We start from the raw sequence: 57,671 nt of genomic DNA on the forward strand, positions 1-57,671 counted from the left end.
ATGGCAAATCTAATTTATAAAGACAATAACTTGATTGAAGCATCTTATGCATTGACTCTGTCTGAACAACGCTTAATTTTAGTTGCAATTATTGCAGCTAGGGAAATTGAAAAAGAGCTTACATCGGATACATTGCTAACAATACATGCGTCTGAATACATGAAGCACTTTAATTTGGGTCGTCAAGCGGCCTATGAGGCTCTTCAGGGAGCGTGTGATAACTTATTTGAACGTAGACTCACCTATAAGGCCATAGATCCTGTTACAGGTAAGCCAGCGGTCTACAAAAGCCGTTGGGTATCAAAAGTTGGCTATGTTAAAGAAGCTGCATGTGCTCAACTAATTTTTGCTCCTGATATTTTACAGCTTTTTGTAAAACTTGAAGAAAAGTTTACTCGTTATGAATTAAAGCAAATTTCTCAATTATCTAGTGTATACGCTATACGGCTGTATGAACTTTTGATTAGATGGCGTAGCAAAGGCAAGCTATATATTAGTATGGTTGAATTGCGTGATAAGTTAGGTCTACTTGAAAATGAATATAAAACCATGGGAGATTTCAAAAAGCGTGTATTGACGGTTGCCATAGATCAAATTAATAAACTTACTGATATCGACGTAAGTTATGAGCAGAAAAAAGAAGGGAGAACAATTACACATATCGAATTTTCTTTTAATCAAAAAGCTTCCTTAATTGTTAGTGATAACGTACTGGAACCGACATATCAGCTGACACCAAAACAATCTATATTTTTCGCTCAAAAATTGTGTGACCTTATCAAATATCCCGAATTCGGGGGGAAATATGCCAATGTAGGCGAAGAGATCGAAGCGTTTAAAGAAAGGATTTCACTTGAACTCCTCGACCCTGAAAAGGTAAAAAAGTATTATTCTGATTTGTTAAAAGTGGGCTATAAAGAAAAATATAAATCAGAAAAGTTATCATAACCTGAATAATAGAAATTTTTATTTTGAACACTACAAACCTATAGGAAAAATTTAGTCTGCCCTGGTAACCCTAGTTTTATAAACTGAAAATTATATGTTCCACTAGTACGAAGAACTGATCTGGATTAATTAACGAGGAAGATGAAATTATAAAGTTACATAACTTACGCAATCCTGAGGAGAGTGATGCGATGGAAACCTCTCCCGGTAATGCTTGTCAGGGATTTGTCCATATATGGAAGCGCAGCACTAAAATTACAGGTTCCACTAGTACGAAGAACTGATCTGGATTAATTAGCGAGGAAGATGAAATTATAAAGTTACATAACTTATGTGACTTACACAACTTACGCAATCCTGAGGAGAGTGATGCGATGGAAACCTCTCCCGGTAATGCTTGTCAGGGATTTGTCCATATATGGAAGCGCAGCACTAAAATTACAGGTTCCACTAGTACGAAGAACTGATCTGGATTAATTAGCCAGGAAGATGAAATTATAAAGTTACATAACTTATGTGACTTACACAACTTACGAGTTTATGTAATCCTGATGAGAGTGATGCGATGGAAACCTCCCGGTAATGCTTGTCAGGGATTTGTCCATATATGGAAGCGCAGCACTAAAATTACAGGTTCCACTAGTACGAAGAACTGATCTGGATTAATTAGCGAGGAAGATGAAATTATAAAGTTACATAACTTATGCAACTTACACAACTTACAAAACTTATGTAATCCTGATGAGAGTGATGCGATGGAAACCTCCCAGTAATGCTTCTCAGGGATTTGTCCATATATGGAAGTGCAGCACTAAAATTACAGGTTCCACTAGTACGAAGAACTGATCTGGATTAATTAGCCAGGAAGATGAAATTATAAAGTTACATAACTTACATAACTTACGCAATCCTGAGGAGAGTGATGCGATGGAAACCTCTCCCGGTAATGCTTGTCAGGGATTTGTCCATATATGGAAGCGCAGCACTGAAAATTACAGGTTCCACTAGTACGAAGAACTGATCTGGATTGATTTGCCAGGAAGATGAAATTATAAAGTTACATAACTTATGAACTTATGAACTTATGACTAGGTCTTAATTGAGAAGGGCTTTGTTGCACAAACCTAGCATCAAAAGCTTATTCAGCAATATAATTTCAAAATGAATAAGCCTGCCTCTAAAATCTACCGTACAACCAATTGGTCATCCTATAACCGAGCCTTAATTAACCGAGGTAATATTTCCATTTGGTTTGATCCAAAGACTCAGTGGTATGCACAATCACAAGGCAAGCAAGGTCGAAATCAGACCTACTCCGATACAGCGTTTCAATGCTGCTTAATGATCAAATTACTATTCCGACTCTCTTTACGTATGGTCACAGGTTTTGTTCGAAGTCTGATTAAACTCTCTGGATTAGATTGGACAGCTCCGGATTATTCCACCCTTTGTCGTAGACAAAAGCATATTGATATTGCGATTAGCTATCAAAAAAGTAGTGATGGACTGCATCTACTCGTAGACTCTACTGGTTTGAAGTTTCTTGGTGAAGGTGAATGGAAATGCAAGAAACATGGGGCTGAATATCGTCGCCAATGGCGTAAGCTTCACATTGCTATGGATGCTAAAACCCTGCAAATACGTTCAGTACAACTCACCACAAATAATGTCAGTGATTCTCAAGTACTCGAAGATTTACTTGCTCAAATTCCCTTGGATGAACCAATTGATTCTGTTTATACAGATGGTGCTTATGACACAAAGCCCTTTTGATATGTGGATTACGAAACATCTTCAAAGTGTACGGTTCTGCCGTTATGCAGATGATGGCGTAATTCATTGTCGGAGTTTATCTCAAGCCAAACTTGTTTTACAAAAGATCGATGCACGAATTCGTGAATGTGGTCTCGAATTGCATCCAGACAAGACAAAGATTGTTTATTGCCAAGATATTAATCGTCGTAAAGCATATCCCGATGTTCAATTTACTTTTCTCGGGTACACGTTTAGGCCCCGTAAGGCTGTGGACAAGTATAAAAGAGTTTATGTAAATTTCTCTCCTGCAGTCAGTCGTGATGCACTTAAAGCAATGCGACAGACTATTCGGAAATGGCATCTACATCTGATGTGTAATCGCGAATTAAGTGATTTATCTGCAATATTCAATCCAATTCTTCAAGGTTGGCAGCAATACTATGGTCGATTCCATGGTTCAGCAATGTCAGCGATCTGGCAACACATGAATGCTTATCTTATACGCTGGATGAGGCGTAAGTATAAAAACTTGGCCCGTCATAAAAGACGGGCTAGATATGCCTTAGGGCGACTTGCGCGTGATTTTCCAAATGCCTTTGTGCACTGGAAAATGGGATGTTTACCATCGGTTGGATAATGGGAGCCGGATGAGCTGAGAGGTTCATGTCCGGTTCTGCGAGGGGCTAAGGGTGAAATTCCCTTGGTCTACTCACCCTTATCTCCCGTCATGGACCTGTTTAACGGTGAAATCATTGCATTTCAAATGGAACGTAGACCAGTATTTGGACTGGTCAAAGATATGCTTAAAGAAGCTATAGAGACACTCAATATAAATGAGAAGCCAATGATCCATTCTGATCAAGGTTGGCAATATCAAATAAGATTTTACCAGAAACAATTAGCAGAACGAGGGCTCACCCAAAGTATGTCACGTAAGGGGAATTGTTTAGATAATGCTGCTATGGAGATTTCTTTGGAATACTTAAATCTGAATGTTTCTATGGAGAAGAATTTAAATCAGTTGATGAATTGGAGCAAAAAGTGAAAGAATATATTCACTATTATAACCATGAGCGAATCAAGGTTAAATTAAAAGGACTGACCCCTGTAGAATACAGAAATCAGTTCTTCGAAATTGCCTAACTTACTGTCTAACTTTTGGGGGGCAGATCAGGATGCCGGGGTTTTTATTTTCTAGACTTCTTAAATCAGAGTTGGGTGTGCATCCAGGATACGAATTAAAGTCGCTGCACAGCCAGTCGGATAGTAACGGCCTTGTTCCCAGTTAAATAAAAATAATTAGGATAGAAATATCTAGATTTTTTATTAATTTAGGATATATTTCTTAATGTTGACTTATTGAAACGCTGCCAAACTCTGGCAAACATCTCAATGAGGCTTCCCGAGTAGTGCACATCACACCGATATCAGCAGGGAACTTGACACGATGGACGTCCTTCATCGAGTTATTAGTGAACAGCGGTGAGGTTGATATGCGTATAACACTCGCTCCTCTTGCTACCAGCTTTAAAGAGGAATCCAAACAAAATATGGAGGCAGCCCAGGTGAAGGTTGATAATAAGCAACGCAGCAGGATCACGTTTCAAGAAGTATTTACAGTGACCATGTATATCTGCACTTTTATTGTGTTATTGACTAGCATAATGGATATCAGCGCATGGATTACATTTCTTGTTACAATTTCATGCTTGACAAAAGATCATATAACATGCTATAATAAATTAGCTTTTGATCCAAACTACTCAGGTTTTTGTAGTCATATTGAAACGCTGCCAAACTCTGGCAAACATCTCAATGAGGCTTCCCGAGTAGTGCACATCACACCGATATCAGCAGGGAACTTGACACGATGGACGTCCTTCATCGAAAAATTAGTGAACAGCGGTGAGGTTGATATGCGTATAACACAGACTTTCAGCCTGTATGGGTAGCCTTGTAAAGCATACAGTGAAGAGAGCATGGATTTTCAGCAGTTCTTTAAAGAACACTTTTTTAAAAAATTTAGAGCTTTATTTAATAAACAACCTAAATATTTATTAGATATAAAATATTATCCTGAATATCTTTCCTTCAATGAATTTGATTCCAAAAAAGAGCAAATTTTATCAAGCCTTTTACTAGATTTTTCTTGTCGAAAATATCTTCCTCAAGCTTTACATCCTGTATTGATACCTAAACCAGATGGTTCATTACGTCTGATATGTATTCCATCTATCCAAGATCGATTAGTACAACAAATAACTTTAGAATATATAAGAGAAAAATACCCGGACAAATATAAGTTAGCGACTGATTATGATTTCTCATCTAAGAAAGAAGAGGGCGGCGCTATTAGAGCAAGATGTGTAGCTTTAGACTTTAGAAATCAATATTCGCATGTATTAAAGACTGATATATCTGCATTTTTTGATAATTTAGATAGAAAAATAATTAAAAAAAATATTGATATTCAAATAGGTATAAAAGAAATTGACTTTATTCTAGAAAAAATTATAAACATTGATATTAAACTGCCGCCACCGTATTCAGTTGAAGCTAAAGAATTTGAGTTTTTAAAATCCAAAAGAGGAAAAGGAATTAGGCAAGGTATGCCCATGTCCTCATTCTTTGCATCTCTTTATTTATATAACTTTGACAAATTTATGAATGTACAAAATATAAAATATGTCAGATATGCTGATGATTTAATTGTATTTTGCTCATCATATGGACAAGCTAAACAAAATTTATTACTAATAAAAGATGAACTTAAAAAAATTAATCTTGCTGTTCCAGACCTGGAAGAGCGCACTAAAACGAACATAGTTAAAAATAAACCTATTGATTTTTTAGGGTTAGAGTTTAGGTATACAGGAAAGTGTTTTAGATCGTTTATACCTAATTCAACATTTGAAAGAGTTAGTACGAAATTATTAGCTTATGATTCTTTAAACAAAAATATAAAAAGGCAAAAAAATTTTCCTGATGTAATTCAAGATATTAATTACATTACAAACGGATATAAAGCAGCTTTCTCTGATGCCTGTAATATAAGTGAGTTAGATAAAGAAATTAGTGAAATCAAAACGAAAGTTTTCTCTAAATTGATGTCCTCTATAGGCATAGATATTAATACTTTAAGCGCTAGACAAAAAAGATTCTTTTTTAGTTTATAGAACTTTGCTTAACATAAAATCTCTTATGCGAAATTACATACATACCAACTTTAACCACATTGTGGACAGGTTGGATTTTAGAGATAAGAAAAACTTCTAAGGCATTTGCTAAATAAGCCGTATCACGTTCAAAGCCTATTGTAATGATGGATCCTGCATCTTTCAGTCTTGGATCTATCGCAATATATTCAGTTTTATCTTCATTCCATCGGCAATATTTCATTACCCTGGCGCTTAAGCCATTACCACGATAACGGCCAGCACCTCTAGAAGTCCCAACACCGATATAAGTCACTAAATCTCCTTTGATAAACGCATATACACCTTGTTTATCGTAATTAGGAATTTTTCCAAAATTAAAATGTACTGGTGACCATTCAGGAGGCTTTCCTAATAGATCTACATTCCAGTGATGTTCATGCCTGGAAGCAGTACCAACAACAACATCCGGCCAAAGCCAAGCAATACCAGACTCTATACCTGCCCTATCAAGTCATTAAAAAATGTGTGGATGAGATCAAAGCAGAACAATAGATGAAACTCAGACAAGAACAACAGCTCAAAGCACAGCAACAAGCTCCTAAAATGAAATCTCGTGGCATGAGTCGCTAAACAGAGCGAGTGTCTACGAGCGAACTGAGAAAATTTGCTCATCCCTTTCCCTGATTACAAGCTCCCTATCCATCAATCACCTGCATGGCAGAGCATCCCGCATGGGTGCGAACTTTCCAAGTTTGATTCCTAAACCGAGCGTAGCGAGAAAAAAAAGCTGATGAGCGAAGCGAATTCCGAGTTGCTTTTGATCTTGCTTTTGCTTTTTCTTAAATTCACGAAAATATGAACCAAAAATTGCCCCGACGAATCGAGCGAAAGCGAGATTCAATAAAGTTTGAGCGAAGCGAAAACCAAGGGCAATTTTTCATGAAATATGCTTTTAATTATTTTTAAGCTTTTAAATGCTTTTAGGTGTACGAGAGTAAAAAATTATCACATTGGCTTACTCTCAAGCCTTTGATTTTATGTGAAAGCATATAAACTGAAAAAACAATAAATGTTTATACTGGAACTTTAGATATGAATCCATGAAACATTTATGAGTAATAAAGTTTCATACTAGCTTATGACCCTTACACGTTTGCCATAGGTACGCCTACCTGTACCAGAACAAACTGGACACCATGAGTTATTGTGAAATAAGTTTTGAAAAGTAGGATTCCATTTATGCTTCTTTTCACATTGCACATCAAGCTTCTGACGTACATTGATGTATTCTGTAGAAAATAAAACACCGCCTTTACTTTCTATAAATTCCTTAACAAATTCATAGGTATATGCAACATCTCTATTGCTACATTCATTACACCAAGATTTTTTATGTATATGAACGGCAGGAGTGGCATAAAATTCATGGCCTTTTTCACATCTATATAGGAGTTTAACAGTCCTACCTAGATATTCTTTTGAAAGACATTCTCCTTTATGCTGTTTCGCATAGTTTTGACACCATTCAAGATTGTATTTAGGTAAGGCCATAGATAAATCCTTGGAGCAATCTAGTATGATACTTTAATACTTAGTATGAAACTTTTTTACTGCCCCACATAGGCTTTTTGATGTGGAAAGGTGCAGGCACAACTGGCTTAGACTTTGCAAGCTTTACTAAATCCTTTTTAGGCATTATTGGTGTAGGTGCGGCTTTATAATTCGCAATAAAATTTAGTCTGCCTAAAGCATTTGTGTTTCCCGCAATCGCTATTTTATTGGTTGCTTGCTTGTTCCCCGCATTAAATTATTATGCTCTTGAAGCATCTGAAAAGTCATTTAACCAAACAACCAATTTTTTAAGTCAGCCAGTACATAAGTTTTCAGCAATTAAAATAACTGTACTTTGGGGCATGTGGTACATGAAAGCCCTATATTTAGCCATAGCAGGTTTAATTGGCTTTGGCATAGCTAAAGCTTTATATCCTGAAGTTATTTAAAAAAATTGGATATTTTTATTTAGAAATTACATTGTATGTTTACAACATAAATTGAGATATACAAAGATGACCCATTGAAATGGGATTAAAAAAAATACTTTATTTTTAATATTATAATTATATGTAGTTCAACTAATGGTGTGATAGGTTTTAGTTATAAACTTATTCATTCAGGAATTATATTGCTGAATGAATAAGTCTAATTGATTTATTTATGCAACCCAACTATTCATTTGATTCATTTGATTCATTTGATTCATTTGATTCATTATTTTTAACTTGTTTTTGTTTAGAATTTTCAACTTTAGAAGCTTTTAAATTCTTTTCAAGAAATAACAAGCCGCCATCTGCATAACTAAAACTTGCGATACTAAAGAATGCACTAATTAACAGTAATTTAGTACAAAATTTATTTTTGAATAGCATGTTTATTTACTCTCATTTAATACTTGTTAGATATTCTAACTTTAAAGAATTAACACCCAGAGGACTCATAAATTACATTCTTGTAATTTTAAAATGTCTCAGGATGGTGTTTAAAGTGCGTGTGATAAATAGAAGTGTAATACAGGAAAATGGTAAGGTTTATCAGCCTAGTCATCTGTCCATTATGTAGAAAGAGCAGCACTTTAATGTTTATGCTGTTCCAATGTATTACATTCCTTACTTTCTATTTGTAACGTAATTTCAGTAATATTATGATTATGTTTTAGAACTTCTAAGGCCTTTTGATAGAGTTGATCTGTATTGCTATTCGGAGCAACCAAATGAGCAGTTAAATGAATATTTTTTGAGGATATAGCCCAGACTTTCAACTGATGAATCCCTTCAACGCCCTCTAGCTTCAATAAATCATTTCTTAACGACTCAATATCAATCTCATCAGGAACTCCTTCAAGCAGAATATTAATACTTTGTTTTAATAAAATCCAAGTTCGAGGTAAGACCCAGAAGCCAATTAACACAGCGATTACGGTATCAACCCACATCCACTGGGTAAAATAAATAACTATTCCTCCGATAATCACGCCTATCGATCCTAGAGCATCACTAAGAACTTCTAAATATGCACCTTTTATATTTAGACTTCCTTCAGCACTAGCAGAAAGGATTTTCATTGAAATCAAATTTACGACCAAACCAATGACCGCGACAATCATCATTTCAACACTTTGAATTTCAGCAGGGTTCGTAAAACGTTGATAAGCTTCATATACAATATATATTGCTACCACAAAAAGCATCACCGCATTAAACAGAGCCGCTAAAATTTCAAATCGCTGATAGCCAAAAGTTCTTTTATCATCTGCGGCTTTTTTACCAATTTTGATAGCGGCAAGAGCAATAGCTAAAGCGGCTACATCAGTAAACATATGAGCTGCATCAGATAACAAAGCCAAACTTTGGGTAATAAAAGCAGCGACAACTTCTACTATTAAAAAAGTAGTCGTTAAACCTAAGGCAACCATTAACTTCTTACTATTTTCTTCAGTAACAACCGCATGGCTATGATCATGATGTTCTGACATAAAATATTTTCCTTATTCTATTTATGATGAGCAGAGATATTGGATAACAGCCAATATCTCTGCTGTAAATCGACTAATCTATTGGATTAAGAAACTTTCTTTTCATTCATCCAGCGGTACAGTACGGGCAATAAAACCAATGTAAGCAGGGTAGAGGAGATAATTCCTCCAATAACCACTGTTGCTAAAGGTCTCTGTACTTCTGCCCCAGTTCCGGTTGCCAAAGCCATCGGGACAAACCCAAGGGACGCCACACAAGCGGTCATCAGCACAGGTCTAAGACGCAAAATTGCACCCTGCCACGTTGCATAATAAAGGTCATATTGTTGTCGCAACTCTTTGATAAAGGTGAGCATGACTAAGCCATTCAGTACAGCCACCCCCGATAGTGCAATGAAGCCAACCCCTGCTGACATGGATAATGGAATGTCACGCAACCACAACGCGATTAAGCCTCCACATAAGGCAAACGGTACACCACTAAAGACCAGTAAGCTTTCTTTGATATTATGGAATACAGCCATCAATAAAATAAAGATCGTCAACAATGCGAGCGGAACCACCAATTGCATACGCGCTTTTGCAGACATCAGATTTTGAAATTGACCGCCATAATCTATCCAATAACCGCTTGGTAATTCCTGTTTGGATAACGTGCTTCTGAAGCTCTGTTACGAATGAGCCTAAATCACGTCCTTCTACATTTGCAGTAATAACCACTCGACGTTTACCATTTTCACGGCTGACCTGATTAATACCCAGGATATTTTCAACGCGTGCCACATCTTGCAGTTGGACTAAACCACCATTCGGCAATTGAATAGGAAGTACCGCTAACTGTTCAGGACTACGCTGGGATTCATCTAGACGGATGACAAAATCAAAACGCTTGTCTCCCTGTAAAATTGTTCCAACATTCTGGCCACCGACACTTGTAGCTACCAGATCCTGAATTGCTCTTACCGACAAGCCATATTGTGCAGCTCTGGACTTATCCACCTCTACATTCAACAAGGGTAAGCCACTGGTCTGTTCTACATTAACGGCTGTCGCGCCTGAAATTGAGTTAATTTTTTGAGAAATTTTATTCGCTTCGCGATTTAGAATCTCCATGTCATCACCAAATAATTTGACACCCACATCACTTCGCACCCCTGAAATTAACTCGTTAAAGCGCAGTTCAATGGGTTGCGAGAACTCACTGTTATTTCCCGGCAATGTCGCTAAGAAAGTAATCATTCTTTGGCGAAGCTCATCAATCGTTTGTTTTGGATCAGGCCATTCATCATGAGGTTTTAACAGTACCACGCCATCTGAAATGTTGGGTGGCATAACATCTGTGGCCACTTCTGCTGTACCGGTACGAGCAAAGATCGCTTTAATTTCAGGAAATTCTTTCAACAGTAACTTTTCAGTATTTTCCTGCATTCTCAGTGACTGTTCTAACCCTGTACTTGGGGAACGCATTTGCTGAACAGCAAAATCACCTTCACCCAGTTGAGGTGCAAACTCGCTACCTGTTTGAGTGGCTAGCACGCCCGTAAGCACTAAAATACAGGCAGCCACAATAGTCACAAATAAACGAAGCTCATAGGCTTTATCTAAAAGCAGTTCATATTTGGTTTTAAGCCAATGCATCCAGCGACTTTCGGTTTCCTTGACTTCTCCAGTGACAAATAGGGCAACTGCGGCTGGCACAAAAGTGACAGATAAAATCATGGCCCCAATTAAAGCCAGTACAACAGTCATTGCCATAGGATGGAAAAGTTTGGCTTCTACACCCGTCAGGGTAAAGATAGGTAGATAAACCACCAAAATAATTAACTGTCCAAAAATCAGAGGACGACGCGCCTGTTTTGCAGCCAAGAAGACTTCTTTAAATCTTTCAGAACGGCTAAGTAAACCACCTTTCAGCTTCTGAGCTTCTGCTAGCCGACGGATACAGTTTTCTACAATAACCACTGCACCATCAATAATAATACCGAAGTCCAGTGCCCCTAAACTCATCAGATTTGCACTAATCTTCTGCTCTGCCATTCCCGTCAAGGTAAACAGCATTGACAGTGGAATAACGCAAGCCGTGATCAGCGCAGCACGGAAATTACCTAGAAAGAGAAATAAAATAACAATGACGAGGATTGCACCCTCAATCAAATTTTTCTGAACGGTTTTGATCGCCCGATCAACCAAATGCGTACGGTCATACACAGTCTCAATCACCACACCTTTAGGTAGCGATTGCTGGATCGATTGCACCTTTTCATCAATGGCTTGAGCAACGGTACGGCTATTTTCTCCCATCATCATCATGGCAATACCCAATACAGTTTCTTCACCATTATAGGTTGCAGCCCCTGTTCTTAAGTCATGACCAATTGAGACATTGGCGACATCTGCCACCCGAATCGGATAGCCGTTTTTATTGGCAATACTGATGTTCTGGATATCTTCAATCGTGTTTAAAGTGCCGGGAACACGAACCGTTAGCTGTTGTCCATTTTTCTCAATATAGCCAGCACCACGGTTTTCATTATTCTCTGTTAAGGCAGTTTGTAAATCAGACAAAGGAATTTGCAATTGTTGCAATCGGTTCAGATCAGGGGCAACCACATAGGTTTTATTAAAGCCACCGATACTGTTGATCTCAGCAACGCCTTTTACGCGCTGTAATTGCGGTCTTACAATCCAATCCTGAATTTCACGTAAATCCATCGCCGAATAAGGGGTTCCATCCGGCTTTTTAGCATTTGGTTCGGCTTTAATCACCCATTGATAGATTTCACCTAAACCTGTCGAAATAGGCGACATGTTAGGTTGCACATCTTCAGGCATTTCTCCCATTGCTTCTTGCAAGCGCTGGTTGATAAGCTGTCTGGCCCAGTAAATATCCGTGCCATCTTCAAAAATGATGGTCACTTGCGATAAGCCGTAGCGTGAAATCGAACGGGTTTGTTCCATTTTCGGCATGCCTGACATGGCATTCTCGATTGGATATGTAATCCGCTGTTCCATTTCTAAAGCCGTAAAACCATTGGCTGAAGTGTTAATCTGCACCTGAGTATTGGTAATATCTGGTACAGCATCAATCGGTAACTTTTGATAACTATAAATACCAATAGCAATCCAAGCCGCAATAAACAGCATGACCCAGATTGCGTTATGGATAGAAAACTGGATCAGTCGATCAAACAGTCCTTCAGGTTTTACCGATTCGTGGTCTGGAATTTGAGGAGTTTCAGTGCTCATGTGAAGCCTCTCCTTTTTCCAGCTCGGATTTCAGTAAAAAACTGCCTTGAGCGGCATATTTTTGTCCCTGACTAAGCCCACTCACCACTTCAATCCATTGGCTCTCCCCAGATGATTGCCCTAATTTCACAGGTTGCGGACTGAATTCAACTTTTTGTCCATGCTGAGTGGCGACAAAAACCACATCTTTTCCATCGACATTCTGAACTGCGGACTTAAGTACCCGTAATGCGGTACTTTCACTCCGTTGTTGCAACTGTACGTTCACCATCAAGTTTGGACGTAATTCGGTTGCATTCGATTCAACTTTTGCTCGCACCTGAAGACGACCTGTTTGAATATCCGCTTCAGTATTTAAAGTCTGAATAACTGCCCTGTAGACCTTTTCCGTTTGCAAGGATTTAAATTCGATCTTTTGATTCGGGGCTAAGCCCATAATTTCAGAATTTGGAACAATAAACTCAAGCCAGAGTTGATCTAACCGGTCTATCGTAAAGAGTTGATCGGCTAACTGAACATTTTCCCCGAGAACCAAATCCTTTTTACTGATCACGCCAGAAATGGGAGCTTTCAAAATATAGCGTCCGTTACTGGCATTCACTGCACCAAATGCGCTTAAACGTGATTGGGCCGCTTGAACCTGAATTTGTGCCCGTTTATAACTGTTATAAGCCCGTTGATAGTCCTGTTTTGCTGAGATACCCTGTGACCACAATTGACGCTCACGCTCAAAGTCTTGTTTCGCCAGTTCCAGATTGGTTTGTTCAATTTTAAGATTGGCCTGCTGATCAACTAGATCAGGAACAAGCAATGTAGCCAAAGGCTGCCCTTTCTGAACTTTTTGGCCGAGTTCTACATAAACATTTTCTACATGACCGCTAAAACTCGGTGAGACATGCGCTTGCTGATCCGTATTCACATTCAGTTTGGCAGGATAAGAACTTAATTTAACCACCGGACCTTGATCGACCGCTGATAACTGTATGCCCTGTTCCACCAGTTGCTTGGCCGTCAGGCTCACGCCTTCTGCATGCTCTTCGGTTTCACCGCCATGTTCTTCACTTCCATGTTCCTCTGCGCCTTCTTCCTCTGCATGTTCATCTGATGTTTCAGATTTATTCTTACCCGACAAGATCAAGAAAATACTGAGGAGTACGGTTGCGCCGATGACAAAACCAATCAGTAGAGGTTGAGAGATTTTTCCGCTCTGTTTTTTTAAGCTGTTTTTAAGATCGAACATGTTAATTTCCCCCACCAATGACAGGCATGGCCTGTATGTCTTGCCATAAGTTTTGATTGATTTGTGCAATAGCATCTTTCGACATGACTTCACTTGGGCTAATGCCTAAGCTCAAACTTTCTGCTTCAATGGCCTTTTGCCAGCCATCCCGTAACAACTGGACTTTACGCAGACGGATGTCTTGTAATTGAAGCGTGGCTTGCTGAACATCGGTTAAAGCAAACTTGCCTGCCAAGAAACCTTGTAGCGTCTTACTTTGAACTTGAGTCGCCAAAGGAATTTGAGTCTCGTCAACGACTTTGAATTGCAGCTCTAAACCCTGCAACTCGGTTAAAATTGTGCCTATTTGCAGCGCATTTTGCTTCAGATAAAACTCTTTCTGACGCTCTAATAAGTTCATTTTTTCTTGCGCGATTTTTATGCCATTTTGCTGACGATCGAAAATATTAAGCGGTACACTGACTCCGACTACTAATTGATTTTGTGTGGAGTTTTCCAAGGATTGGGTGCGGTTGACACCTAGGTTTAAAGTGGGGTTAGGACGTGCCTTTGCCCTTAGTTGATCAACCGTTGCTTGAGACTCTAATACCAGTAAAGCTCGATATTTCTCAACGTAGTTTTCCGCTAAATATTCTTGAACCTGTTCATGAGTCGATTTTGGCCAGAGCTTTTGTGAAGAGAGGTTTACCTGCAATGACTTATCAGAGGTTCCCCATAAATTTGATAATTGTTGGGTGGCCACTTGTACCTGTAAGTCTGCCTGTCTAAAAAGACGGATATTTTCAGCATGGCTTAAACGTGCGCGATTTACATCTACTTGGGCAATACTGCCTGCATTAAAGCGCTTTTCGATTGCTTGAAGGTTTTCTTGGCTCACCCGAAGTTGTTCATTGACAATGTTTTTTTCAAGTTCAGCAATGGCCAGTTGTGACCATACATATTTCACTGCAAGCTCAATTTGTGCTTGATAAATCTTCTGTTTCAGCGCTGTTTTATCTGTAGAGAGACTGGCTAATTTTTGGTTTGCTCTTCGCTCACCAAAAATATCCAAAGGTTGTGATATACCGATGGCAAGCTCTTTTTCATTATTTGAACCAAATCCCGTTTGTTCAACTGACAGTTCAGGATTTTTAAACAGCTTACTTTGCTGAAGATTCGTGGCATTAATACTATTTTGCGTTTCCCAGAAATTTTGGGACGCTTGATATTGGTTAACCTGCTCAATAGCTTGCTGCAGCGTTAAATCTTGAGTACTGGCGACTACGGAAGTACTGAAGCTGATCATTGCAGATAGCAAGATACCGCTACCTAAGGCTGACCAGGATAAATTCAGGATGGAGGTATCCTGATGTAATTTGTTTTTTGACATGAAAATGCCCCACGCATAATGAAATTAGGAGTGGTGGGCTTTTATAAGACTACCCCACCAATAGTAGGGGCAAATCGGGAGGCGGGGTTAATTGATCCAGATAAGGGGGTTTATAAAAAGTTATTCCCAAATAAGTTGGGGTAATGCCGGTCTCAAAATTAGCTTTAAGCTTCAGATCATCGGGTGGGTCAATCTGAATCACGATTGTATTTGAGAAATGACTGCACTTTTCGTTAAAACAAACCTTCTGACAATAGTCATAGATTTCTTTATAGTTTTCTAGGGAATAAAGTGCTTGACGAGGACTATCACTCTTTTCGTCTAAATCGATTGGATTAGAGAGTATTGAATTGGGTATGTTTGGCATTTCATGCAGACAAGCAGCCTCTGCCACACTCCAAATATTCTGGAATGTGAATAAGAGTACCAATATCTGGATTAGAAATGTTTTTCTCTTCATACACAAATCTGTATTTAAAACACCAATCGGAAGCTAACCAAAGCTATCTAAGATCTGATCACAAAATTTAAGTCACCTTAATCTTTTTGCAGCCTTAAGTAAAGATATACAGAGTTTTTGAAAAAAGCATAGGTCTAGATAATCAAGCTAGATTTTTTAGAACTCCACATTGGTCAATTGTACATAAACCATCACAAGTACCTCTTAAATCAGATAATTGTTCAATAAGCTTTTGTTGCTTGATTATATTTTCTCTGATAGCACTGACATGTAAGTCAATTAATTCATTCACATCTGAACAATTTTTCTTGGGATTATCTTTATAGGTGAGTAATTGACGAATTTCATTCAAACTCATATTTAAAGTTCGGCAATTCAAAATAAACTTAATTCGCTCAACATAGCCTATATCGTAAAGGCGGTAATTTCCTTCCGTTCTTTCGGGTTCCGGAATTAAACCTTCCTTTTCATAAAACCTAATTGTTAATACTGAACATGAGGTTTTTTTAGAGAGTTCACCAATTTTTAAATGCATTGAGTTGGTATTTCCAAAAAATCTTGACTCTATAGTAACTATAGGGATTCTAATATTCAAAGTTTATAAATTTTTTTAATGGGTATAATTATGAGTGGTTGTGGATGTAGTAAAGAAACACCATGCAAAGATAAGAAATCTCAACAAGAAAATCATCCATCAATTGCAGAAGCAAACAATTCAAAGAATTGTAATAATACGCTTAGCTGTTGTGGTGAAGAGGAAGAAGAAAAATCTTCATCTCCTTGCTGTAACACTTCAAACAGTTGTGAAGATACCGCTCAATCCTGTTGTGGTTCTGATCCCAAAGAAAATTTAAGCACTGAAGACGTTTTAAAAAATTCGCACTACATGAGTGAATACTTAGTTCCCAAAATGGATTGTTCTGCGGAAGAACAGATGGTTCGTATGGCGCTATCTTCAATTGATGGTGTTCAAAAACTCATCTTTGATTTACCTAACCGGTCTTTAAAGGTTCTACATAATCAAAAAGATGAAAATATAACTACCAAACTTGAAGCTTTGGGTTTTGGTGCAAAGCTTGTGAAGACTGAAACTTATATAAGCAATCAACAAGCTAAGCAAACAAGTACCTACACCATTCCTAAAATGGATTGCTCTGCTGAAGAGCAAATGGTCCGTATGGCTCTTGCAGATATTGAAGCAGTTAAAGGTCTTACTTTTGATCTTCCCAATCGAAAACTGAAAGTCTTCCATAATGAAGGGAGTCAGCAAATTACGGCCAAACTTGAAGGACTGGGTTTTGGGGCGAAACTTGATGAAACACAGCTTTCTTCAGGCGATGTACCTAATGAACCTGATCCTGTGAGACAAGCTAAAGTACTTAAACTGTTATTAGGCATTAATGCTCTACTTTTCTTTATAGAATTCATCAGCGGAATTATTGCTGCGTCTACAGGATTGATTGCTGATTCTCTAGATATGTTTGCCGATGCAGCCGTTTATGGTATTGCGCTATATGCCGTCGGAAAAGCTGCGAAATATCAAGTGAAAGCAGCCCATTTCGCAGGTTGGATTCAGTTATTACTTGCTGTCATCGTGATTATTGATGTCATTAGACGATTCATGTTTGGAAGCGAGCCAGAATCAACGCTCATGATTGTTATTGGCCTGCTCGCACTTATAGCTAACGTGACATGCTTATATCTTATTTCTGGTCATCGAGAAGATGGCGCACATATGAAAGCCAGTTGGATTTTCTCGGCGAATGACGTTGTCGTAAATATGGGCGTTATATTTGCCGGTGTACTCGTGGCGTGGACGGGATCAGCTTACCCAGACTTAATCATTGGCATCCTGGTTTCTTTATTCGTGCTTAATGGCGCTCGAAAGATTTTGGCTTTGAAGTAAGAGTATCGAAAATGAATCTATTTCAAGTTAAACAAAATCAGATCGTCAAAATTAGAGATCTCAAAAAAGGTAATCAATACAGTCATACCACTGATCCCGTATTGGAACGGCTCCAACTATTAGGTTTTAGAGAGGGTGAAACTCTACAAGTACTCGCTAAAGGTGTTTTTGGCGGAGATCCTGTTTTAGTTCAAATTGAAACTTCAAGATTCGCATTAAGAAAGAATGAAGCTGAAAGAATTTTTGTAGAGTTAGTATCCAATGAAGATTAAGAACATTGCATTAGTCGGTAATCCAAATTGTGGAAAAACCTCTTTATTTAATACGCTTACTGGTACGCGACAAAAAGTTGCCAACTATGCTGGGGTTACCGTAGAAAGAAAAGAAGGTTCTTTTAAATTACCTTCTGGTGATGCAATACGAGTATTGGACTTACCCGGAACTTACAGTTTAAAACCTGGTAGTTTAGATGAAGAAGTCACCAGGGCAGTTTGTTTGGGCGAGCTAAAAGGTGAAATTCTACCCGATATTTTTATATGCGTTGTAGATGCCACAAATTTAAGCTTACATTTGAGCTTGGTTCTCGAAGTTCGTGCTCTAAATCGCCCTATGATTCTTGTATTAAATATGATGGATGAGGTCAAAAAGCGTGGTATTTCCATTGATAAGGATAAACTGTCTCAACTGTTAGGTATCCCTGTAGTTGAAGCTGTCGCAGTTAAAACAAAAGGAATTCAAGATTTAATTAATCAATTAGATCAAAAAAATCTTTTTATTACTCCTTATCATTCTGAATTAAGTCATTTTGAACAGGTCAAACAAATCACCAAACAAGTTATTTTAAATAATGACAGTGGTGATAAAAGAACCGCATTTCTAGATAAAATTTTTCTACATCCTGTATTGGGTTTAGTAATCTTAACTTTAACCATGTTTGTGATGTTCCAGGCGGTATTTATATGGGCAACGCCTTTTATTGAATTCATTGAAAATTTTGTCGCATGGCTCAGTGATTTTATTGGACCACTAATCCAACATCCTCTATTAAAAAGCTTGGTTGTGGATGGGGTAATTGCTGGTGCAGGTAGCGTGCTTGCATATATGCCTCAGATTTTGATTTTATTCTTCTTCATTTTAATGCTTGAAGAGTCAGGCTATTTACCCCGAGCAGCATTTCTTTTAGATAAATTAATGTCTAAAGCCGGGCTTAGCGGCCGTTCATTTATTCCTCTGCTATCCAGTTTTGCTTGTGCGATTCCCGGAATTATGGCAACCAGAAGTATCAGCTCTGAACGGGACCGATTAGCAACAATTATGATTGCACCCTTGATGACCTGTTCAGCAAGATTGCCAGTATATGCTTTATTGATCGCGGCATTTATTCCGAACCAATTAATCTACGGCTGGTTAAGTCTGCAAGGATTAGTCCTTTTTGGTCTTTATATGTCGGGAATAGTCTCAGCGTTATTAGTTTCAGTGTTTCTGAAATTGGTTCGAAAAGATAAAACTGAAAGTATTTTTATTTTTGAACTTCCCACATACCGAATTCCAGATATTAGAAATATTGCATTAGGCTTATATGATAGGGCAACTATTTTCTTAAAACGAGTTGGTGGCATTATCGTCGCACTGTCTATCTTGTTATGGGTGCTAGTCACGTTCCCTCAACCACCAGATAATGCAAGCATGCCGGCCATTAACTATAGTTTAGCTGGTCAGTTAGGACATTTAATTCATCCTATATTTGCGCCTATTGGGTTTACATGGGAAATATGTATTGCACTCATTCCTGCTATGGCAGCAAGGGAAGTTGTAATTGCTGCTCTTGGGGTGATTTATGCGATGTCAGGTGATGAAGATACAGTAACTCAAAGTCTGTTAAGTCAAATTTCAGGCCCGGATGGATGGGGGTTAGCCACAGGTTTATCATTATTGGTATGGTTTATTTTTGCTCCCCATTGTCTTGCTACGTTAGCAACAATTAGACGAGAAACTGGCAGCTGGAAACAGCCCATCATTATGGCAACTTATTTGTTTGCATTAGCCTACATCTTTTCATTCATCACATATCAAGTTGCGAGTAAGTTTTAATTAGCAAATGAATAAAAGAGGGGGGAGCTAGCTCCCCCCCCTTTATTAAATTACTCGATGTAAGCGTGGGCTTCTGAATACTTTTATCTAACTATAACAACTACTTAAATGTTTAAATCTCTAGGTTTTGAATAGTCGAGGTATCAGACGAATATAGATTGGTAAAAAGCATAGTTCAACGATAGTCTGAGTCAAGATTACAGCAGGAATTATGGGCATACTTCCCGGAATTGCAAAAGCTAATGGAAGAATAACAAATGAATTTCTATATGATGCTGAAAAGGACACAGCACTAGCAGAGCCAGATTCTAATCGAAAAATACGAGCAATTATCCAACCCACGAATGGAGCAATAATGGCAAAAGAAATATAAATTGGTAAAGCTTGAAGAGCTGCACTTTTTGCAAGCCCAATTTGAGGCATAACTGATGCTAGGACGATAAACAAAACTAGGGCTGTGGCAGGTACAGGAAATAAGTTTAGGCTTTCAGCCACTTTTTCTGCTTGTTCATTTCTATTCCCAATGAACTGAACTATAGCTGCCATTGCTAAGGGGGCACTGTTGCAAATAGAGATTTGAGTCGATGAAGTTCCTTTTTAAAAGTGCTTAGAGACCGAAAACCCTGTTGATTAGACACACTTCACCTTGAGGCTGACCATAATAAAATGACGATGCTTGTCCTTTACGTAGTGCACGCATGACTTCAATACCTTTGATTGTGGCATAAGCCGTCTTCATAGATTTGAATCCTAATGTGGCCCTGATGATCCGCTTTAACTTACCATGATCACATTCAATGACATTATTTTTATACTTAATCTGCCTGTGCTCAATATCTACTGGACATTTTCCTTCTCGCTTTAACCGTGATAAAGCATGGCCATAGGTCGCTGCTTTATCTGTATTGATGACCCGTGGAATTTTCCATTTTTTCACCGTATTGAAGATTTTTCCTAAAAAACAATAGGCTGATTTACTGTTCCGTCTAGCGGAAAGGTAAAAGTCAATCGTATGACCACGTTGATCAACTGCACGATACAGGTAAGTCCATCGCCCCTTCACTTTGATATAAGTCTCATCCATATGCCATGAATGTAAATCTGTAGGATTACGCCAATACCAGCGTAAGCGTTTTTCCATTTCTGGAGCATAACGCTGAACCCAACGATAAATTGTGGTGTGGTCAACATTCACACCCCGTTCAGCGAGCATTTCTTGAAGTTCACGATAGCTGATGCCATATTTACAATACCAACGAACAGCCCAAAGAATGATTTCACCTTGAAAGTGCCGACCATGGAAGGGATTCATCTGCTGTATCTCGAAATAAATAAGATATTTAGCTTATCATGTCAGCCTATTTGCAACAGTGCCTGAATACATGAGCAGCTAAATCACTCAAAGCCAGCATCTAAAACCATTTAACAAAATCTATGACTATTTTACTTTCCCTTACCTAATCGTCCTAGTGTATATCTTTTTTTTTGATTAGCTTATTCCTAAATCAAGTGACTTTAGGTAAGTATGATGAACGATATCCAATTTTCAGATTGCGCAAAGGCATGTATGAGCTGTTACCTTACCTGTGCCAGTTGTGCAAATGCCTGTCTAAAAGAAGAAAATCTGGAGATGATGCGAGAATGTATTCAGCGTTGTCTAGATTGTGCAGATATTTGTCAGCTCTGTGCTCGTATGCAGCAAAATGAATCTCCTTTTATGAAAGAAATTTGTGAGCTTTGTGCCAAGGCTTGTGAATACTGTGCAGATGAATGTAGCCAACATGAGCATCAACACTGCCAGCAATGTGCTGATGCTTGCCGTGAATGTGCCGTCGAATGTCGAAAAATGGTTGTCTGATAAATAAAAGAATTAGTTGAGTTTAGGATTTACTCAATGAATAGCCAACGTGTTAGTTGTTAGTGGGTCAAACCACTAACAACGGCACTGTTGCAAATAGGGATCTGAGTCGATGATTTTCCCTTCAAAAAAGCTTAGAGACCGAAAACTCTATTTACTAGCCAAACTTCTCCTAGAATATTACCGTTATAAAATAATGAAGCTTGTCCTTTGCGTAGAGCACGCATAACCTCAATTCCTTTAATTGTGGCATAAGCCGTTTTCATAGACTTGAATCCCAACGTAGCCTTGATGATCCGTTTGAGCTTGCCATGATCACATTCAATCACGTTATTCTTGTATTTAATCTGTCGATGGTCCAGGTCTTCAGGACACTTTCCTTCCTGTTTTAGTCGCGACAAAGCACGGCCATAGGTATGAGCCTTATCAGTGTTTATGACTCGTGGAATCTGCCATTTTTTGACATGATTCAAAATTTTACCAAGAAAACAATAAGCTGAATGGGTATTTCGTCTAGCAGAAAGATAGAAATCAAGAGTATGGCCACGTTGGTCAACTGCACGGTATAGATATGCCCATTTGCCATTCACTTTTACGTAAGTTTCATCCAGATGCCATAAATGTCGATCTGTAGGATTACGCCAATACCAACGTAAACGTTTTTCCATTTCTGGAGCATAACGCTGAACCCAGCGATAAATTGTGGTGTGATCAACATTCACTCCACGTTCAGCGAGCATTTCCTGAAGTTCACGATAGCTGATGCCATATTTACAATACCAACGAACAGCCCAAAGAATGATTTCACCTTGAAAGTGCCGACCGTGGAAGGGATTCATCTGCTGTATCTCGAAATAAATAAGATATTTAGCTTATCATGTCAGCCTATTTGCAACAGTGCCGTTTCTGGTTCAAAGCCTTCACCTTTTCCTTATTTATCTCTGACTTCTTTAATGTAAAAACCCAATCATGAAGACTGGGTTTTTACAATATTCATTGTACCTTTAACAGCACTTCATCGGTACAGCATAAAAGTGTTACTGACCTGGCAATGAGGCGCAGTATTTAATACCATCCAGCATTTATAAACTGCGCTGATTTACACGCTTGGACAACTCTTCAGCCGATTCCTTGCGTTCAGAATAACGATCAGTCAGGTATTTGCTTTGACCACGAGTCAGTAGAGTGAACTTAAATAACTCTTCCATGACATCCACAATCCGGTCATAGAAAGCTGAAGGCTTCATTCGTCCATCTTCTTCAAATTCCAAGAAAGCTTTCGGAATTGAAGACTGATTTGGAATGGTGATCATCCGCATCCACCGCCCCAAAATACGCATCTGGTTCAGGCTGTTAAATGACTGTGATCCACCACTGACTTGCATCAAGGCAAGGGTTTTACCTTGGGTAGCACGGATTGCTCCTCCTGCAAGTGGAATCCAGTCTATTTGTGATTTAAAAATGGAACTCATAGAACCATGACGTTCAGGTGAACACCAGACCATACCTTCAGACCATGCAAGAAGCTCATGCAGTTCTTTTACTTTTGGATGCTCAGTATCCGCATCTTCTGGCAAAGGAAGGCCCCACAAGTGATAGATACAGATAAAGCACACATATGGAGGTGCTTTGTCACGGTTAAAATGGGAAAGAAAATGTCCACCAGATCTTGAGCACAGGCAGGTTAAGTATAAAAATAACGTGATCGAATGTAATCATGGCAAGCTAAAGCGGATCATTAGGGCCACTTTAGGATTCAAATCGATGAAGACGGCTATGCCACATGCATCTATTCAGATGGCATTAAACACCGATGATGTACAGACGAAGTAGTAGCAGCCGATCCTACTAAAAGAATAGCAAACGATAAAAACAGCGATAAGCATGTTTTTAACCACTGCATAAAAATAGACCAAAAATTAAGCTTTTTTAGTTTTACAGATTCGAAAATAAATAGTAATAATTCATGAATAGTAGCCGAAGCTACCATTCATGAATCCAAATCATACTATTTTAAAAAACTAATTCGATGCCTGCACCATATTTCCATCCCTTTTCAGACTCTGTTGCCTCTTGCATAGAAGTGGCTTTCTGTCCTTTTTCATATTGGTAAGCAACATCAATGAAAGGTTTAATTCGCTTAGTAATCTCATATCGGGTTTTGATACCAGTTTTTAGTTCTGATAAACCTGATTTTGCAGCATAGTTAGAATCATCGCTAAATATTACATCTGCTTCGATATAAGGTTGAGTAATAAGTTTCTGAGTTAAAAGCAAATCACGTTCTAATTCAAAACTTGCTCCCCAAAAATTATTCTCACCGCCATAAAGATATGCTTGTGTTTCAAAGAAATAAGGAGCTAGACCTAATATACCAATAACCCCATCCACTCGATCGCTGCTGCTATTATTTTTATTTTCACTATATCTTACCCCAGCTTGTACATCCCAAAATGGGGCTACGTTACGGCTATAAAGTGCTGATACAGCATATTTTGGATCATTACTTTCTGACTTTTCCGAATTGGCTTCAATAAATAGACGATTTTCATCTGTTCCAATTAAAGTTTCAAACTTTGTTCCTAGGTTGCCCTTACCGTCTTCATCAACCATCCATTCATTTTCAAATTTTGTCGTTTGATAAATTTGTCCACCATGTTCTTTAAGATGATTGTCATGAGGTGAGTTAGAGTTCTCAAGCGCAATCTGGACACTCTTATCCCCCATATCCGCATTTTCCATTGAATAATATTCTGGATAACGCTCTTGAAGGGAATACTTTAATCCTCCAGATTCCTGTAAAAGAATTTTCATATTTTTTGTAATATTACTGTCTTGTACAGGAGTTTCATTTTTAGCGAACGTTAGATTTGATAATCCAAATAGCGCAATCATCAAAGTTGTTTTTGAAAACAAATTATTAGTGATGTGCATGTGGATTTACTCCCTTCTCATTTACTTGGGACTGAGGAACAGTCTTTGTAGAATTACCATCTTCCACTTGAGCTACAATGAGTTTATTCATCATTCCTGCACTCATATGGTAAAGCAGGTGACAATGAATAGCCCACTCACCTAACTCATCAGCTGTGAGTAGAGTGGTTATCGTTTTCCCAGGTGGAACAATTACCGTATGTTTGTTTGGCATATTGCTTGGATCCTGACCATTCTCAAGCTGCATAAACATGCCATGTAAGTGCATTGGGTGAGCCATCATACTGTCATTGACAAATTTTAAGCGAATACGTTCACCATACTTCACCACTAGTGGGTCGGCTTCATTAAATTTTTTACCATTTATTGTCCAAATATAACGCTCCATGTTTCCACCAAGACGGATCTCTATTTCACGTTCAGCTGCACGAGTGTCTTTTTGAGGATCTAACGATTGCAAATCACTATATTGCAATGCTTTATTACCTTCAGGTGTTGAAGCATTTGCCCATCCAAATACGGTATTATCATTCTTGTCTGAAGCCGCCTTAACAGTAGCGCTATTCATCGGCATATCATGATCCATACCTTTCATAGAAGACATATCATGATCCATACCTTTCATAGAAGACATATCGTGATTCATGCCTTTCATAGAAGACATATCATGATTCATATCTTTCATTGAAGACATATCATGATCCATACCTTTCATAGAAGACATATCGTGATTCATGCCTTTCATAGAAGACATATCGTGATTCATATCTTTCATAGATGACATGTCATGGCTCATCCCCATATCTTCCATAGTTAATAAAGCACGAGGGCGAGATTTAGGCATCTCAATTTGTTTGACTGCTGGGCTGCTTTCTTCATGTAATGTTCCCACTGAAAAACCGGTACGATCAATAGATTCAGCTTCAATTTGGTAATGTGCTTGTTTTGGTTCCACAATGACATCATAGGTTTCAGCAGTACCAATACGGAACTCATCTACAGGAACGGGCTTTACAGGTTGACCATCAGCACTGACTACAGTCATTTTTAGGTTTGGAATGCGTACATCAAAGAATGACATAGCGGAAGCATTAATAAAACGAAGGCGAACTTTTTCACCAGCTTTGAAGTTACCGGTCCAGTTTTGCTGAGGTGTTTTGCCATTCATTAAAAATGTATAACCAGTCACATCGGACATATCTGTTTTCAACATCCGCATCTGATTCCACATAGAGCGGTCTTGCCAAGTTGCCTTTAATCCATCACGTTTAACTTGTTTTAATACATCGAATACTGTTTCGCGACGGTTCTGATAGTAATCTGCTTCTTTTTTAAGATTTTTCATAATTTGATCACTTGTTGAATTATGAAAATCAGAAAGCAAAACAACGTAATCTTTATCGGTTTTTTCAGCAGCTGTTAGTGGAGTTTTATCTTTAGGATAAATAACAAAAGCACCATATAAACCGTCTTGTTCTTGTCCTTTACTATGTGAATGATACCAATAAGTACCATTTTGGCGGACTTTAAACTTATATTCATAAGTTTTATTAGGGGCAATGCCATTAAATTTGTTAAATCCAGGTACACCATCCATAATTCCAGGTAATAATAAGCCATGCCAATGGATTGAAGAGTCCTGATTTTTTAACTTATTGTGAACACGGATAACGGCCTCATCACCTTCTTCAAATTCAAGAAGTGGTGCAACGAATTTACCATTTACAGTAATTCTCTCAACTGGTTTTCCTGTGATATTTACAGTTTGTTCAGCGATTGTTAAATCATATTCTTTAACTGCCGCCATTACCCAAGTTGATGAAAATAAACCAACTCCAATTAAGAGTATATGACTTAACTTTTTTGACATTCTATCTCACCTTTAGAAAGGTCAAGATTGAAGTAATAAAGCAAATATTTAGTATAAACTTTAATACTTCTTTCTCGCTATTTATAAAATTATTTATTGCTACCAGGCATATTCATCTTTGAATGATCCATTTTAGAATGGTCCATATTCATCATAGAATGATCCATTTTTGACATGTCAGATGAGTTAGGAGACTGATGTTGACTATGATCTTGCTGAGTCTTGTCATCTTTTTCCATTTTACAAGGTTTTGTACAAGGTTCCTGTGCTTTTACCGTTTTAGTGGCACTTGAGGTTGATACATCTTTTGCCCAAGATTGAGTACCAGCAATTAAAGTTCCAGCACACATTAAAATTGTTAGACTACGACGCACTACAGTTTTCATAAGTTTCTCTAAAAGTTAATTTCTTGCTACTACAATAAAGTGAAGCACTGAACATCTAAGTGACTTGAAAATGACATTTTTGTAATCTATCTCGATCAGATGTTTTATAACGTTATTATAGTTTTAATGAATGACTTAGGATTCGGAAATGAGAATACTATTAGTTGAAGATGAACAAAAAACTGGTGATTATCTCAAGCAAGGTTTATCCGAAGCTGGCTATATTACGGACTGGGTTACAGATGGGTTAACGGGTAAACATCAAGCTCTTTCTGAAGAGTATGACTTAATTATTTTAGACGTGATGTTACCTGGACTAAATGGTTGGAATATTATCAATGATATTCGTAGCAGCGGTAAAACAATGCCCATTCTTTTTCTTACCGCCCGAGATCAAATCGAAGATCGAGTAAAAGGTTTAGAGTTAGGCGCTGATGATTATTTAGTAAAGCCTTTTGCTTTTGCAGAGCTTCTAGCTCGAATAAAAACGCTCCTTAGACGAGGGCAACAAAGAGAAGATAATAATATTATTAAGATTGCTGATTTAGAACTTGATTTGAGAAAACGTCGGGTAACACGAGCAGGTCAACGCATTGATCTGACGGCTAAAGAATTTGCGCTTATGGAGCTTTTTATGCGTAGAAGAGGTGAAATTCTACCAAGAGCACTTATTGCATCTCAAATTTGGGATATGAACTTTGATAGTGATACAAATGTAGTTGAAGTCGCTATTAAACGATTAAGAAATAAAGTAGATAGTAATTTTACCCCTAAGTTAATTCAAAATATTAGAGGAATGGGGTATGTATTAGAGGTAGAAGATGAATAATAAATTATTCAAATCTATCAGTTTTCGTATTGGTATTATTTTCTCATTATCGACTATATGCATTCTCATTATGATGGGGTTTTTCATCCATAAATTAGTGATGCATCATTTTGAAACGCAAGATCGTACCCAATTAGAAGGTAAAATCCAGCTTATTCAGAATCTTCTCCAACAGCATCCTAAAAATTCTCCAGAACTTGATCTATATTTGAAAGATGCTTTAGTTGGACACCATGATCTTATGGTCCAAATAGAACGACCGGCAGGTCAGATTTTATTTAGTTCAGCATCTTCAATCATTAATACTCAACAGTTAATCAAGTCAGCAAATAACCCTTGGATTAAATGGAAAATTAAGAATAAGACCTATCGTGGCATGATCTACAACACGGATATAAACAAAAATACTGAAATACAATCTGTACGCATTATTGTGGGGATCGATACATCTGAACATCTACATTTTTTAAATGATTTTAAGCGTCAACTTTTTTACATTGGTTTAGCCGGTACGATTTGTTTAATGTTTTTAGGCTGGTTTGCAACCTGGAGAGGTTTAAGACCCGTGCAAAAAATGGCTAAGGTCGCAGAAGGCATTTCTGCCCAACATCTTTCAGAACGTTTAGAAGTTGAGCACACACCAACAGAACTAAAATCATTAGCAATTGCCTTCAATGATATGCTCGACAGACTAGAATCAGCTTTAGAAAGGCTTTCCGATTTTTCATCTGATTTAGCGCATGAAATTAGAACACCGATTAATAACTTAATGACTCAAACTCAAGTATGTCTTGCCCGTAAACGAGATACCAGTACCTATCAAGAAGTACTATTTTCTAATTTAGAAGAATTAGAACGTTTGGCTCGAATGGTATCCGATATGCTTTTCTTGGCAAAAGCAGAACATGGCCTAAAATTACAGAACTTACAGAATATTGACCTGGTTAAAGAAGTTACAGCCTTATTTGATTTCTATGATGCGCTAGCTGCCGAAAAAAATATGACGCTTCAACAAACAGGATCTGGAAATGTCAAAGGTGATCCTGCTATGTTACGTCGAGCACTCAGCAATCTATTATCTAATGCAGTTAAATATGGAAATAAGAATTCTACAATACGCATAAAACTTCAACAGAATTTAGATAACACAATATTTTCAATTGAAAATGAAGGCCCTGAAATCTCTCCTGAACAACTATCCAGGTTATTTGATCGATTTTATCGAACAGATGCATCTAGACAAAGAACAGAAGAAGGAACCGGCTTAGGGCTCGCGATAACAAAATCTATTCTTGATATGCTTGGAGCGACCATCCAGGCTGAATCCCTCAATGGTCGAATCATTTTTACCATTGTTTTTCAAAGTGAATCCATGCAAGGGGAATCATTTTAACTCATTTTTTGAACATCTTCCATTTACCCGAGTTGACCTTACATAAAGCTCAAACTGAGAGCCAGAGCTACGCCAGCACCGATCATGGCAATTGTGTAGCCAAATATGATAGCTCGGCCAAACTGTGCCCCCCCTGTCATCCATGCAATTGTCGCTTTGCTTAACATGTTGCTCAGTGTGGCCAGCCCTAGCGCGACAGCAGCCACATTTGTTGTTAAGCCTTCAGTACTATGCAGGCGGGCAAGTGAGACTAAAATAGCATCTACGTCTGCTAGCCCAGAAATAGTCGATAATACGAAGATGCCGCTGGTGCCCAACCATTGTTTTGCTGCCGGGACCAAGACTGCCATGACAGCCAGGAAAGCAGCGAAGCTGAATGCTGTCCCAAGATCAAAAGGAGCCATTGCTTCTATTGTTCGATCGTTGTTTTCAGCGCTGGTAATTTGGCGTTGTCTCCACAATGCCATACCCAGCAGAAGGATTCCCGCAATCATCATTGCACCACCAAAAGTGCTTAGCAATGCTGGCTCAATGACGCCTATCAGCACAACCATACGAAAAAACATGATGCCACAGGCAGCCAATGTTCCAGAAATAGCAGCACTGACCATGACGGGGTGCTGGCGTGTATAGCGTGCCAGTGCGACAGTTGCAGCTGTAGAAGATGCCAAACCACCCAATAGACCTGTCCAGAATATGCCTCTTTCTGAACCGGTAAGCCGCATGGCAAAATGACCTGCCAGAGAGAGTCCGGCAATCAGGATCACTGCCCACCATAACTGGTAAGGATTTAATGCAGCAAAAGGTCCCAGACCCGTATTGGGTAAGTAGGGTAATATAACGACAGAAAGTACCAGCAACTGCAGGGATGCGGTTAATTCACGATGCTCTATCAAGCGTAGCCAACCGTGTAAGGTTGGCTTGAGATCCAAAAATACAGCGACGATTACAGCCGCGGTTAATGCTAAAGTAACATTACCATGGGATGCATATGCACCTAAAACTAATGTCAACAGCATCGCGATCGTCGTGGTAGCGCTTAGATTACCGGAAAGTTTTGCGGTACGCGCGTAGGACACTGTTAATAATAAGGAAAGCCCTAATACGGCCGCGACCAGCGGCCAAGGCCCGAAGTTTGGTTGTAAATGACCGAGCACTCCTCCGAGCAATCCTGTCAATGTGAAGGTACGTAGGCCTGCTACTCGGCTGCCCTCGGGCAATTCACGATCGTGCCATCCTCGTTCTAAACCAATGAGCAGGCCGATGGCAAGTGCTGCAATCAGGCCTGATACATCTGGTGGAAGAAAAAGACTCTCTATCATAGCTTTTTATGTCGCAGGCGAAGGGCATTCGTGATCACTGAAGCTGAACTCAAACTCATAGCCAAGGCCGCAATCATCGGTGACAACAACCAACCGGTAAATGGGTAGAGTACGCCAGCTGCTATTGGGATACCCAAGGCATTGTAAAGGAAAGCAAACATGAGGTTCTGTTTCATGTTGCCAACAGTAGCTTCCGAAAGTGAACGGGCAACCGCGATACCGCGTAAATCTCCCTTGACCAAGGTAACTTGAGCACTATTCATTGCGACATCAGTCCCGGTCCCCATAGCGATACCAACATCAGCCTTGGCTAGTGCTGGTGCATCATTAATTCCATCGCCGGCCATGGCAACAATACGACCTTCCTTCTGTAATTTGCTTACAAGTTCCAGTTTATCTGCTGGCTTAACCTCACCATGTACTTCATCAATACCCAGACGTGCTGCGACTGTACGTGCAGTGGTGAGACCATCTCCCGTTGCCATCACGATCCGTAAACCTGCTTCCTTCAGGGTGGCAAGTGCTTCGGGGGTACTTGTTTTGATTGGATCAGATACAGCAAGCAGGCCAGCCAATTGACCATCAACAGCGAGATACATCACACTTGCACCTTCTGAACGCAGCTCTTCGGCTTGCGGAATCAGAGATTGTACCGAGATACCTAATTGCTCCATCAGTGCTGTGTTGCCCAAAGCTAACTGACGATCGCCCACTTGACCTCGAACACCAATCCCTGAGCCTGATTCAAAATTATCTGGTGTTTCAAGAGACAGGCCACGTTCGTGTGCTGCATTTACAATCGCTTCGGCTAGCGGGTGTTCACTGCCTTGATCAAGACTGGCGGCTAAACGTAATACTTCAGATTCATCGAAACCTGATGCGGCAACCACACGATCGAATACAGGGCGTCCTTCGGTCAACGTACCTGTTTTATCAATGATTAGTGTGTCAATCTTGCGCAGATTCTCAATGGCTGCTGCATCGCGGAACAACACACCATGAGTAGCACCTTGACCCGTTGCAACCATGATAGACATTGGAGTTGCCAAGCCTAGTGCACAAGGACAGGCAATAATGAGTACTGCCACAGCATTGATTAATGCATAAACCCAGCTCGACTCTTCTGGGCCGAACAGTCCCCATCCAAAGAAGGTAAGCAAGGCAATGGCTACTACAGCCATGACAAACCAACCTGCAACCTGATCAGCCATGCGTTGCATTGGGGCTCTTGAGCGTTGAGCTTGCGCCACCATCTGTACGATCTGAGACAACATGGTACTTGAACCAATTTTCTCTGAACGCATGATCAATGAACCATTGGTATTCAGGGTAGCACCAATGACTTTATCACCGATGCGTTTAGTGATCGGTAAAGGTTCACCTGTCAGCATAGATTCATCCAATGAACTGCTTCCATCGGTGACTACACCATCCACAGGAACTTTTTCACCTGGGCGGATGCGGAGTAAATCTCCTACATGGACATGAGTCAGAGGAACATCTTCCTCAGTTCCATCGGGCAGGATTCGGCGAGCTGTTTTAGGAGCAAGTCCGAGGAGTGACTTAATTGCAGCAGAAGTTTGCGAACGTGCTTTTAATTCCAGTATTTGCCCCAGTAGGGTCAAAGAAATGATGACCGCTGAAGCTTCAAAGTAAACAGCGACACGACCCATGGAGATAAATGAGTCTGGAAAGATTTGTGGTGCAATGGTCGCAACCACACTGTAAATAAAAGCAGCCCCTGTACCTAGACCGATCAGAGTCCACATGTTTGGGCTGCGATTCACAACCGATTGCCAACCACGGGAAAAAAATGGCCAACCTGCCCACAGTACAATCGGGAGTGACAACACTAATTCAATCCAGCTCTGAACTGCCATGTCGAACAGGTTCAGTTGATGGCCAAACATCGCCAAAAAAGTCACGACTATGGTGAGTGGCAGTGTCCACCAGAAGCGTCGACGGAAATCACGTAACTCAGGATTCTCATCTTCCTCTAACTCGGGAATGAGTGGTTCCAGTGTCATTCCGCATTTAGGACAGTTTCCAGGATGATCCTGTCTAATTTCTGGATGCATTGGGCAAGTATAGATGGTCGTGCCTGTTGTGCTTGCATCATTAACGGATTGAGTAGTCTGATGATGCTGTGTATGTGCATCGGCAGTCGTCGTTGCGGGTTTAGCGATATATTGCACCGGGCTGCTATGAAACTTTGATTGACATTTATCACTGCAAAAAAAGTAAGTTTTCCCCTTGAATTCCTCATGGTATTTCGATTCTTCAGTAACTGTCATACCACAGACTGGGTCTTTCAATACGTCTGTTGTAGCCTGTGTCATATGATCCTGATTATGATTTTTTTGATCTAACATGAATAATTCTCTTATGGCAAAGTAGTTTTATGGCCGAATTTCGGAATAAATCTCGGAGTCTGTTGGGCATAGCTGTCATAGACAGCGCCAAATTGTTTACTCATTTCAGCCTCTTCCTTAATTGCCAAGCGGCTGTACATTAAGAGTAAGATTGGAAACATAATCAGTGTCAGTAAAGTTGGCCATTGCAATAAAAAACCCAGCAAGATCATCACAAAAGCCACGTATTGTGGGTGACGTATACGTGCATAAGGGCCTGTGATCGCTAAAGAATGCTGACGTTGCGCGTTGTACAGCACGTGCCATGACGTTGATAACAGGTAAAATCCATAGCCCAAGAAAACGTAACTGGCGATATGCAAAATGCCAAAATGTGGATCACCTTTTTCACCTAATAGCGTTGACCACAAGTGACCTGCATTATGAGAAAGTAAGTCAAGTTGAGGGAAGCGAGTTTGAAGCCAACCAGATAACAGGTAAATGGTTAAAGGAAAACCATACATTTCGACAAATAGAGCAATGATAAAAGCCGAAAAGGCCCCAAATGTACGCCAATCGCGCGCAGTGGAAGGTCTAAAAAAACTGAAAGCGAACATGATAAAAACTGCTGAGTTAATGATAACCAGCGTCCATAAACCATAAGCCGATTCCGCATGATTCATGATGGATCTCCTGATAAGAGCTATTTTTTGTTATCAGATATATCGGATTTTTTTTGCTGCGAGTGGTTATGCCCATGACCACCATGCATAAAAATATGCATCAGTGGACACGCTAAAAGGAATAAATAAGGCAAAGCACCGATAACGTGGGCTAAATGTTCCGTTAATAGAAAATAAGCTGCGATACCACCCAGCACGATTAGACCAATGGCATAACGTGTAGACCAGAAGTTAGGTACTGAATTATTTTCTTGGTGTTGGTGATTCATGGTGCTTTCCCCTAATTCATGGGTAACTATTTAGTTGCTGACGGAGGCATACAGTCCATCATCATCTGCATCATGGATTGCATCATGTCCATACGTTTTTCCATCATCTGCTGACGGTCAGCCATATTTGCATTCATGCTTTGGCTGCCCATCTGTTTCATCATACTCATACCTCCTTGCATGAGTTTCATGTGCTCAGCCATAAGTTTCTGACGTTCTTGTGGGGTTTTTGCAGCCATCATCTTTTCATGCATGGCTTGCATCGCCTTCATGTGTTGATCCATTGCAGCCATTTTATCTGTAGCAGTGGTGCTGGTAACTGTTTGCTTAATTGTTACTGCAGATGGTGCTGTTTTTTCAGGGTGGTGATCTTTGTGTTCATCGGATTGCTGTGCAAATGTATTCAATGACGCGGCTGCGATACATAAGCCCAAAAAAATGTTTTTGAATTTCATCATAATTTTTTCCTTTAAATAATTTGGAAGTAAAAGCTATGTTTTAGTACTGAACAGAGTCTAGGAATTTGACTACTAAACTGATGAAATTTTTGGTTATTCTCTGTCTCTCTTAAAAATTTTAGCACTATTAATTAATTATTTTTAAAAATGACAAAAATGTAATTTTGAGATCTTCTCGAAATATATAGTCTATGCTGAGATGACAAAAATTTTATTTAATATTAATCTTTTAAAACTATTAAAGTTGTTATGATTTTATGTGCTTAAAAAAATAAAAATGAAATGATTAGATGACTCCAAGGCTAGTTAGAGACACATTCTTAATGTAATTTACACTGTTATTCCTTTAAAGAAAAAATACAGTTGATCAAAATAGTTTTTTATAGAAAAAAGGGTGGATAATTTAATTATTAAACTTATTGGTATATTTATTAGATAGAAGGTAAAGAAGATTATTTTTAATATTAGGGTTTATAATCCAAATTTCAGAGTAAGGAATCTACTACTTATATAATAGAGATTCCATCTCCAAAACAGTACTACTGTATGAATGAGTTGTATTCAATGCAGGGAAGAATGTAGATCCTTAATACTAACGGAAAATTATTTTACTGAATTTTCATGTAAAGACTCATTTAATTGATCAATCACTGTCGTCCATTCACCATCAGAGTGTAGTTTTTCTTCTAAAAAATGACGTTGAGCATCAGTCCAAAAAATTGCTTGTGTTAAAAAAACATCTCCAGCTAGCTGATGGCTCTCTATGAATTTTGCAATTGCTTCTTCAGTAGAAGCTAAACCAAGCTGTTCAAATAATTTGGTCATTCTTGGACGTGTTTGAGTCATGTGCTTAGCCCACAAATTTATATTAGATCAAATTAAACATAACATGTTTATATTTAAACTAAAATATAAAAAATTAAATAGCTACTATTTTCTTAGACAAAATGATTACTACATTTCATAAATCAACCACCTACATAATTTGTTTGTTAAATGATCATTATTTTTCAATAAGATTATTTTAATAGTTAAAGATTTTAAATTTTAAAAATGACAAAAATGTAATTTTGAAGTCATCGCTCTGTTTCTGTCTCTCACTAATAATTGAAATATAAGAGGAGATGATGTGGTCTCATTAAATATAGATTTTATAAAGTCATCTCTAATGAACTAACGAATCAAGAGGAAACGTAAATGAAATTATTTCAAAATAAAATGACTGCTCTACGTAATGTTGTAGTAGCTGCAACGATGATTGTGGCTACTACAACTACGTTCGCTCATGTGAGTTTAGTGAGTGCGATTCCTGCGGAAAATGCATCTATCCTTAGTCAACCAAAGAACTTGACCCTTAACTTTGGTGCAGAGGTTATGTTGATGAATATTAAGTTACTGGATGCTCAGCGAAGAGATGTTCCTTTAAAATATAAAGTTACTCATGACTTAAAGAAATCCTTTGATGTCGCTCTTCCGAAACTGAAAAAAGGTAAATATACCGTTGTCTGGACAACAATGGGGAAAGATGGTCACAACATGAATGGTGAATATAGTTTCACTATCAAATCAACTAAATAAGAATTGATTACCTTTCAACATGTCAGTGAGGTGCTGGCATGTTGTTCTAGAATGGACAAAAATAATGATTTCTGAATATTGGATGTGGGCCACTTGGTTAACTAAGGTTATTTTATATTTAAGTGTAGCTTTTGTCGTTGGTGGAGCCTTTTGCTATTTTTTACTTAGACAATATCTTGAACTAAAAGAATCGATTCTTAAATATATTACAATTGGCGCTGGATTAGGCCTAATTTCCAGTACCTTGGGATTTTTTATTCTGATTGGTAGTTTTGCCAATACTGGTATTACAGGGATGGTGGACCCCACGTATATTAATATATTGGTTAATACTCCGACGGGGTATATATACGTTCTTCGTTCTATTAGTTTTGCTCTTTTACTTCTTCTCATGGTGGTTAAAGTTAACAGGAACAAAGGTCAGTTTTCTATAATTGAAAGTTCAATATTTTGTATTTTACTTATCCCGATTATTTTTAGTTTTTCCCAGCTCGGACATGTCGCTAATTTAACCTTACTTGCTCAAATTTTATTATCAATCCATATTCTAGTTATGTCGTTATGGATGGGGTCTTTATATCCGTTATGGAAAACCAGCCGGGAAATAAGTGGTTTACCTTTAAAAGATCGCATGCATGTATTTGGACGTATTGCTGCTTTCATTGTTGGGATATTAATCGCCTGTGGCGCTAGTGTAGCTCTTCTTTTAATTAAAGATTTTAATACCTTAATCAATACTGCATATGGCTATGGTTTCATGGTTAAAATGTTTTTTGTTATAAGTATTCTACTTTTAGCTGCCTTCAACAAATGGTATTTCACCCCGCGTCTTCAACATCCTAAATTCGCTAAACACCTTAGTCATGCCATTTTATTTGAGATGTTATTAGGTCTATCAATTCTATTAACAACAGGCTATATAACCACTGTCGTGGGTATTGAATAAGAGAATTTCAAAATAAGGGAATTGAGGAAATTTAACATTACTGCATTTATCTTTTGTAGCTGAGCAATAAAGTTTCTACTGGACTGTCAACTTACGACAATCAGAACAGTAAAATCGCATCATGAGGCATTATACATAAAGGTAGTCACCGGTTTTTAGCTTATCTTCAACCCATAACGGTCTCATCTATTCAGTTCACTACCATTGATTGAAATAACTAATCTTATAAATTTCAGAGTGATCGTAGATGACAAAAATGTCATTTTAAAGTCACATTAATGTTGGTTAAGTACTTTTACTGTAGTCATTAGAACACTCTTCTTTGGAATACTCTGAAGAAAACTGTAAGGTTATAAACAGACCAAGTTACAGCGAGTAACTGATTCAGAAAAAGGCTGGTTGTATGGTGAAAGTTTAGAGTTACTGTTCTAATGTTTTAAACAAATGTTTTGTTAAAAAGGAGCAACATATGAAATTTCACATCGCTAATATGACTTGTGGTGGTTGTGCACGCGGCATTACTACCGCAATTAAAGAGCTCGACTCGAATGCCTCACTCGATATTGATTTACAAAACCGTATCGTTGAAATCAACACAACAGTGAGTCAGGATAAAGTCATTGCAACTCTCAGTGAGCGTGGATTTACAGCTGATCCTGCTTAATCTCTGTTAGAGTAACAGTGGGAATTCCTTACCACTTTGGTGGTGTTTCAAAAAGTATGCTAGCGTTAAACAAATCCGTTATTAAGGTAAAAGAAAGTCAAATCAAAGGCTTTAAAATGATTTTCGAGCTTTTTAGAAAAGTTGCAACTTCTCCTAAATCCACGCCTGATTCGATGACGAATTCTACAATTGTTACCTTCAATACCGACGGTAAAAAACTTACCGATCACTTGCTTGCAACATTGAAATGCTGTGATAAAACTATCCCAATATTGTTACTTAGACAGGTAGGACATTTGATTTGTAGCGTTATTTTCATACCTCTATTTTATCAAAAGCCATATTGTTTTTTTCAGCATACTTTTTGAAACACCACCTTTGTTTGTTTTAGAGCGTCGGGGCGCCTCGGCAATTCTGCGTGTTGAAATAGAAAGGAAAATTCATTACTTTAAAGCGCAAAGCGTGTTGCAGATGCAGCTCTTATTCCGAGGAATTTTACACTGGTATCGCCCGCCGATAGAAACACCAGATCCGGCAGTCAGGACGTAAATAACCATTCCTCCAGTTTAAATAAAAAAACCTGCAGATTCGATGCAGGTTTTTTTTAGAGATAATCAATCGCGTCTTATTTGGCTTTACGCTCTTTCTCGATCAGGTAATTCACCACCTGAATGACTTTGGCATCATTACCCTGCACAATATATTTACCATTCACGGTCACTGCCGGAACACCACTTAACTGATACTGAGCAGCCAGATTTTTGGCTTGGGCAATTTTCGAAGTGATCGGGAAAGATTTATAAGTGCTGTTAAATTTCGCTTCAGGAATACCATAGCGGGTATAGAACTTGGCCAATTGCGCCTGTTCTAAAATTGGACGTTGCTTATCATGAATATCATGGAATAATTGTAAATGTGCTTTTTGACGCACACCCAATGCTTCAGACACATAATAAGCACGCGCTGCCTGCTCCCAGAGTGGATTCATTGCAGCCGGCGTACGTACAAAACGTACATCTTTTGGTAATTTTTTCAACCAGCCCTGCATATGTGGTTCAAGCGCGAAACAGTGACCACAGCCGTACCAGAAGAATTCACGTACCTCAATTCTGCCCGGTTTTTCGACTTTGACTGGTTTTGCAACCACTTGATAGTCCTGACCTGCCACAAAATTGGCCATAGCATTGCCTGAAAAGGCCAAAACAGATGCGGCAACAGCTCCTAAAAGGAATTTTTTCATTGGGATTATCGTCCTCTAAATCATTATGCTTAGTGTATGGGTTCACTATAAATCAATTATGCCGGTTCCGTTTTCATGCTGCGAACTTTTGTGCTATCAGAACCGCTACATTAAAGTATGCGACTGATTTTAAGTCAGTTAATATGGCCATTCGACCGCTATGTGTTTTTAGATAATCACAAAAGTTAAACTTTGAGTAATAAAAACGGTTATAATTTCTACGATTAAAACGTAGTGGTCAAACCTACAGTAAATATTAGCTTCTTACTATTCTCTTCAGTAACAGCCGCGTGGCTATGATAATTGCTGGAATTTACAACATAGAACTGAGCAAAAAATGATTTATGAAAGGTTTATTAAATTAAATAAATTATTTATATAGTTAAAATTCACCTGATAAATCACTTTTTAATTTAAATTACTATGTTAATTATTTGTTAATTATTTCTAAATTTTTCTCTAAGAAACGGAGTCCCCCATCAGCAAAACTACTGGTTGAAAAAACTATAGTAAAAATAACTAAAATAATCTTCATGTACATATTATTGAATCTAATCATATCTTGGACCAAAAAAATCTTTACTTATAATAATGAGTAAATATATACATCCGAATGACGACAAAATTACAAACTTGTAATTTTGTTAAGGTTTGTTCTCAAAAAAATAAATTAATACTATTTTAAAAAAGATAAATCGTTGCTGAAAAAGCTAGATTGCAATCGAGTTAATTAATTATAAATCAAAAACTTATATTGTATAAAATTAGTAACTCTTTGCTTTCTGCACTTATTATTTAATCAACGTTTCACGATTTTCATAAGCTAAACTAAATATAGTCGCCAATTTCAATTGAGTTATTTCCCGGCTTTTAAATACCGATATACCGCTTGGCGACTAATTCCAAATGCCTGGCCTAATGCCATTTTTGAAGGGTACTTCCCTTCCTTCCAGTCTTGTCGCAAAGCTTCAGCCTGATCAGGTTTCAATTTATGTACCCGGCCTTTGTACTTCCCTTGAGAAGAGGCAAGTTTAATTCCTTCCTTTTGCCGCTCTAAAATGATCTCACGTTCAAACTGTGCAAAAGCACCCATCAGTTGCAGCATCAAATTATCCATCGGGGTGGATTGGGCCGTAAAAGTAATATTTTCTTTTACAAACTGGATGGCAATCCCTCGTTTGACCAGTTTATCCACTTCAGTCACCAAATCTTTTAAGCTTCGCGCAAAACGATCCATGGAATGTACTATCACCCGGTCTCCTTCCCGGACATAATTCAACATTTCCTGAAATTTCGGTCGGTCGGTATTTTTACCTGAAGCACGGTCAACAAAAATCCGGTCGACTTCAATTCCCTCAAGTTGACGTCCCGTATTTTGCTCGACCGAACTCACTCGCACATAGCCTACTTTTTGGCCTTTCACTTTTTACGCCCCAATTGGATAAAAATGAACAATTTCGTAAATTATAAATCTTTAATACCAAAGTTACATGTTACTTATGATTAAAAAACATTTAAATGGTACATGTTTTTAAGAACTTTTAAAATGTAATTTTAGGGTTTACTCTAAATTTACATATTTAAATAACGAGTTTTTTCTCACTCATAAGAATTTGCAAGAATATATATACATTTATTGACATTAAGTAATTTAAATAAAATCAATATACGTATTTGCATATATGTGGAAATACGTATATAAATATATCTGAGTTTCTAATAGCAGAGTCAGTCAAAATGTTCTCGACCATAAAGATTTATCACAATCCTGAGTGTGGTACATCAAGGAATACCTTAGCTTTAATTCAAAATGCAGGAATTGAACCAATCGTTATTGAATATCTAATTACCCCACCTTCGAAAGCAGAATTAATTGAACTTATTCGTAGTGCTGGTTTAAGTGTTAGAGAAGCAATTCGTAAAAATGTACCTCCATATTCTGATTTAGAAATTGTTCGGGAAGATTGGTCTGATGAACAGCTTTTAAATTTTATGCTTCAACATCCTATTTTGATTAACCGCCCATTCGTTGTTACGGATTTAGGTACACGTTTGTGTCGTCCTTCTGAAGTTGTTTTGGATATTCTCCCGTTTCCTCAGAAAGGCGCATTTAGCAAAGAAGATGGTGAAAAAATTATTGATGAAAATGGTCAAAGAATTAAATAGCACGTTCTCATCTCTTGGATGGGAACAATGTGAAGGAGACTTATATGGATCAAGTTAATTTTTTTAAATGCTTATCAGATGAAACACGTCTCAATATAGTGAAATTAATCGCTGAAAATAAAGAACTATGTGTGTGTGATTTGATTGAAAAACTACAACTAAGCCAGCCTAAAATTTCAAGACATCTAGCCCTTTTACGTGCTGCAGGACTACTTCAAGATCGCAGACAAAGCCAATGGGTTTACTACAGTATCAGTCCAAAATTGGCCGACTGGTGTTATGAAATTTTAGATATTTTGAAGACAGTTCAATCTCAGCCAAAGCTGGATGGTCAACAACCCCTTTCTGTAAATAGTTATTGTGAGTAATTCAATGAAATTTTTATTTTTATGTACCGGAAATAGCTGCCGTAGCATTTTGTCAGAAGTTTTGTTTAATAGCCGTGCCCCGGAAGGTTGGAAAGCATATAGCGCTGGGAGTAAGCCTTCAGGACAAGCGCACCCGCTGACCATAGAAACCCTTGAAAACTTAGGGTTATCTACCGAAGGTTTATGGAGTAAAACGATTGATGACTGTGAACAGTACCAACCTGATGTTGTGATCACGGTATGTGACTCTGCTGCTCAAGAAGCCTGTCCACTTTATTTGGGTGGAGCAATCAAGGCACATTGGGGCCTAGCTGATCCTTCACACCTGGAAGTAAATAAAGAAGAAAAAATGAAAGCTTTTATGACCACTGTTGAACATATCAACCGTCGTTTAGATGCTTTATTTGCCCTAGATGTAAATAAACTTTCTCGTCCTGAACTAATTGCTGAAATCAATAAAATTTCGAATGTTGAGTAAGAGATATGTCTGAAAAACGCTTATCCTTTTTAGATCGTAACCTGACGCTATGGATTTTTATTGCCATGGCTCTAGGTATTGCAATCGGAAACTTCTTTCCGCAAGCTTCTGTCGCACTCGATCAATTAAGTATCAACTCGGTGAATATTCCAATTGCAGTTGGTCTTATTCTGATGATGTATCCACCTCTGGCAAAAGTAAACTATGTGACGTTGCCACAAGTATTTAAAGACAAAAAAACCCTGACCTTATCTTTAATACAAAACTGGCTAATTGCTCCGGTAATGATGTTTGCTCTGGCTATTATATTTTTACATAGCTATCCCGAATATATGACTGGTGTCATCCTAATTGGTCTAGCTCGATGTATTGCCATGGTATTGGTTTGGAATGGCCTAGCTTGTGGTGATAATCAATATGTTGCAGCATTAGTTGCCTTTAACAGTATCTTCCAGATTTTATTCTTCAGTACCTATGCATGGTTATTCTTGACCTTCCTGCCACCTTATTTTGGGGTTGCTTCACAGGTTATTAATGTTGATTTCTGGACCATCACTCACGCTGTTCTGGTTTATCTTGGTATTCCATTTCTGTTGGGTTTCTTAACGCGTTGGATTCTGGTGAAACAAAAAGGGGTAGAGTGGTATGAAACCAAGTTTATTCCGAAAATCAGCCCGCTAAGTTTAATGGCTTTACTGTTCACGATTCTGGCCATGTTTAGCCTAAAAGGTGGTGATGTCGTGAGTCTTCCACTGGAAGTTTTACGAATCGCAGTTCCTTTAACCATTTACTTCGTTTTGATGTTCTTTATCAGCTTCTTCATGAGTAAATGGATGGGCAATGACTATCCTAAGACCACAGCAATCGCATTTACTGCAGCCGGGAATAATTTTGAATTATCACTTGCAGTCGCAATTGCCACTTTTGGTATAGCTTCACCAGTTGCTTTTACCACGATTATTGGCCCACTGGTTGAAGTTCCTGTGCTGATTGCCTTGGTGAGTGTTTCGCTCTGGCTGAGAAAAAAAGTTTTTAAAGAGGCTTGATACGATGAATCTCCCTAACCTAGCTCTGAATCTTATTGAACAACCCACCTTTGAAAAAGTTCAAGCCAAAGAACTTGCGCATCCTCCGCGTATTTTGCTGTTGTATGGCTCTAATCGAGAACGCTCTTACAGTCGCCTTGCCGTTCTTGAAGCGGGTCGGATCCTGGAGCATTTTGGTGCAGAAGTCAAAATCTTTCATCCTAAAGGGCTTCCTTTGCCAGAAGATGCGGATACTGAGCATCCAAAAGTAAAAGAGCTGCATGAACTTTTAGCCTGGTCAGAAGGTATGGTCTGGTGTTCACCTGAACGCCATGGTTCTATGAGTTCCATCTTTAAATCACAAATCGACTGGATTCCACTGGCAGGGGGGGCAATCCGTGCCACCCAAGGTAAAACCCTTGCCTTGATGCAGGTCAGTGGTGGATCACAGTCATTTAACAGCCTGAACCAGATGCGTATTTTAGGTCGTTGGATGCGGATGATCACCATTCCAAATCAGTCCTCAATTCCAAAAGCGTTCTTGGAATTTGAGGAAGACGGAAGAATGAAGCCTTCAGCTTTCTATGACCGGATTGTGGATGTGATGGAAGAGTTATTTAAGTTCACGTTGCTGACACGTGGTCAAAGCAAATACCTGACAGATCGTTATTCAGAACGCAAGGAATCGGCTGAAGAGCTGTCCAAGCGTGTGAATCAGCGCAGTTTGTAAATGCTAGGTGATATTAAATGCAAAAGAGACATTCTAAATTAATCATTCTTGGCTCAGGCCCTGCGGGGTATAGCGCTGCGGTATATGCGGCACGAGCTAATCTTAAACCCACTTTAATTGCAGGCTTACAATTGGGTGGTCAATTAACCACGACTACTGAAGTCGATAATTGGCCGGGTGATCCAGAAGGATTGACGGGACCAGCACTCATGGAACGTATGCAAGCACATGCGGAACGTTTTGGCACCGAAATCGTCTATGATCACATTAATGAAGTGGATTTAAGTGTTCGTCCATTCGTGCTGAAAGGCGATATGGAAGAGTTCACCTGTGATGCCCTGATTATTGCCACAGGTGCAACGGCACAATACTTGGGTCTTGAGTCTGAAGCTCAATTCATGGGGCAGGGTGTAAGCGCATGTGCGACTTGTGACGGTTTCTTCTATAAGAACCAGAAGGTCATGGTTGTAGGCGGTGGTAACACCGCGGTTGAAGAAGCACTTTATCTTTCCAACATTGCTTCGCACGTGACTTTGGTGCATCGTCGAGATTCATTGCGTTCTGAAAAAATTCTGCAAGATCATCTTTTTGAGAAACAGAAAGAAGGCAAAATTAGCATCCTTTGGAACAATCAAGTTGATGAAGTGTTAGGCGATAACACCGGGGTAACTGGAGTGTGCTTAAAATCAACTGTAGATGGGTTGACGCAAGATGTTGAGGTACAGGGTTTATTCGTGGCAATTGGTCACAAACCAAATACTGAGATGTTTGCAGAGCAGCTTGAGTTACGCGATGGCTATATTCAGGTTCAAAGCGGAACAGCGGGGAATGCCACTGCTACTTCAGTGCCAGGTGTATTCGCTGCCGGTGATGTGGCTGATTCAGTTTATCGCCAAGCGATTACTTCAGCAGGCTCCGGTTGTATGGCTGCATTAGATGCTGAAAAATATCTTGATAGTTTAAGTTGATTTTGATGTTGTCTTAAAAATATAGTGAATATTGTAAAAGCCCAGTCTTCAGGATTGGGTTTTTATATTAAAGAAAAAATAAAAGGGGAAAAGGCTTTGAATCAGAAACAGACGGAAACTGATGTCATCATTATCGGTGGTGGACAGGCAGCTTTATCTACAGCTTATTTTTTAAAGCGAAAAAAAATACCATTTATTATTTTAGATGATCAAAATCAAGCAGGTGGAGCCTGGTTACATGCTTGGAATTCTTTGCGTCTGTTTTCACCGAATAGCTGGAGTTCCTTACCTGGTTGGGTTATGCCGAATACAGAACAAACGTATCCGACCAAGAAAGAAGTTATTGAATACTTGCAGCAATATGAGCAGCGTTATCAATTTCCGATTATTCGTCCTGTATATGTTGATCACGTCAAAAGCGAAGGAGAAGTATTGAGTGTGCATGCAGGTGAACAGATATGGAGAGCCAAGGCTGTAATCAGTGCAACGGGCACCTGGAGTCATCCTTATATCCCATCTTACCCTGGCCAAGAAAATTTCAAAGGTCTGCAATTACACTCCGCCCATTATCAAAATGCAGAACTTTTTAAAGATAAGCACGTAATGATAGTCGGTGGTGGAAATTCTGGAGCACAAATTTTGGCTGAAGTTTCCCAAGTGGCAGACACTCTTTGGATCACGCCAACACCTCCTCAATTTTTAGCAGATGATGTTGATGGCCGTGTACTGTTTTTACGTGCGACAGAGCGTTTAAAGGCACAATTAGAAGGCCGTACAATAGATCAGCCTGTTGGCGGTCTGGGTGATATTGTCATGATTGATTCAGTCAAAGATGCACGTGCACGAGGAGTTTTACATAGTGAGCGCCCATTTTCGGCTTTTACAGAAAATGGCGTGATTTGGGAAGATGGATCTTTTCAACAGGTTAATGCAGTGATTTGGTGTACTGGATTTAAAGCGACTTTAAGCCATTTAAAGCCACTTGGAATAGTAGAGGAAAATAATACGATACTTGTTGAAGGAACACGAGCAGTCAAACAATCCAACCTATGGTTAGTAGGATATGGTGAGTGGACCGGACCTGGTTCAGCGACACTGGTGGGTGTTTCAAGGACTGCGAGAGCCACAGTGGATGAAATTGCAGCTTATTTAGATAATATTTATAATTACATCCAATGTTAAATTGCTTGCCGTAAACTAAGTGCTTTTACAACTTTGATAACAGTATCGAAACTAAGTTTAACCCTCACCGGAAAGAGCTTTGTAAAGACTTTCTCGACCTAGGCTTATCGGGCTATTTAGTGAAGTTGAAAGCTCCAAGTGCAAGTCTACAGTCTTACCTGTAAGAGAAATAATGTAACTTTAGAGTATACCCTATTTTTACATATAAAAATAACACTTCTTACTTTTATAAACAAGCTTATAAAAAGTAAGTTATCTAGAATTGGGATTAGGTAAAGAATCTAACTAAATTCATGAAATATTGAAAGAATAGTGGTCTCCGACAAACCCGGTACGGTTCAGTTTAGCAGATGTACAACTTGCGACACTCAACTGGGTAGATTGGTTCAATAAAAAGCGTGTACACAGTGCACTGGGTTATGTATCGCCTTTTGAGTTTGAAGCAATGTACTATGATAAGATTAATCCGTTAGGTCAGGTGGCCTAACTTAAATAAAAAAGTCTCCGACAAACCCGGTACGGTTCATTACTTATTTTCAGATAGCAACCAATCGAGAGCACTCATTTTTACAATACCATTATAATTTGCTTCAGCCCCTATCGTGTCTAAGGTAAGTAAATATTTGGGATACGAATCAGAAATTTTCTGTAATGGACGTAACTCTCGGCTGAGTGTCTCCTCATTGAGCGTTTCTAATGCCACTTGATAATAAGTTAAATTCTTTAAAGTATCGACAGCAACAAAATCAATTTCATATTCATCAACCCGCCCTACATAGACCGTATAACCTCGTCTGATAAGCTCAAGATAAATTACATTTTCTAAGATATGACCTTGATCAGCATTAGCATCAGGCAACATAATCCGGCGCAATCCGACATCAACTAAATAGTATTTTTCAGAGGATTGTAATAACTCACGCCCGCGTACTTTAAATTGTGCAGCACTATAAAATAACAAACTGTCCTGTAAGCCCTGAATATAGCGTTTTACTGTTTCAAATGAAATTTTAACCCCACTTGAAACAAAGGTATTTTTAATTTTATTGATGGAAATAGGTGAGCCTGTCACGCTTGCCAAATATCTTGCGACACGCTCGAGAGAGTTAATATCGGCAGTATTCAAACGGGGAATAACATCTTTAAACATTACACTGGCATAGACCGCTTGCAAGTAATCATAAGTTTCCTGCTGGCTAGTCATGGCAAGCGTATAAGGGAAACTACTGCGCGTATACATGGCATACAAATCACGATTGGATAATTGTTGGATGATCGGATTATTTTCAATATGCCACTGTTTAAATTCTTGGAATGACAAAGGTAGAACATGTTGCTCGATATAGCGTCCTGTAAGTAAAGTCGCAAGTTCTCCACTTAGAAAGAATGCGTTTGAGCCTGTAATATATAAATCGATATAATCCCGAACATATAAAGAGTCGACCACTTTCTCAAAATTTGTAACATGTTGTATTTCATCTAAAAAAACATAGTTTTTTTTACTTTTATCAACTTTGGACAATACATAATCATGTAGTTTACGGTAATCGGTGAGTTCTTCAAATTCCATAAATTCGAAGTTGATGGCAATGATGTTTTCGGCTTGTACACCCTGTGCTTTTAGGTCTTGTTGAAACATCGCCAATAAGGTGGATTTTCCAGAGCGACGTACACCTGAAAGTACTTTAATGACATCACGGTTTTGCCATGTATTCAGAAATTTTAAGTAACCATCACGTCGAATATTAGCGCTTCTCATTATTTACACTTAGAATCTAAATTTTTAATAAATTCTAGCAAATTTTAGAACTCATATGTAAATACATTTAACTTTTAAAAAAGTTTAAAGGTTAAGTGAAACATTCAAAGCTGCTGTTGAAGCATGCGGATAGTAAATGTAATAAAAATCTAGATTCTATCTTTTTTGATTATTTTCCATGTCATGTTATGTCATTGATGCTGCGACTTAACTGCTATATAAATTAAGTGAAAAGTAAATGAAACTAAGATGTTAACTAGAGTGGAACTCATTTTTGTGTTGCTGATGGTCTCAGCCTTAATACTCATTGCTTATGAATTGCTAAAAGGTTTATTTTAAAGTCACCTATACATGTTTTTGATCAAAAAAAAATGCCCATAGGGGGAATCTATAGGCAAAACTAAGGACCTTGACGGTCATTCAGAAACTACAGCTAGTTTCTGGTTGTGATTCTAAAGTGAATTAAAAACAACCACATTGGCTGAATATATAAAAAGCTAAATCATTGATAAATTTTAGAAAATTAATTTACCGCCTCTGCTGCTCAATACAGTAATTCACCAAACAAATCCGCTCTAATCTCTTCCAGGCTCAGATCTGATTTCATCCTATTACAGATGGGATGAACTAGCAGGCCATTCTCTAGAACGCCTTGCCCACCTACGGCTTTGGCAATCCTATGATCCGATTCAGTAGAATCAAGATAGATCAATCCATCACAAATGAGGCAAAAGTTATGATTACCCACCACAAAATTGTGCTTAAGCAGACTCTTGGTTAATGCCGAAAAGGCCTTTGGCTTTGACCGAGAAATTGGACTAATCGACTCCACATATCCCACCACATTCTTGACTACTACATCATCATAACCACCCAAAAACCTTTCGACATAGAACTCGTTAAAGTTTATGTACTTGAAGGCCTTAGACATGGACAGAATAAAGGTATTCAGGCATTTCTCATCATCAAAATCAACCTCCATTTCCAAGCTTAAGCAAATAAAGGCGTTATAGACAATTTGTAGCCGATCATAGCCCTTGATACCACTGCCGAACTTGCCGACCGTTTCGGTGGTCGCCACGGGGAAATTGGCGATCAAGAACTCAATACTACGGCGTACCCGGGTGAAGTCCTTGAAACTAATCTTTCGATGATGAATCTGCATGCGGCTTTCATGAATTTCATACACAATTGAAAACCATGCAAGAAAAGAAGTAATCTGAAAACGCTGATCCTTATAAAAATATAAGTATGGATGTAAGCCCAAACTCGGAACCCCAGCATTTTTTACAGGCGTCGCTATTCTGCAAAGAATGGTCAACAGATGCGACATTAGGTTTTCAACGCGCTCCCCCTGATTCAGACTCATAATATTATGAATCTGATCACCCGCAATGATATTCATCAGCTCATTGACCAAGCCAATTTTTTTGCCATGACTCATTTCATTGTCTAATAAAATGGTCGAAAAAAGTAACTGGTGGATCCTCTCCCCTAACTCAATCAACTCATTTAAACGTGTATATTGGAGCTCTTCTAGGTTAGATTTATTGTCATTGATATAACAACAGGCATAGATCGCATAATACGCGTCACTACCGCGATTTCTTAGGTGATATTCCTCATATTTATCTAAACGTTTAGTATCTGAGTTAATAGATTGAAATACCCGTCGCGCATCTTCCGGAGTCCCCAGTACCTGCCTGAAACTGATTTTAATATCTTCTAACTTCGACTTTTTTTCTGCAAATTCAGCATCAGTGCAAATTCTTTGAAAATCAGCGAGATCTCCTAAATAATTGCGGAGGTAACGAATATCTTGTTTTTGTGGATCATTGAAATTAGGTGCTTGAGGGACTTGCTCATCCGCAAAATATCTATTAATCCACGCATAGATACAGGAAAGACGATGTGCTCCATCAATAATGTAAATATTGCCGTGTATATCTTTCCAATACAAAATGCATAAATTGATGTTTTGATCTTCTGTGCAATCTTCAATAAAGTTTGCAATTTCTTGCACGCTCCAACATTCCGTAGAACGCTGGTTATCCGCCTTAAATAAACATTTGATGATTGGATGCTTTTCAAAATCAGTCAGTGCCACTTCAAAATTGTCACGCTGCATTGAAGGTGACATTTCTTCTGGCAACATGACTTTACGCTGAATAATATTGGTCAATAGTCGTGTAGAACCCATTTCTTATTTTCTCCAGGCAACACACTTTCCTACTTTCGCTCAAGTACGAAATTTGAAAATGTATATAGTTCGATTTGGTTAAAGCTGTGAATTAAATGACCGTCAATATCCAGTCAGCGCTAACAAAAGAGACCTAAGAGAAATGGGGGGATTAGATAATAAAATCTTCATGTTTAGTACCTGTAGTTTAGAGTTAACTATCTACAACCATCTTTTCCACGAGATGGAGGTAGACCAAACAGGGGTGGAAATACCGCACTACAGAAGACGGCCAGTCATAGACTGCCCTGCCTGGCCTACCATAATGGCAAACTAAGCATAATAAGCACAAAAAACCGCTAAAGCGGTTTTAATGCTTCTGTAGTAATTTTCAGGTTTCCACGCCCGATTACAGATTTTGCTGTAACGTAATTATCATATGGGTATCTTTTTCTTTGGTCAAACCAAATTAGAATTTTTTATTCATTTTTTAGTGATATTTTAAAATTGAATGCTGGCTTAATTTTTTCAAAATTTTAGCCGAAAAAATCCCTGTATTTTACCTACATACAAGGATGCGTGTTTAGCTCAAAATCTATGCTGCATACTTATAGAAGGATTACCTAAGCTAATTAATTTATCTTCTCCATTTTTTGGGATCTCATTAAAATCTAAAAATAATCATATTGGTGGACTCCCAAGCCTTTGCTTTGTAAAACAGCAGTTTTAAAAAGCAAAGGCTTGGGCTATTTTTCTGAAATATATTTGCTTAGGCTATTTAAGAATTAGCTTATAAAATCAAACCAAAAACACAACCCAGTTTTCTATGCTGTATTTAATATTATTAATCTAGCAAAATTAATTTTTTTATTTATAAAAAACAAAAACTAATTTCCCTATTTTACAGAATAAAAAAAATCAATTTATAGGGTAAATAATTTATATTAACTCACTAGTCTATAAAATTTACCTTATATATAATTTTATATTTTATAGATTAAATTTAAAAAATAATATCCGAATAAATTTACAAGAATAATAAAAAAATACAATTAAATTTAATATTATTTTCTTCTGTGAGTCATACAAAATCTTTTTATTTATTGAGTATTTTTTTTTGATAATCTCTCGTCTAGCCTATCCAGGCTATTCTCAAGAAAAAAATTATCAAAAATCAACCTCACAGAGTACACATCTCGCTCTTAGTGTCCCTTTTTTTTGACCAAAAAAAAGAGGAACCTTACATAAATAATGAAAAAATAATCAAACATGAATTACCTAAAGTTATATAGCGCTGTTTTTTATATATTTTTTTAATATAAAAAAACTGTAGCCCCCCTACTTCTCCGGTAAAACATTTTAGACCATTTTCTTTTGACCCAGGGAAGGTACTCCAAGGCATTTCATCTTAAAAAAGATACTTTGTAGTACAACTTTTTGTATCAGATGATGCTTTGAATCTGCTTTTTTATTACTAATTTTATAATATTTTATTTTAACTTCACTCCCTATTTTTTTATCAAAATCACTTGAACTTGATTTTTCTATATCTAAGTAGGATTCTACGTTCGAATATATTTTGGTAATAAACTCCACAAATGAATCGTACAATTTTAAATCTTTTTGACAGACTGCTTCAAAAACTAAAACTGATCGATCACTTTTCAATGAAATTTTATTTTCCAAAATATAATAAAAATTTTTAATTTCTTTTTGGGTAATTTCTTTGTCAATTATGAATGGATGGCATATTCCATATAAATACGACCAATTGATCATTCGCTCCCAATTTAAATCCATTTCTTGCAGATCACGCTCCTCACTTCTAGCTATTTCTTTATCTTTATAAATATAAAATTGTCTACTAATTGACTTTATTAATTTAACAAGCTGGTCTTCAGGATTTATGATCCGGTCATTTGCTTTCCATTCCTGATATGATTCTAGAAATCTTTTTGGATATAAAAAACTCATTTGTTTTTTTTCAATTTCATCTTTTTTTAAGAATTGCTTTGGATCATTATGTTTTTCAAAAACCTTTAAAAAAAACTTAGATTTTTGAAGAATGTTAAAAGCTGATTCATCCTCAGATATCTTTAAGGATTTAAATTGAGCATTAATAATTTTGCTATTTTTTAGTAATGCACCAATCAATTCAGGCTGATATTCACGTTTTGCTGTATAAAACATGTCTGCAATTAAAATATTAAGATGATGTATATAGCTACTTGCGGTTACGTTAAAGTCTTCATGCCCCATTAGATGTGCTAAACGTTGCCATACATCTGCGCTATGTAATGATGCATGATCGATATTTTGCAATATATGCTTTTTAAGCCTACCTACAAACCTAGAGTCATAGTCAGTAAAGCTACAGATAAGCTGGTGGCTGCCTTTCAATAAAATTGCTAAGTGTGATGCAGCACTATGCCTAAATGCGTGAAATGTATATGAATGATCACTTGTCCCTAATACCAGATTAAACAAGCTCCTAGTGATTTTTGATAATTGTTGATTTTCAAAGGTGAAGAGTAATGTGTTCTGTACTTGTAATTCCGCTTCGCTCAAAGAAGCAGCTAAATATTTTTTATAAAAATCACAGAACTCTTTAAATTCATTTGGATTTAAAAAATAGGATAAATCAAACTGACGATTTGCATTTTCGTTTTTAACATTACGGTGAGAGTTGGAATGAATTTTTAAAACCAGATTTTCAATATCTGAATTGGATGATTCATTTGAAGTCGTATCTTTAGGATCTGACTTTGCTTCGTAATATAAACGATTATTTTTAAGATGACTTCGAAGCTGTGCAGAGTCAAAATCATTGAGACGGATGCCTGTCACTTCATCAACACGCAAACCTAGTCTAAATGTGAGTCGATAGACCCATTGCAATGCAACTATGTCATTCCCTGAAATGCCTAAAATGTGTGGATAATTTTTCACAATTTTCATCATTAATTCAAACATCTGCGGACTAATGGTCCGTGTTTTTAAAAATTTCCCGCTGTCTCTCTGATGTTCATACAAGTACGCTACTACTGGTGCATCATGCTTGTTGACCAAATACTGATGAAATGTTTTTAACCTCGCGAAAGAATAGCCAGAGGTGTCGTGCTTTTTATTATCATTTTTCTCAGCGATTGTTTCCTGCTTTTCCTGATCTTTCATTGATTTTTCTAAAATAAGGTACTCATACATTTCTTCAAATTGTTCTTCGATGGCATTATTCAAATTTATTTGATATTCTAAAATGTAAATTAAAAAGTCAGAAACGAAGCTGTGATAATAACGTTTTATCGATGCCACCTGAAGTGATGCTTTACCAGAGCCAGAATTGTAACCTAGCTCATACTTTAACCATTGGCATATCCGTAAATGTGCAATTGCCACCACATAATCAATATATTCCCCCTCTCCAGCTTCATAGGAACGTATATCGCCCTCTGATTTATTAATACTTGCGTTCAAAGCTTCATTAAACTTGGCTAGTGTCAACTCTTTACCATCTTCACTAAATGATAAAAGCAATGATTTTATATCATTACGTTTACCCATCCGTTTATCATTATAAACTTTAACGTTCTGACCACTAGTAGAAACAGAAAGTTCTACAGTGTGATGAGTATTTTCAATTCTTTCTTGAATCGTTTTCCAGGTATCAAGCTGATGATAAATAGCTATATGCTGTTCATATATCAAAGGCGTAGTGATAATTTTGTTATTAAGTACACTTGTACTCAATAGATCTAAATTTGGAATCTCCTGCCAAAGAACATAATCAATATGCTTGAAAGCAGAAAAACGGCGTCGCTCAAACTCTTTGATAAATTGATGATCAGGAACAACATCTTTAAAATGTGCTTTTAGCCGCTTATAAAGTAAATCTTCCCGCTTAACTTTTTGATCTTGATCATCGTGTGTTTGCTGCCAAATACTAAGAGGCGATGTAAACTGTAATGCATAACCTTGGTTACCATGAAGATGCTCTCGGATACGCAAATAACAAAGCATTGAGATTGCGTTAAAATATATTTGCTGTGTTTGCCATAATTCCACATCTCCTTGGCTATCATAACGGTAGAAATTGCCATATTTTTGAGATGAGAGAGTGTATGAGAAAACGTAGGCATGATTCTTTGAACCAGAGTAAATTGGCAACAGTCCACTGTCTAGATTCATTTCAAAAATTGCATCATGAATTGCAATAAGCCGTTCAGGATGAATACATCCTTGATCGAAAATTAATGATATACATAGACATTCAAATAATATGTTTACTAAGTTTTGCTGAGCTTCAACTGTAGATTGTAAACTTATATTTTGAGTCTTTTTATTAAGAGAATAGCTCCACTTTTCATAAAATTTTTCCTTAAAATCAGCAAGAATAGCTCCATAACACAACTTGTCCTCTGTTAAAATATTATCGCGGCGCGGTAATGTTGCTATTTTCCAATCTGGTAATTTAATATCGTAAATTTTTGCATGATCTGGATTTTTTTTTTGCCACTCCTGATACTCTTGTTCACAAATAATTTTAAAGTGTTTAAAACACTCCTTGAGGTAAGAGCGGAAATATTTTTTGAGCTGGGAATGCTCACAAACTTTTATTAAAACTTGCTGATAGTTTGTAAATTTATCAGCAATTCGTTGATCAAGAAGTTTAAAATCAATCTCGACACCATTCACCTTTTTCTGAGTATATTTATGATCAATCAGCTCAGAAATTTGATTAAAAATTGCTTTTGTTTCTGTTTCAATCGCATTTTGTAATTGCTCTAGAATCTCTTGATTTAGTTCTTTGTTAATCACGCGATTTTTCCTGGGTAAACAAGTCTAGCTCCAAAATTTCTAATTTTTTCAGTAACACTTCAACCTGTTGTTGAATTTCTGTTTTGTAATGAAAAGGACTTAAGGATGAAGTATGGCCAAACCCCATGGCAATACTATCATGTGCATAAAGGGTATTATGAATATCACTGCTGAGTTCAAGATGGTTTTTGCTAAAATGCCTTGGCCAGTTTTTATAAATCTGAACTGTTTCTTTCAAGTAATGCGTCACAAAAGCTGCTGACATTGGTGCCAAAGTAAGATTGTCTGCTATTTCTATAAAGTCAACGCTATGCTTTTTGGAAGTCAGTTGAGGATGGATAAGAATACACAGCATGAATTCATTTTTTTTCCACTGCTCCTGCAAATATTTCATGCCTAATGCAGTGATTGTCTTATCTATATACTCTCTGTATGCATCGAAATGCTTTTGCCAATAACCTACTACAGGCACTAAACGACCTTCTTGTCGTGAACCAATTTTTTTGTCATGAATATAGATAAATTTTGATTTTGAATCATAATTTTTGATCAAACCTGGCATACCCATCGTGGGTCGTACCGTGAGGCAAATTAAAGACAGATGCCACATCCAAATGCTATAAGCATTTAATTTCTCAATCCGATTGGCTTCATCATTCGTTAAAGTAGTCTGTACATAAGCATAAAGATTTTTAAAAAATTGAGTTGCTGCTTTGATAGTCCAGCAACGCTGACTACCTATACGTTGTTCTCGGTCAAAGATATAACCCGGATGCTGCTCTTTTTTCCATAGATCACCTTTTTTTCGGTTTATTAAACAATCAATGTATCTTTTAAAATGTCTATTTATCTCTTCAATATTACGCCCTTCATAGGACCAATTAACCACATGATTCGTATCGTGATTTGCCATTAAGTGTGCTACGAGATCATCACCTGTCTGCATATTCAGATGGAAATATATTTGCTTTTCTAAAATTCCACATGAAATCTTGTCCAAATTATACGGTTTGAAAAGCTGCCTTAAAAAACGATTGTATTCAGGAACAGATAGTTCTTGAATAGCATTTTTTTTTAATTGAATAATCCAAGCACTAGGAATATGCCATTTATAAGTGGATGCTTTGTTATAGCGCTGTAATTTATCACTCATAATGCCCGAATGATTTACATTCAACTTTGGATCAATCACCCAATAATAAGATACTTCGATTACTTCTGTTTCTTCTGCTACTTTTGTTTTTTTTATTCTTTTTACTTTTGTTTTTTCTAATATTTTTCCTTTTTCAATCAAATTATTAATATCTTTAAAGATAGTAGGACTCAGACCAGTCAGCAGTGACATCATGCCACATAATGCCAAAGAAGATTGATCATAAAAGATTGTACTATTTTCTTTGAGCATTTTATCCTGATAACAATCGTGCAATACGTTGTATACCTGATGTAATAAACTGGGTGCTAGATAAAGTGGATTACTTACAAATGGGACTTCACGTCTCTGAATAATTTTTTTGAGCTTTTCATCGGATATCATAGAACTTGCACGCTTACTGATATCATCATGTGTAGGATCAAGAATAGTTGCTGATTTTTCATCTATCTCGACTTCTGTGTCATCATTTTCTATATAAATAGGAGATGACCCTGAGTGGTTTGTTACATCAATCTCCTTTTTTATTCTTTTTATCAAATCCTTGATACTAAGTTTCTTCGATGAATTTAATTCCCTGTTGTTAAGCTCATTACAGACAATACAAAATTGCTCAATGTAACGGTCTAAATCTAATGAGATGGAGTGCTTTTGCACCTCTTCACCAGTTAAAAATTCTTTAAAATTTCTGGTGTTAAATTCATCGATTTTTTTAATTTCATTGGTAATTTTGTCACATGGTATTTTTTTTTCCCTACGGTCTTTAAATTGGTTCTGCAGTAACAGTTTTAATGCATAACATAGTTGATTAAATTTCTTATGTACTCTTTCATCATCTACTATTCGCTTAAAATCTATCAGTTTTGTGTTTGTGATAGGCTCTTTATCTTTAGAACTAGAATTCGGTAAAATGATAAGTTCTTTGAGCATTTCACAAATTAATCCAGTCAACAGATAACCATACTGATGCCCTTCTTGTTCAATTTTAGTCCATTGAGTTAAACCAGCCAGAATTTTATGTTCCGTCACAATTCTCTTTTTTTTAATAGTAACCTGGATTTTTTCTGCAGCAGCATACAACTCATTCTTATTTTGAACGTCGAAATCTTTGAAAATAGCTTTTTTTTCACCAAGTGACTGATTTACCCACTTTTCCAATACTTTGATTTCTTCGTGTAGATCTGACAATCCATCAGTATTAGTCATACAGTTACCATAATTTTTCAGGGTAAAAATTGATTTTCAGGTTTCGTTCTAACTTGAGCTTGAAGTTTTTAGGCAAACCAAAATATTTTTTATAAGTTCTTTGAGTCAATTTTTTAACACAACGCTGCGGTTTTGACTCCACTCTCATATGTTCTGATAACTTCAGACTTAAGGCCTCGGACAATTGAATAAAAAAACAAGTAAATAGCACAGCATGCACCTCTTTATGTTGGTGCTTTTTAACCTCTTCAGTTTCTTCAGGAGCTACATCAATTGTATCGAGTAACCACTTTAAAATTTCAAATTCATCAACGTCTTGATTGTCTTTTGCTGCTTGGTCAAGCATTCTTTTGATTTCATCATCCATCTTATTTTTAAGATCCAATACAAAATCTTGAATAAAATCTGGTAAATCTAATATCAAAACGTAACTTAACTTGGTGAAAACTTCAGTTAGAACTTCAGGTGTTTTTTTTGCATGCCTAATTTTTTCTATCATGACTCTCTCAATCGATACTGGCTATACAAGCTCAATACAGTTGAAATGGTTAATTTCTAAATTTACTACTTAGGCCCAACAGAATATCTTTAGCCTAAAAATACCGATTATGATGTTATATGTTTATATCCAGCTAACACAGAACAGCTCAATGAGTTAACGTGATATATCACGTAATAACTTTACCATTTGATTTTCCAATATCAAAGTATCGCGATGTCTATATAAGGTTTATCAACAAATCAAAATATTTAAATTATTTGCCAGTAAAGTTATGAAGTTATGAAGTTATGAAGTTATGAAGTTATGAAGTTATGAAGTTATGAAGTTATGAAGTTATGAAGTTAGGTTATTTAATCTTATAGATTGAATAACCTCTTCCATTCTCTATTTTATTTAAAACTTTTATCAACGAGCTGCTTAAAATCTTCTAAATTCTGCTCTGCCAGTGACTCTAAAGCTATTCTTACAATACTAGATCTGTTAACACGAGCGTTATTACTTTTGATAATTAACTCATCAATTAATTCACTTAATTCTTGGTTTAAAGAAAAGGTACAACGAACGAATTTCTTTTGTGAAACTTCTAGATCCTTAACTCTTTTATCAGCTCCCGATATGAAATTTTCAACCAGTTTATCCTGATCTGAAAGCTCGTCA

The 57,671-nt window shown here is 37.6% G+C and carries 48 protein-coding genes and 11 pseudogenes (1 of these 59 running past the window's edge); 25 read left to right on the plus strand and 34 right to left on the minus strand.

Going from position 1 to position 57,671, the window contains the following annotated elements; all coding sequences use genetic code 11:
* From repM to AC0VYT_RS14405, 4 genes and pseudogenes are all read left to right on the plus strand, one after another.
* The gene (gene repM, locus AC0VYT_RS14390) at positions 1-948 is read left to right on the plus strand and encodes a replication initiation protein RepM (protein WP_196432104.1); all 948 of its coding nucleotides are present in this window, start codon (positions 1-3) and stop codon (positions 946-948) included.
* A gap of 1,161 nt (positions 949-2,109) precedes the next feature.
* Positions 2,110-2,712: pseudogene (locus tag AC0VYT_RS14395) on the plus strand (IS5 family transposase); the annotation flags it as partial.
* A 4-nt stretch (positions 2,713-2,716) separates the two neighbouring features.
* A pseudogene (locus AC0VYT_RS14400) lies at positions 2,717-3,340 on the plus strand (group II intron maturase-specific domain-containing protein); the annotation flags it as partial.
* Between the two features lie 78 nt (positions 3,341-3,418).
* Positions 3,419-3,846, plus strand: a pseudogene (locus AC0VYT_RS14405) (IS3 family transposase); the annotation flags it as partial.
* Positions 3,847-3,906: 60 nt separating this feature from the next.
* Here AC0VYT_RS14405 and AC0VYT_RS14410 read toward each other — a convergent pair.
* A pseudogene (locus AC0VYT_RS14410) lies at positions 3,907-3,996 on the minus strand (helix-turn-helix domain-containing protein); the annotation flags it as partial.
* Positions 3,997-4,196: 200 nt separating this feature from the next.
* On the opposite strand from AC0VYT_RS14410, the gene AC0VYT_RS14415 reads away from it, so the two are divergent.
* Together AC0VYT_RS14415 and AC0VYT_RS14420 are read left to right on the plus strand one after the other, a co-directional pair.
* A complete protein-coding gene (locus AC0VYT_RS14415; RefSeq protein ID WP_228127198.1) occupies positions 4,197-4,655 on the plus strand; it encodes a hypothetical protein in 459 nt (152 codons plus the stop codon).
* Positions 4,656-4,682: 27 nt separating this feature from the next.
* Positions 4,683-5,879, plus strand: a complete 1,197-nt coding sequence (locus tag AC0VYT_RS14420) for a reverse transcriptase domain-containing protein (protein WP_005404755.1) — start codon at positions 4,683-4,685, stop codon at positions 5,877-5,879.
* On the opposite strand, the gene AC0VYT_RS14425 is transcribed toward AC0VYT_RS14420, so the two are convergent.
* Entirely contained in the window at positions 5,869-6,345 is a 477-nt protein-coding gene (locus tag AC0VYT_RS14425; protein ID WP_050762831.1) for a hypothetical protein, read from the minus strand. The genes AC0VYT_RS14420 and AC0VYT_RS14425 overlap by 11 nt on opposite strands.
* Between AC0VYT_RS14425 and AC0VYT_RS14430 the strand changes: the two are divergent.
* Positions 6,297-6,491, plus strand: a pseudogene (locus AC0VYT_RS14430) (hypothetical protein); the annotation flags it as partial. The gene AC0VYT_RS14425 and the pseudogene AC0VYT_RS14430 sit on opposite strands and share 49 nt — an antisense overlap.
* A 501-nt stretch (positions 6,492-6,992) precedes the next feature.
* On the opposite strand, the gene AC0VYT_RS14435 reads toward AC0VYT_RS14430, so the two are convergent.
* From AC0VYT_RS14435 to cadR, 8 genes and pseudogenes are all read right to left on the minus strand, one after another.
* A complete protein-coding gene (locus tag AC0VYT_RS14435; protein WP_005404757.1) occupies positions 6,993-7,412 on the minus strand; it encodes a hypothetical protein in 420 nt (139 codons plus the stop codon).
* 674 nt (positions 7,413-8,086) lie between these two features.
* Positions 8,087-8,287, minus strand: coding sequence for a hypothetical protein (locus AC0VYT_RS14440; protein ID WP_004665980.1), 201 nt, complete (start codon positions 8,285-8,287; stop codon positions 8,087-8,089).
* Positions 8,288-8,490: 203 nt separating this feature from the next.
* On the minus strand, positions 8,491-9,390 hold the full coding sequence (locus AC0VYT_RS14445; RefSeq protein WP_004733183.1) for a cation diffusion facilitator family transporter: 900 nt from the start codon (positions 9,388-9,390) through the stop codon (positions 8,491-8,493).
* An 86-nt stretch (positions 9,391-9,476) separates the two neighbouring features.
* A pseudogene (locus AC0VYT_RS14450) lies at positions 9,477-12,636 on the minus strand (efflux RND transporter permease subunit).
* Positions 12,626-13,876 carry an efflux RND transporter periplasmic adaptor subunit gene (locus AC0VYT_RS14455; RefSeq protein WP_005404759.1) on the minus strand — a complete coding sequence of 417 codons (1,251 nt, stop codon included), beginning with the start codon at positions 13,874-13,876 and terminating at the stop codon, positions 12,626-12,628. Before AC0VYT_RS14455 ends, AC0VYT_RS14450 begins: the two are co-directional and overlap by 11 nt.
* Before the next feature lies 1 nt (position 13,877).
* The gene (locus tag AC0VYT_RS14460) at positions 13,878-15,245 is read right to left on the minus strand and encodes a TolC family protein (protein WP_005404760.1); all 1,368 of its coding nucleotides are present in this window, start codon (positions 15,243-15,245) and stop codon (positions 13,878-13,880) included.
* Between the two features lie 49 nt (positions 15,246-15,294).
* Positions 15,295-15,705, minus strand: a complete 411-nt coding sequence (locus AC0VYT_RS14465; protein WP_004733191.1) for a hypothetical protein — start codon at positions 15,703-15,705, stop codon at positions 15,295-15,297.
* 142 nt (positions 15,706-15,847) lie between these two features.
* Positions 15,848-16,240, minus strand: coding sequence for a Cd(II)/Pb(II)-responsive transcriptional regulator (gene cadR / locus AC0VYT_RS14470; RefSeq protein ID WP_004281856.1), 393 nt, complete (start codon positions 16,238-16,240; stop codon positions 15,848-15,850).
* 90 nt (positions 16,241-16,330) lie between these two features.
* Between cadR and AC0VYT_RS14475 the strand changes: the two genes are divergently transcribed.
* From AC0VYT_RS14475 to feoB, 3 genes are read left to right on the plus strand one after another with little or no spacing between them, the layout of a single operon-like run.
* On the plus strand, positions 16,331-17,611 hold the full coding sequence (locus tag AC0VYT_RS14475) for a cation efflux transmembrane domain-containing protein (RefSeq protein WP_004781070.1): 1,281 nt from the start codon (positions 16,331-16,333) through the stop codon (positions 17,609-17,611).
* 11 nt (positions 17,612-17,622) lie between these two features.
* Positions 17,623-17,883, plus strand: a complete 261-nt coding sequence (locus AC0VYT_RS14480; protein WP_004665962.1) for a FeoA family protein — start codon at positions 17,623-17,625, stop codon at positions 17,881-17,883.
* Positions 17,873-19,702: a ferrous iron transporter B gene (feoB, locus tag AC0VYT_RS14485; RefSeq protein ID WP_005404762.1), complete on the plus strand. Its 1,830-nt coding sequence runs from the start codon at positions 17,873-17,875 to the stop codon at positions 19,700-19,702. Before AC0VYT_RS14480 ends, feoB begins: the two co-directional genes overlap by 11 nt.
* A 120-nt stretch (positions 19,703-19,822) precedes the next feature.
* Here feoB and AC0VYT_RS14490 read toward each other — a convergent pair whose 3' ends face one another.
* Together AC0VYT_RS14490 and AC0VYT_RS14495 are read right to left on the minus strand one after the other, a co-directional pair.
* Positions 19,823-20,248: a hypothetical protein gene (locus tag AC0VYT_RS14490; RefSeq protein ID WP_004897257.1), complete on the minus strand. Its 426-nt coding sequence runs from the start codon at positions 20,246-20,248 to the stop codon at positions 19,823-19,825.
* 61 nt (positions 20,249-20,309) lie between these two features.
* On the minus strand, positions 20,310-21,014 hold the full coding sequence (locus tag AC0VYT_RS14495) for an IS6-like element IS1008 family transposase (RefSeq protein ID WP_005264342.1): 705 nt from the start codon (positions 21,012-21,014) through the stop codon (positions 20,310-20,312).
* 216 nt (positions 21,015-21,230) lie between these two features.
* Here AC0VYT_RS14495 and AC0VYT_RS14500 point away from each other — a divergent pair, with 216 nt between their 5' ends.
* Positions 21,231-21,560, plus strand: coding sequence for a four-helix bundle copper-binding protein (locus tag AC0VYT_RS14500; RefSeq protein ID WP_026055492.1), 330 nt, complete (start codon positions 21,231-21,233; stop codon positions 21,558-21,560).
* A 134-nt stretch (positions 21,561-21,694) separates the two neighbouring features.
* Here the strand turns inward: AC0VYT_RS14500 and AC0VYT_RS14505 are convergent, their stop codons facing one another.
* Both AC0VYT_RS14505 and arsH (AC0VYT_RS14510) read right to left on the minus strand, forming a co-directional pair.
* On the minus strand, positions 21,695-22,399 hold the full coding sequence (locus AC0VYT_RS14505) for an IS6-like element IS1007 family transposase (RefSeq protein WP_001067793.1): 705 nt from the start codon (positions 22,397-22,399) through the stop codon (positions 21,695-21,697).
* Positions 22,400-22,642: 243 nt separating this feature from the next.
* Positions 22,643-23,137 carry an arsenical resistance protein ArsH gene (arsH, locus tag AC0VYT_RS14510; RefSeq protein ID WP_010117055.1) on the minus strand — a complete coding sequence of 165 codons (495 nt, stop codon included), beginning with the start codon at positions 23,135-23,137 and terminating at the stop codon, positions 22,643-22,645.
* A gap of 6 nt (positions 23,138-23,143) precedes the next feature.
* Here arsH (AC0VYT_RS14510) and AC0VYT_RS14515 point away from each other — a divergent pair.
* Positions 23,144-23,336 (plus strand): annotated as a pseudogene (locus AC0VYT_RS14515) (DDE-type integrase/transposase/recombinase); the annotation flags it as partial.
* 16 nt (positions 23,337-23,352) lie between these two features.
* Here AC0VYT_RS14515 and AC0VYT_RS14520 read toward each other — a convergent pair.
* The 4 genes and pseudogenes from AC0VYT_RS14520 to AC0VYT_RS14535 form a co-directional block, all read right to left on the minus strand.
* Positions 23,353-23,550, minus strand: a pseudogene (locus AC0VYT_RS14520) (hypothetical protein); the annotation flags it as partial.
* Between the two features lie 23 nt (positions 23,551-23,573).
* The gene (locus AC0VYT_RS14525; RefSeq protein ID WP_004281863.1) at positions 23,574-24,494 is read right to left on the minus strand and encodes a copper resistance protein B; all 921 of its coding nucleotides are present in this window, start codon (positions 24,492-24,494) and stop codon (positions 23,574-23,576) included.
* Positions 24,481-26,364: a copper resistance system multicopper oxidase gene (locus AC0VYT_RS14530; protein ID WP_005404763.1), complete on the minus strand. Its 1,884-nt coding sequence runs from the start codon at positions 26,362-26,364 to the stop codon at positions 24,481-24,483. Before AC0VYT_RS14530 ends, AC0VYT_RS14525 begins: the two co-directional genes overlap by 14 nt.
* Positions 26,365-26,453: 89 nt before the next feature.
* Complete coding sequence (locus tag AC0VYT_RS14535; protein ID WP_005006338.1) at positions 26,454-26,750, minus strand: hypothetical protein; 297 nt, start codon at positions 26,748-26,750, stop codon at positions 26,454-26,456.
* A 148-nt stretch (positions 26,751-26,898) separates the two neighbouring features.
* Between AC0VYT_RS14535 and AC0VYT_RS14540 the strand changes: the two genes are divergently transcribed.
* Both AC0VYT_RS14540 and AC0VYT_RS14545 read left to right on the plus strand, forming a co-directional pair.
* Entirely contained in the window at positions 26,899-27,579 is a 681-nt protein-coding gene (locus AC0VYT_RS14540) for a heavy metal response regulator transcription factor (protein WP_004679347.1), read from the plus strand.
* On the plus strand, positions 27,572-28,972 hold the full coding sequence (locus AC0VYT_RS14545; protein WP_005105857.1) for a heavy metal sensor histidine kinase: 1,401 nt from the start codon (positions 27,572-27,574) through the stop codon (positions 28,970-28,972). Before AC0VYT_RS14540 ends, AC0VYT_RS14545 begins: the two co-directional genes overlap by 8 nt.
* 38 nt (positions 28,973-29,010) lie before the next feature.
* Here AC0VYT_RS14545 and AC0VYT_RS14550 read toward each other — a convergent pair whose 3' ends face one another.
* From AC0VYT_RS14550 to AC0VYT_RS14575, 6 genes are all read right to left on the minus strand, one after another.
* On the minus strand, positions 29,011-30,294 hold the full coding sequence (locus AC0VYT_RS14550) for an MgtC/SapB family protein (RefSeq protein WP_004679352.1): 1,284 nt from the start codon (positions 30,292-30,294) through the stop codon (positions 29,011-29,013).
* Positions 30,291-32,666: a heavy metal translocating P-type ATPase gene (locus tag AC0VYT_RS14555; RefSeq protein ID WP_005404764.1), complete on the minus strand. Its 2,376-nt coding sequence runs from the start codon at positions 32,664-32,666 to the stop codon at positions 30,291-30,293. Before AC0VYT_RS14555 ends, AC0VYT_RS14550 begins: the two co-directional genes overlap by 4 nt.
* Before the next feature lie 11 nt (positions 32,667-32,677).
* Entirely contained in the window at positions 32,678-33,328 is a 651-nt protein-coding gene (locus tag AC0VYT_RS14560) for a methyltransferase family protein (RefSeq protein WP_004281871.1), read from the minus strand.
* Between the two features lie 20 nt (positions 33,329-33,348).
* Positions 33,349-33,597 carry a DUF2933 domain-containing protein gene (locus AC0VYT_RS14565; RefSeq protein ID WP_004695740.1) on the minus strand — a complete coding sequence of 83 codons (249 nt, stop codon included), beginning with the start codon at positions 33,595-33,597 and terminating at the stop codon, positions 33,349-33,351.
* A gap of 26 nt (positions 33,598-33,623) precedes the next feature.
* Complete coding sequence (locus AC0VYT_RS14570) at positions 33,624-34,055, minus strand: hypothetical protein (RefSeq protein WP_004695737.1); 432 nt, start codon at positions 34,053-34,055, stop codon at positions 33,624-33,626.
* Positions 34,056-34,658: 603 nt separating this feature from the next.
* The gene (locus AC0VYT_RS14575) at positions 34,659-34,901 is read right to left on the minus strand and encodes a DUF2789 family protein (protein ID WP_004281876.1); all 243 of its coding nucleotides are present in this window, start codon (positions 34,899-34,901) and stop codon (positions 34,659-34,661) included.
* A gap of 351 nt (positions 34,902-35,252) precedes the next feature.
* Here AC0VYT_RS14575 and AC0VYT_RS14580 point away from each other — a divergent pair, with 351 nt between their 5' ends.
* The 3 genes from AC0VYT_RS14580 to AC0VYT_RS14590 all read left to right on the plus strand — a co-directional run bounded on the left by AC0VYT_RS14580 (position 35,253) and on the right by AC0VYT_RS14590 (position 37,243).
* A complete protein-coding gene (locus AC0VYT_RS14580; RefSeq protein ID WP_004681441.1) occupies positions 35,253-35,633 on the plus strand; it encodes a copper resistance CopC family protein in 381 nt (126 codons plus the stop codon).
* 64 nt (positions 35,634-35,697) lie between these two features.
* Positions 35,698-36,579, plus strand: coding sequence for a copper resistance D family protein (locus AC0VYT_RS14585; protein WP_005220177.1), 882 nt, complete (start codon positions 35,698-35,700; stop codon positions 36,577-36,579).
* 469 nt (positions 36,580-37,048) lie between these two features.
* Positions 37,049-37,243 carry a heavy-metal-associated domain-containing protein gene (locus tag AC0VYT_RS14590; RefSeq protein WP_004733233.1) on the plus strand — a complete coding sequence of 65 codons (195 nt, stop codon included), beginning with the start codon at positions 37,049-37,051 and terminating at the stop codon, positions 37,241-37,243.
* Positions 37,244-37,308: 65 nt separating this feature from the next.
* Here the strand turns inward: AC0VYT_RS14590 and AC0VYT_RS14595 are convergent.
* From AC0VYT_RS14595 to AC0VYT_RS14610, 4 genes and pseudogenes are all read right to left on the minus strand, one after another.
* Positions 37,309-37,515: pseudogene (locus AC0VYT_RS14595) on the minus strand (IS1 family transposase); the annotation flags it as partial.
* 353 nt (positions 37,516-37,868) lie between these two features.
* Positions 37,869-38,483 carry a thiol:disulfide interchange protein DsbA/DsbL gene (locus AC0VYT_RS14600; RefSeq protein ID WP_004281236.1) on the minus strand — a complete coding sequence of 205 codons (615 nt, stop codon included), beginning with the start codon at positions 38,481-38,483 and terminating at the stop codon, positions 37,869-37,871.
* A gap of 177 nt (positions 38,484-38,660) precedes the next feature.
* Positions 38,661-38,782, minus strand: a pseudogene (locus tag AC0VYT_RS14605) (cation diffusion facilitator family transporter); the annotation flags it as partial.
* A 557-nt stretch (positions 38,783-39,339) separates the two neighbouring features.
* On the minus strand, positions 39,340-39,906 hold the full coding sequence (locus AC0VYT_RS14610; RefSeq protein ID WP_004812033.1) for a recombinase family protein: 567 nt from the start codon (positions 39,904-39,906) through the stop codon (positions 39,340-39,342).
* A 314-nt stretch (positions 39,907-40,220) separates the two neighbouring features.
* Between AC0VYT_RS14610 and arsC the strand changes: the two genes are divergently transcribed.
* The 8 genes and pseudogenes from arsC to AC0VYT_RS14650 form a co-directional block, all read left to right on the plus strand.
* Positions 40,221-40,649, plus strand: coding sequence for an arsenate reductase (glutaredoxin) (gene arsC, locus AC0VYT_RS14615; protein ID WP_004733243.1), 429 nt, complete (start codon positions 40,221-40,223; stop codon positions 40,647-40,649).
* Between the two features lie 44 nt (positions 40,650-40,693).
* On the plus strand, positions 40,694-41,017 hold the full coding sequence (locus AC0VYT_RS14620) for a metalloregulator ArsR/SmtB family transcription factor (RefSeq protein WP_005404767.1): 324 nt from the start codon (positions 40,694-40,696) through the stop codon (positions 41,015-41,017).
* 4 nt (positions 41,018-41,021) lie between these two features.
* Entirely contained in the window at positions 41,022-41,495 is a 474-nt protein-coding gene (locus AC0VYT_RS14625; protein ID WP_005404768.1) for an arsenate reductase ArsC, read from the plus strand.
* Between the two features lie 5 nt (positions 41,496-41,500).
* Positions 41,501-42,541, plus strand: coding sequence for an ACR3 family arsenite efflux transporter (arsB, locus tag AC0VYT_RS14630; RefSeq protein WP_005404769.1), 1,041 nt, complete (start codon positions 41,501-41,503; stop codon positions 42,539-42,541).
* A 4-nt stretch (positions 42,542-42,545) separates the two neighbouring features.
* The gene (gene arsH, locus AC0VYT_RS14635) at positions 42,546-43,250 is read left to right on the plus strand and encodes an arsenical resistance protein ArsH (protein ID WP_005404770.1); all 705 of its coding nucleotides are present in this window, start codon (positions 42,546-42,548) and stop codon (positions 43,248-43,250) included.
* Positions 43,251-43,267: 17 nt separating this feature from the next.
* Positions 43,268-44,218, plus strand: coding sequence for a thioredoxin-disulfide reductase (gene trxB / locus AC0VYT_RS14640; RefSeq protein WP_005404771.1), 951 nt, complete (start codon positions 43,268-43,270; stop codon positions 44,216-44,218).
* A 96-nt stretch (positions 44,219-44,314) separates the two neighbouring features.
* Positions 44,315-45,400, plus strand: a complete 1,086-nt coding sequence (locus AC0VYT_RS14645) for an ArsO family NAD(P)H-dependent flavin-containing monooxygenase (protein WP_171053915.1) — start codon at positions 44,315-44,317, stop codon at positions 45,398-45,400.
* A gap of 343 nt (positions 45,401-45,743) precedes the next feature.
* Positions 45,744-45,887: pseudogene (locus AC0VYT_RS14650) on the plus strand (integrase core domain-containing protein); the annotation flags it as partial.
* 39 nt (positions 45,888-45,926) lie between these two features.
* Here AC0VYT_RS14650 and AC0VYT_RS14655 read toward each other — a convergent pair.
* The 6 genes from AC0VYT_RS14655 to AC0VYT_RS14680 all read right to left on the minus strand — a co-directional run.
* Positions 45,927-47,159, minus strand: a complete 1,233-nt coding sequence (locus AC0VYT_RS14655) for an ATP-binding protein (protein WP_005404772.1) — start codon at positions 47,157-47,159, stop codon at positions 45,927-45,929.
* Between the two features lie 544 nt (positions 47,160-47,703).
* Positions 47,704-49,359 (minus strand): HNH endonuclease signature motif containing protein, encoded by a 1,656-nt coding sequence (locus tag AC0VYT_RS14660; protein ID WP_005405400.1) that lies wholly within the window; start codon positions 49,357-49,359, stop codon positions 47,704-47,706.
* A 1,338-nt stretch (positions 49,360-50,697) separates the two neighbouring features.
* Entirely contained in the window at positions 50,698-54,153 is a 3,456-nt protein-coding gene (locus AC0VYT_RS14665; RefSeq protein ID WP_005404746.1) for a hypothetical protein, read from the minus strand.
* The gene (locus AC0VYT_RS14670) at positions 54,146-56,512 is read right to left on the minus strand and encodes a hypothetical protein (protein ID WP_005404747.1); all 2,367 of its coding nucleotides are present in this window, start codon (positions 56,510-56,512) and stop codon (positions 54,146-54,148) included. The genes AC0VYT_RS14665 and AC0VYT_RS14670 overlap by 8 nt, the downstream gene beginning before the upstream one ends.
* Before the next feature lie 4 nt (positions 56,513-56,516).
* A complete protein-coding gene (locus AC0VYT_RS14675) occupies positions 56,517-57,011 on the minus strand; it encodes a hypothetical protein (protein ID WP_034673546.1) in 495 nt (164 codons plus the stop codon).
* Positions 57,012-57,403: 392 nt separating this feature from the next.
* On the minus strand, positions 57,404-57,671 hold the 3' portion of the coding sequence (locus AC0VYT_RS14680; RefSeq protein WP_004969894.1) for a hypothetical protein. Its footprint extends 32 nt past the window's final position; 268 of the gene's 300 nt are visible here — the last part of the coding sequence; its start codon lies beyond the right edge, outside the window — the gene reads right to left on this strand; the stop codon is at positions 57,404-57,406.

Source organism: Acinetobacter sp. QJM3NY_42, assembly GCF_056173745.1.

Coding starts and splice junctions, on each gene's coding strand:
- repM (WP_196432104.1), top strand. CDS start 1: ATGGCAAATCTAATTTATAAAGACAATAACTTGATTGAAGCATCTTAT.
- AC0VYT_RS14415 (WP_228127198.1), top strand. CDS start 4,197: ATGCGTATAACACTCGCTCCTCTTGCTACCAGCTTTAAAGAGGAATCC.
- AC0VYT_RS14420 (WP_005404755.1), top strand. CDS start 4,683: ATGGATTTTCAGCAGTTCTTTAAAGAACACTTTTTTAAAAAATTTAGA.
- AC0VYT_RS14435 (WP_005404757.1), bottom strand. CDS start 7,412: ATGGCCTTACCTAAATACAATCTTGAATGGTGTCAAAACTATGCGAAA.
- AC0VYT_RS14440 (WP_004665980.1), bottom strand. CDS start 8,287: ATGCTATTCAAAAATAAATTTTGTACTAAATTACTGTTAATTAGTGCA.
- AC0VYT_RS14445 (WP_004733183.1), bottom strand. CDS start 9,390: ATGTCAGAACATCATGATCATAGCCATGCGGTTGTTACTGAAGAAAAT.
- AC0VYT_RS14455 (WP_005404759.1), bottom strand. CDS start 13,876: ATGTTCGATCTTAAAAACAGCTTAAAAAAACAGAGCGGAAAAATCTCT.
- AC0VYT_RS14460 (WP_005404760.1), bottom strand. CDS start 15,245: ATGTCAAAAAACAAATTACATCAGGATACCTCCATCCTGAATTTATCC.
- AC0VYT_RS14465 (WP_004733191.1), bottom strand. CDS start 15,705: ATGAAGAGAAAAACATTTCTAATCCAGATATTGGTACTCTTATTCACA.
- cadR (WP_004281856.1), bottom strand. CDS start 16,240: ATGCATTTAAAAATTGGTGAACTCTCTAAAAAAACCTCATGTTCAGTA.
- AC0VYT_RS14475 (WP_004781070.1), top strand. CDS start 16,331: ATGAGTGGTTGTGGATGTAGTAAAGAAACACCATGCAAAGATAAGAAA.
- AC0VYT_RS14480 (WP_004665962.1), top strand. CDS start 17,623: ATGAATCTATTTCAAGTTAAACAAAATCAGATCGTCAAAATTAGAGAT.
- feoB (WP_005404762.1), top strand. CDS start 17,873: ATGAAGATTAAGAACATTGCATTAGTCGGTAATCCAAATTGTGGAAAA.
- AC0VYT_RS14490 (WP_004897257.1), bottom strand. CDS start 20,248: ATGGCAGCTATAGTTCAGTTCATTGGGAATAGAAATGAACAAGCAGAA.
- AC0VYT_RS14495 (WP_005264342.1), bottom strand. CDS start 21,014: ATGAATCCCTTCCATGGTCGGCACTTTCAAGGTGAAATCATTCTTTGG.
- AC0VYT_RS14500 (WP_026055492.1), top strand. CDS start 21,231: ATGAACGATATCCAATTTTCAGATTGCGCAAAGGCATGTATGAGCTGT.
- AC0VYT_RS14505 (WP_001067793.1), bottom strand. CDS start 22,399: ATGAATCCCTTCCACGGTCGGCACTTTCAAGGTGAAATCATTCTTTGG.
- AC0VYT_RS14525 (WP_004281863.1), bottom strand. CDS start 24,494: ATGCACATCACTAATAATTTGTTTTCAAAAACAACTTTGATGATTGCG.
- AC0VYT_RS14530 (WP_005404763.1), bottom strand. CDS start 26,364: ATGTCAAAAAAGTTAAGTCATATACTCTTAATTGGAGTTGGTTTATTT.
- AC0VYT_RS14535 (WP_005006338.1), bottom strand. CDS start 26,750: ATGAAAACTGTAGTGCGTCGTAGTCTAACAATTTTAATGTGTGCTGGA.
- AC0VYT_RS14540 (WP_004679347.1), top strand. CDS start 26,899: ATGAGAATACTATTAGTTGAAGATGAACAAAAAACTGGTGATTATCTC.
- AC0VYT_RS14545 (WP_005105857.1), top strand. CDS start 27,572: ATGAATAATAAATTATTCAAATCTATCAGTTTTCGTATTGGTATTATT.
- AC0VYT_RS14550 (WP_004679352.1), bottom strand. CDS start 30,294: ATGATAGAGAGTCTTTTTCTTCCACCAGATGTATCAGGCCTGATTGCA.
- AC0VYT_RS14555 (WP_005404764.1), bottom strand. CDS start 32,666: ATGTTAGATCAAAAAAATCATAATCAGGATCATATGACACAGGCTACA.
- AC0VYT_RS14560 (WP_004281871.1), bottom strand. CDS start 33,328: ATGAATCATGCGGAATCGGCTTATGGTTTATGGACGCTGGTTATCATT.
- AC0VYT_RS14565 (WP_004695740.1), bottom strand. CDS start 33,597: ATGAATCACCAACACCAAGAAAATAATTCAGTACCTAACTTCTGGTCT.
- AC0VYT_RS14570 (WP_004695737.1), bottom strand. CDS start 34,055: ATGATGAAATTCAAAAACATTTTTTTGGGCTTATGTATCGCAGCCGCG.
- AC0VYT_RS14575 (WP_004281876.1), bottom strand. CDS start 34,901: ATGACTCAAACACGTCCAAGAATGACCAAATTATTTGAACAGCTTGGT.
- AC0VYT_RS14580 (WP_004681441.1), top strand. CDS start 35,253: ATGAAATTATTTCAAAATAAAATGACTGCTCTACGTAATGTTGTAGTA.
- AC0VYT_RS14585 (WP_005220177.1), top strand. CDS start 35,698: ATGATTTCTGAATATTGGATGTGGGCCACTTGGTTAACTAAGGTTATT.
- AC0VYT_RS14590 (WP_004733233.1), top strand. CDS start 37,049: ATGAAATTTCACATCGCTAATATGACTTGTGGTGGTTGTGCACGCGGC.
- AC0VYT_RS14600 (WP_004281236.1), bottom strand. CDS start 38,483: ATGAAAAAATTCCTTTTAGGAGCTGTTGCCGCATCTGTTTTGGCCTTT.
- arsC (WP_004733243.1), top strand. CDS start 40,221: ATGTTCTCGACCATAAAGATTTATCACAATCCTGAGTGTGGTACATCA.
- AC0VYT_RS14620 (WP_005404767.1), top strand. CDS start 40,694: ATGGATCAAGTTAATTTTTTTAAATGCTTATCAGATGAAACACGTCTC.
- AC0VYT_RS14625 (WP_005404768.1), top strand. CDS start 41,022: ATGAAATTTTTATTTTTATGTACCGGAAATAGCTGCCGTAGCATTTTG.
- arsB (WP_005404769.1), top strand. CDS start 41,501: ATGTCTGAAAAACGCTTATCCTTTTTAGATCGTAACCTGACGCTATGG.
- arsH (WP_005404770.1), top strand. CDS start 42,546: ATGAATCTCCCTAACCTAGCTCTGAATCTTATTGAACAACCCACCTTT.
- trxB (WP_005404771.1), top strand. CDS start 43,268: ATGCAAAAGAGACATTCTAAATTAATCATTCTTGGCTCAGGCCCTGCG.
- AC0VYT_RS14655 (WP_005404772.1), bottom strand. CDS start 47,159: ATGAGAAGCGCTAATATTCGACGTGATGGTTACTTAAAATTTCTGAAT.
- AC0VYT_RS14660 (WP_005405400.1), bottom strand. CDS start 49,359: ATGGGTTCTACACGACTATTGACCAATATTATTCAGCGTAAAGTCATG.
- AC0VYT_RS14670 (WP_005404747.1), bottom strand. CDS start 56,512: ATGACTAATACTGATGGATTGTCAGATCTACACGAAGAAATCAAAGTA.
- AC0VYT_RS14675 (WP_034673546.1), bottom strand. CDS start 57,011: ATGATAGAAAAAATTAGGCATGCAAAAAAAACACCTGAAGTTCTAACT.